This is a genomic window from Leifsonia lichenia (assembly GCF_054780215.1).
The window spans coordinates 1-56933 of the sequence record NZ_BAAGWT010000006.1 but is presented as its reverse complement, the minus strand read 5'-3'; the positions used below and the strand labels follow the sequence as shown (position 1 = coordinate 56933).

Here is a 56933-nt window from a genome sequence, read left to right as displayed (position 1 = left end):
CGTCGATCACGCTGCTCGCGCTGATCGTCGGCGACGTGCTCGCCGGTTCCGTGATCGTCGAGACGGTGTTCAACCGCACCGGCCTCGGCTACTTCACGTACACGAGCGTGCGCGATCAGGACACCCCGACTATCGAGGCGATCGTGCTCATCGTCTCCGCGGTGTATCTGTCGATCAACTTGATCACCGACCTCGTCTACCCGGCTCTCGACCCGCGGATCACCCAGGGGAGCGGCGGCGGTACGGATCGGGCCAGTGGGGCGGGCGCGCGTCGCAGAACGCAGAAGAAGACGGAGGTGCCCGCATGACTGCCGAAGCCGCACTCAGGCCGCAGCAGAGCAGCCGAAGCCAGGGCGACCGGGGCGGACGGCGGGCGGCGATCGCGGGGAGCCTCTCCGCGCTCGCTCGCCGTCTCGGCTGGGTCGACTGGATCGCCGCCGCGCTGTTGCTACTGCTGCTCGCCGCGCTGGTCGCGCCGGGACTGCTCGCCCACGACGACCCGCTCACGGGCGACCAGGCGAACGTGCTCGCCGCTCCGAGCGCGCAGCACTGGCTCGGCACGGACTACCTCGGCCGCGATCTGTGGTCGCGCATCGTGTTCGGCACGGGAAGGACCCTCCTCGGCTCGGCGGTCGCGGTCATCGTCGGGCTCGGCGTCGGCACGCTGCTCGGCCTGATCGCGGCCTCGGCAGGCGGATTCACCGACGCCGTCATCAGCCGCGTCGTCGACGCGCTGCTGTCCATCCCAGGGCTGTTGCTGGCGATGGTGGTGGTCGTCTCGCTCGGCTTCGGCAGTCTGAACGCCGCCATCGCGGTCGGAGTCTCCTCTGTCGCCACCTTCACCAGGCTGATGCGGTCGCAGGTGCTGACCGTGAAGAACCTGCCGTTCGTGGAGGCCTCCGGCCACATCGGCGGGCGACCGGGCTACGTGCTGTGGCGGCACGTCTTCCCCAACTCGTTCTCCGCGGTGCTCTCGCTCGCCGCTCTCCAGTTCGGCACCGCCATCCTGTGGATCTCGGCCCTCAGCTTCCTCGGCTACGGCGCCCCTCCACCGGAGCCGGAGTGGGGGCTTCTCGTGTCGGAGGGACGCCAGTACATCACGTCGTCGCCCTGGCTCGTGGTGTTCCCCAGCATCGCCATCGCGCTCACCGTGTGGGCGATCAACCAGCTCAGCAACACAGCGAGGAACGGACGGAACCGTGGCTGAATACGACACCGCGCCCCTGCTCCAGGTGACCGGCCTGCGCATCGCATACCGGAGCGGTCGGGCGGAGACCGAGGTCGTCCACGGCGTCGGCTTCGATCTGGCGCGCGGCGAGACGCTGGCACTCGTCGGCCAGTCCGGCTCGGGCAAGACGACCATCGCCCGCGCCGTCTCCGGCCTCCTGCCGGAGGCGGGACGCGTCACAGCAGGGCGCATCGTCCTGGACGGCACGGATGTCACCGGCTTCCGTCCGAAGGACTGGCGGCCGCTGCGGGGCACCACGATCGGCTACGTGCCGCAGGACCCGCTCAGCTCGCTCGACCCGTTGCAGCGCATCGGCGGTCAACTGGCGGAGGCGATCAGAGTCGGCAGGCACGCCGGCACCCGTGCAGAGGTCAGGGCGAGGGCCGTCGACCTGCTCGACCGCGTCGGCATCCCGAACCCGGAGGAACGCCTCTCGTCGTATCCGCACGAGCTGTCCGGCGGCCAGTTGCAGCGCGTCCTGATCGCCATCGCCATCGCGGCGGACCCCGCCTTCCTGATCGCCGACGAGCCGACCAGCGCGCTCGACGTGACCGTGCAGAAGCGCATCCTCGACCTCATCGACGAGCTCCGCGCCGAACGCGGCCTCGGCGTGCTCTTCATCACGCACGACCTGGCGCTCGCCTCGGAGCGCAGCGACCACGTCGCCGTCCTGAACGGCGGCGACCTCCTCGAACACCGCAGGGTCGAGCACCTGCTGAGCGGGGCGCAGCACGAGTACACCCAGCGGCTGTTCTCCGACGTTCCGGCCGCCACGCCAGGCAAGTACACGCACCTGCGGCTGGTCGGCAGGGACGAGCATCCCCCTGTCATCAGCCTGCGCGACCTCGGCAAGGTGTTCGCGGCGCGCTCGGCGAAGGGCGAAGGGGTCACCGCGCTCGACGGGGTGACGCTCGACGTCGCAGCCGGAGCCGTGCACGCGATCGTGGGGGAGTCCGGCTCCGGCAAGACCACGCTCGCGCGGATCGTCGCGGGGATCACGCCGTACACCTCCGGCACGGTCACGGTGCACGGCCACGAACGACCCAGGGAGGCGTCCGCCTTCAACGAGCGGCCGGAAGACCTGCTGCTGGTCTACCAGAACGCGCTCGCCGCAGTGGACCCGCGGTTCACCGTCGAGCAGATCATCTCCGAACCGCTCCGGATCGGTGGAAAGGCCGGGGCGAGCTCGTCGCGCGCCAGGCGTGCCAGGGTCGTCGACGCCCTCGACTCCGTCGCCCTCCCGCAGACCGTGCTCGGCCGCCGCGCGATCGAGCTGTCAGGAGGCCAGCGGCAACGTGTCGCCCTCGCCCGCAGCCTCGTGGTCGCCCCGCGCATCCTGGTGCTGGACGAACCCACATCGGCGCTGGACGTGACCGTGCAGTCGCAGATCATCGACCTGCTGTTCGACCTCAGGACGGAGCACGACCTCACCTACCTGTTCATCTCGCACGACCTCGGGCTGGTGGAGCAGATCGCCGACCACGTGTCCGTGCTGAGCCGCGGCGTCCTGGTCGAGTCCGGGCCTGCGGCAGACCTCCTGGCGAACCCGCAGCACCCGTACACCCAGGAGCTGCTCGCGGCCGTGCCGGGGAGGGAGCTCTTCGAACGGAGCGCAGTCGCGTACCGTTGACAGCATGGATGCGACAGACAGGGATGAGGACGGCCTCGTCTCCCGCCTCACGGTGATCGAGGAGCAGGCGCTCGACGCGCGGGCGGAGGCGTACGCGCAGGTGCACGACGAACTGCGCGAACAGCTCGAGGGCGGCGACGTGCAGCGTGGCTGAGTCCCGGCTGGATGTGGCGCTCGCCGCCCGCGGTCTCGCCCGCTCGCGCACGCACGCGGCGACGGTGATCTCCGAGGGTCTGGTGACCGTGGACGGCGTGCCGGTGACGCGCGCATCGCACAAGGTCGGCGACGAGCAGGTCGTGGAGGTCGCTGGCGCCGACCACTATGTCAGCCGGGGCGCCCACAAGCTCGTCGGAGCACTGGATGCGTTCGGCATCGACGTCGCAGGACGGATCGCGCTGGACGCCGGCGCATCCACCGGCGGGTTCAGCCAGGTGCTGCTGGAGCGCGGCGCGGCCAGGGTGATCGCCGTCGATGTCGGCCACGGCCAGCTCTCCCCGCTGATCGCGGGCGATGAGCGCCTGTCGTCGTTCGAGGGCGTCAACGTGCGCACGCTCACCGCGAGCAGTCTCGCCGGGCTGTTCGGCGAGGAGGTGCGCCCGGACCTCGTGGTCGGCGACCTCTCGTTCATCTCGCTGACGCAGGTGCTTCCCGCGCTCGCGGAGACCGCGGCGGGCGGCGCCGATTTCGTGCTGCTGGTCAAGCCGCAGTTCGAGGTGGGGCGCACGGGCATCAAGGAGGGGATCGTGCGCGACGCCGGGCTCCGCTCGGACGCCGTGACCGGCGTGCTGTGGGCGGCGCACGACCTCGGGCTCGGCACGAAGGGTTTCGTCGCGTCGCCGATCGCGGGCAGCCAGGGCAACCGCGAATACCTCGTCTGGTTGAGCGCGTCCGGCGCCAATCCGACCGAGTGGCTGGCCGAGGTGCAGTCGGCCACGAACCACTGACCGCGGCCCGAGGTCGACCCAGCTCTCCACAGCCTGAGAGCTTTCCCCAACCTGTCGCGCGCTCACACAGACGCGCGGAAAACCGACAGAATGGGAAGACCGGATTCCACCACCAGAACGGAGCGTGACGCCAATGGATGCACCCGCCAGGTACATCCTCGTCGTCGCGCACACTGGTCGCCAAGATTCCCTCGAAGCAGGAGTGCAGGTCTGCACGCAGCTCATCGCGGCGGGCGTCGTTCCCGTGCTCAGCGAAGACGAACGGCGCGACGTGCTCGCCGCGAACCCGAGCTTCGACGACGTGGCCGTGCTCGGCGTCGATGTGCAGCCGGACGAGCTGGAGCTGGTCATCGTGCTGGGCGGCGACGGCACCATCCTGCGCGCCGCCGAGCTGATCAGGGGATGCTCCGCCCCGCTGCTCGGCATCAACCTCGGCCATGTCGGCTTCCTCGCCGAGAGCGAGAGGGACGACCTGGCGCTCGCCGTCGCGCGCGGGCTCGCGAAGGACTACGAGGTCGAGGAGCGCATGACGCTCTCCGCGCGGGTCAAGCTCGGCAAGCAGGTCGTCTACGAGAGCTGGGCGCTGAACGAGGCGACCGTCGAGAAGGCGAGTCGCGAGCGGATGCTCGAAGTGGTCATCGAGGTGGACGGGCGGCCGATGTCGAGCTTCGGCTGCGACGGCGTGGTGATGTCGACGCCGACGGGGTCGACGGCGTACTCGTTCTCGGCCGGTGGACCCGTGGTCTGGCCCGGCGTGGCCGCACTGCTGCTCGTTCCGCTCAGCGCGCACGCCCTGTTCGCGCGGCCCCTGGTGGTGGACGCGGACTCCTCGCTCGCCGTCGAGCTGCTCGACCGCACGGGCGGTGCCGGCATCCTCTGGTGCGACGGTCGCCGGGCGTTCGACCTGCCGCCAGGCGCGCGCGTCGTGGTGCGCAGGTCGCCCATCCCCGTGCGTCTCGCGCGACTGCATCCCGGACCGTTCACCGACCGCCTGGTGCACAAGTTCAACCTTCCCGTCACCGGATGGAGGGGGCCGGCCGACCGTGACTGACAACCGTGGTGGGATCGAAGAGATCTCGATCAAAGACCTGGGTGTCATCGCCGACGCCTCCCTGCCGCTCGGACCGGGGTTCACGGCGATCACCGGAGAGACGGGCGCCGGAAAGACGATGGTCGTGTCCGCCCTCGGGCTGCTGCTCGGAGAACGCGCTGACACCGGAGCCGTGCGGCTCGGCAGCGCGCAGGCCTGGGTGGAGGGCCGCTGGCGCATCGCGGAGTCGAGCGACGTGGTCGAGCGGGTGCGGGATGCGGGCGGAGACGTCGATCCTCTGGGCGGCGGGGGAGCAGAGCTGGTGCTCACGCGCTCCGTGTCGTCGGAGGGACGATCGCGCGCGGTCGTCGGCGGACGCAGCGCTCCGGTGAGCGTGCTCACCGAGCTGGGCGGCCAGCTCGTCGTGGTGCACGGCCAGTCCGACCAGATCCGGCTGCGGTCGGCCGTGGCGCAGCGCGAGGCCCTCGACCGGTTCGCGGGGCCGGACTTCGCCGCTGCCGTCGACACGTACGCGCAGGTCTTCCACCGCTGGCGCGACAACCGCGCGGAGCTCGACGAACTGGTGGCCGATCAAGACAGGCGCGCCCGCGAGGCGGAGGATCTGCGCATCGCGATGGCGGAGATCGAGGCCGTCGCTCCGCAGACCGGCGAAGACGATGAACTCGCCGAGCGCGCAGAGCGGCTGTCGAACCTCGAAGAGCTGCGCCTGGCAGCGGCCAGCGCTCGCGAACTGCTCTCGGCGGAGGAGTCGGAGGGCGCCGATGCACTCGGCCTGCTCGACAGCGCCAGGCGGCACCTGGAGCGCGTCGCCGAGCACGACCACGCGCTCGGCACGGTCGCCGAGGCTGTCGCGAACGCCAACTACCTGATCTCCGACGTAGCCGCTCAGCTCTCGACCTACCTGGCGACGCTCGACACGGAGGGCGCGCGCGAGCTCGAACTGGTGCAGGACAGGCGCGCAGAGCTCGCCACCCTCGTGCGCAAATACGGCCCAACGCTCGACGACGTGATCGGCGCGCTCGACTCGGGAAGCTCCCGGCTGCTCGAACTCGACGGCGACTCCGACAGGATCGAGGAGCTGCGCGCGGAGGTCGAAGCGGACGCCGCCCTCGCCACCGAACTCGCGGACGGACTGAGTGCACAGCGGCGTTCGGCTGCCGAGCGGCTGAGCACGGCCGTCTCCGACGAGCTGACCGCGCTCGCGATGGCGGATGCGCGCGTGGTCGTCGAGGTCATCCAGCGCGAGGAGTTCACGGCGGCGGGCCGCGACCAGGTCTCGATCCTGCTCCAACCGCACTCCGGCGCGGAGCCGAGGCCGCTCGGCAAGGGCGCGTCCGGGGGAGAGCTCTCCCGGGTGATGCTCGCGATCGAGGTCGTCATCGCGGGAACGGACCCCGTGCCCACGTTCATCTTCGACGAGATCGACGCGGGCGTCGGCGGCGCTGCCGCCATCGAGATCGGCCGCAGGCTCGCCAAGCTCGCGGAGAGCTCGCAGGTGATCGTCGTGACGCACCTCGCGCAGGTCGCCGCGTTCGCCGGCAACCACCTCACGGTGGTGAAGGGCAGCGACGGCTCGGTGACCGCATCCAGTGTCCGTCAGTTGGGCGGCGACGAACGGATCGCCGAGATGGCCCGCTTGCTCTCCGGTCTGCCGGACTCGGAGAGCGGGCTGGCGCACGCGCGCGAGTTGGTGGAGATGGCCGGGTCCGCAGGGTGATAGGATAAAAGCCCGTGGTGGATAAATCAGACGCGGGCATTTCGAACGGCATTACCAAGCACATTTTCGTGACGGGTGGTGTCGTTTCTTCGTTGGGCAAGGGTCTTACAGCGGCCAGCCTCGGCAACCTTCTCACTGCTCGCGGCCTCCGTGTCGTGATGCAGAAACTCGATCCGTACCTCAACGTCGACCCTGGGACGATGAACCCGTTCCAGCACGGCGAGGTGTTCGTGACGGACGACGGCGCGGAGACCGACCTCGACATCGGTCACTACGAGCGCTTCCTCGACATCAACCTCGGCCAGTCGGCCAACGTGACCACGGGGCAGATCTACTCGAACGTCATCGCCAAGGAGCGCAGGGGCGAATACCTCGGCGACACGGTGCAGGTCATCCCGCACATCACCGACGAGATCAAGCGCAGGATGCGCCTCCAGGCCCAGCCTGGACCGGACGGCGAGCCGGCGCCGGACGTCATCATCACCGAGATCGGCGGAACGGTCGGCGACATCGAGTCGCAGCCGTTCATCGAGTCCGCCAGGCAGGTGCGCCACGAGCTCGGCCGCAAGAACTGCTTCTTCGTCCACGTCTCGCTCGTGCCGTTCATGAACGCCTCGGGCGAGCAGAAGACCAAGCCGACCCAGCACTCCGTCGCCGCCCTCCGCTCCATCGGCATCCAGCCGGACGCGCTGGTGCTCCGCAGCGACCGCCCGGTCTCCGAGTCCAACAAGCGCAAGATCGCGCTGATGTGCGACGTGGACGAGTCGGCCGTGGTCAACGCGGTGGATGTTCCGAGCATCTACGACATCCCGACGATGCTGCACGACCAGGGCCTCGACGCATACATCATCGACCAGCTCGGCCTCGACAAGGCGGACGAGGTCAACTGGGACGGCTGGAGCGAACTGCTCGACGCCGTGCACGACCCCAAGCACGAGGTCACGATCGGGCTGGTCGGCAAGTACATCGACCTGCCGGATGCGTACCTCTCGGTCACCGAGGCGCTCCGCGCTGGCGGTTTCGCGCACAACACCAAGGTGCACCTCAAGTGGATCGCCTCCGACGAGTGCCAGACCCCGGAGGGCGCGGCAGCCCAGCTCGCCGACGTGGACGCGATCTGCGTGCCTGGCGGCTTCGGCGTCCGCGGCATCGAGGGCAAGCTCGGCGCGCTGCGCCTCGCTCGCGAGAACGGCATCCCGGCCCTCGGCCTGTGCCTCGGACTCCAGTGCATGGTCATCGAGTACGCCCGCAACGAGGCCGGTCTGGCAGGCGCGTCGTCGTCGGAGTTCGACCCAGACACCGAGTTCCCGGTCATCGCGACGATGGCGGAGCAGGTGGAGATCATCGCGGGCGGCGACCTCGGCGGCACCATGCGGCTCGGCCTCTACCCGGCGCTCCTCGCCGAAGGGTCGATCGTCTCCGAGCTCTACGGCGCCCCTGAGGCCTCGGAGCGGCACCGTCACCGCTACGAGGTGAACAACAACTACCGCGAGCAGATCGCGGACGCCGGGCTCTGGTTCTCCGGAACCTCGCCGGACGGCCACCTGGTCGAGTACGTCGAACTGCCGCGCGACGTGCACCCGTTCTATGTCGGCACGCAGGCGCATCCCGAGCTGCGGTCCCGCCCGAACCGCGCGCACCCGCTGTTCCGCGGGCTCGTGGGCGCCGCGCTCGAACGGCAGAAGGCCAGCATGTTGTTCGAAGTGGCCGCGGACGCCTGATGGCGGCCGAGGCGCAGTCTGCCGAGGTCCCGTCGACGGAGGAGCTCACCGACGACCCGGTCTCGCCAGAGATCGTGTCGTCGGAGACGGTGTTCTCCGGTCGCGTCTGGGACGTGCGCCACGAGACCTTCCGCTACAACGGCGACGTGATCGGACGTGACTTCGTCGACCACACCGGCGCCGTCGCCGTGCTCGCGCTGGACGACGAGGACAGGGTGCTGCTGATCAAGCAGTACCGGCATCCCGTGCGGTATCGCGACTGGGAGATCCCGGCCGGTCTGCTCGACGTGCGCGGCGAGCATCCCCTGGATGCGGCCAAGCGCGAACTGGCAGAGGAGGCCGACGTCGAGGCCGACGAGTGGAACGTGCTGTCGGAGTTCTACACGAGCCCCGGCGGAAGCGACGAGGCAATCCGGATCTACCTCGCACGCGGGCTGCGGCCTACCGCGACCGCGTTCGACCGCTTCGACGAGGAGGCCGACATCGAGGTGCGCTGGGTGCCGCTCGACGAGGCAGTGGATGCGGTGCTCGACCGCCGCATCCAGAACCCGTCGCTGACCATCGGCGTGCTCGCGGCGCAGCTCGGCAGGCAGACCGGCTGGGCGAAGCTCGGCGCGGCTGACGTGCCGTGGCCGCGGCACCCGAAGCTCGGCGCATGACGGTCGAGACGGCCGCGGACTCGTACCTGCGGCACGTCTCGATCGAGCGCGGCCTGTCGGCGAACACGGTCGCCGCGTACCGCCGCGACCTGGGCGTGTACGCGGAGTGGCTGACCTCCCGCAACGTGACGGACCCGGCCGACATCACCACGCCGATGATCTCCGAGTTCACCGTGCACCTCGGTTCGCGCGCCGAGTCGCCGCTGACCTCGTCGTCGCTCGCCAGGATGCTGTCGACCGTGCGCGGCTTCCATCGGTTCCTCCTCGACGAGAGCGTGGTCGAGGTGGATGTGGCGCACGAGCTGAAGCCGCCGAAGCTGTCCAGCCGGCTGCCGAAGGCGATCAGCGTCGACCAGGTGTCGGCGCTGCTGGCGGCGACGGACGGGGAGGGCATCGCCTCCCTGCGCGACAAGGCGCTGCTCGAACTGCTCTACGCGACGGGCGCGCGCGTGAGCGAGGCGGTGAACCTCAACGTCGACGACGTGATCGACGACGACATCGTGCGCCTCACCGGCAAGGGCAGCAAACAGCGCATCGTGCCGCTCGGCAGCTACGCCAGGGCGGCCATCGACACCTACCTCGTGCGCGCCCGCCCTGCGCTCTCGCTGAAGGGCAGGGCGACCCCCGCACTGTTCCTCGGGATGCGCGGTGCCAGGCTGTCGCGCCAGAACGCCTGGCTGATCATCCGGGCCGCCGCCGAGCGGGCGCAGCTCGGCGTCGAGGTGTCGCCGCATACGCTGCGGCACTCGTTCGCCACGCACCTGCTCGCCGGCGGCGCGGACGTGCGGGTCGTGCAGGAACTGCTCGGCCACTCGTCGGTGGCGACCACGCAGATCTACACGCTCGTCACCGCCGACACCCTCCGCGACGTCTACACGTCCGCGCATCCACGCGCCCGCTGACCGCGCGCCCGCGCGAGCGCACGACTCGTGCGGAACGCGCGGTGCGCGCCGCTCGCACCGTACCTTTTGCACGAGCCGCGCCAGGGCGCGAGCGCACGACTCGTGCGGAACGTGCGGTTGCCGCGCGCGAGACCGCACGATTCGCACGAACCGTGAGGCTGCTGACAGCGGCGGTGCGCCCCGCGAGATGGGGGTTGCGTCGGTAGGATGGGCAACTGACGTAAGTCAGCGACAAAAGGGACGAGGAACACGCAGGTGACGCGCAACGACGAGGTCAGAACCCAGCTTCCGGGCATGGATGACGCATCCCTCGCCGTGCCGCTCGGACCGACAGGCCGTCCGCTGCGGTCGTTCCCGGTCCCCGCTCCCCTCAAGGGTCACGGCCCTGCGCGCATCATCGCGCTGTGCAACCAGAAGGGCGGCGTCGGCAAGACGACGACCAGCATCAACCTGGGCGCCACCCTCGCCGAGTACGGCCGCCGCGTGCTGGCCGTCGACTTCGACCCGCAGGGCGCGCTCTCCGCGGGCCTCGGAGCGCAGACGCACGACGTCACCACCATTTACGACCTGCTGCTGTCGCGCTCGAAAGACCCGGCGGAGGCCATCCAGAAGACCGGCGTGCCCGGCCTCGACATCATCCCGGCCAACATCGACCTGTCCGCCGCCGAGGTGCACCTCGTCAACGAGGTCGCCCGCGAGCAGATCCTGGCCAGCGTGCTGCGCAAGGTGAGCGGCGACTACGACGTGATCCTGATCGACTGCCAGCCCTCGCTCGGCATCCTCACGGTGAACGCGCTGACGGCGGCGCACGGCGTGCTCATCCCGCTGGAGTGCGAGTACTTCGCGCTGCGCGGCGTCGCCCTGCTGATCGAGACCATCGACAAGGTGCGCGAGCGCCTGAACCCGGCGATCGAGCTCGACGGCATCCTCGCCACCATGTACGACTCCCGCACGCTGCACTCGCGCGAGGTGCTGGAGCGGGTCGTCGATGCCTTCGGCGACCGGGTGCTCGAGACGGTGATCTCGCGCACGGTGAAGTTCCCGGACGCCTCCGTCGCCGCCACCCCGATCACGCAGTTCGCGCCAGAGCACTCCGCGGCAGAGGCGTACCGCCAGCTCGCCAGGGAACTGATCGCGCGTGGCGCCGTCGCCTAGCGCCACGGGGAGCGAGGACGCCGCAGACGGTCAGGTGGCCGAAGCGCAGGAAACCGTCCAGCCCGCGACGTTCCGCGTCGCGCTCGGCGAGTTCGAGGGGCCGTTCGACCTGCTGCTGTCACTCATCACCAAGCACGAGCTCGACATCACCGAGATCTCGCTGAGCCGGGTCACGGACGAGTTCATCGCCTACCTGCGCGCGCTCGACTCGGAGGACAGCCTCGACGAGGCCAGCGAGTTCCTGCTCGTGGCCGCCACCCTGCTCGACCTCAAGGTCGCTGGGCTCCTCCCGCAGGGGGAGCTGGTGGATGCGGAGGACGTCGCACTACTCGAAGCCCGCGATCTGCTGTTCGCGCGGCTGCTGCAGTACCGCGCCTTCAAGGAGGCGTCGTCCTGGTTCCAGGCGGGGATGGAGGCGGAGGCCACCAGGCACACCCGCACGGTCCGCCTGGAGGACAAGTACCGGCAGCGCACGCCGGAGCTGGTGTGGACGCTGACCGCGGGCGACTTCGCCGCCATCGCCACGCTCGCGCTCACGCCGCGGGAGATCCCTGTCGTCGGTCTCGACCACCTGCACGCCCCGCTGGTGAGCATCAGGGAGCAGGCAGCTCTCGTGGTGGGGATGCTGCGGTCGGGGGAGACGGTGACGTTCCGGCAGCTCGTGGCCGGGGCAGACCTCAAGGGTGTCGTGATCGCGCGGTTCCTCGCCGTCCTGGAGCTGTACCGGCACGCGGCGATCGCGTTCGAGCAGCTCGAACCCCTCGGTGAGTTGACGCTCCGCTGGACGGCGGAGCACTGGTCGGAGGAGAATCTGTCGAATTTGGGAGCGGACTATGACGGTTGAGAATGACGTGGCGCCGCAGGGCGCGGTGATGCCGCAGGAGGCCGTGGCGGCCGAAGAAGCGCGCCCCGGCCTGCCGGACGGCGTCGCGGTGGAGCGCGCGCTCGAGGCCATCCTGATGGTCGCGGACGAGCCGATGAGCGTCGTCACCCTCGCCACGGCGGTCGGCGCCCCCGTCAAGCGCGTCCGCGCTGCAGTGGATGCGCTGGTCGCCGACTTCGACGGAGCAGACGACGGCGTCCGGCGCGGCTTCGAGCTGCGCGAGGTGGGCGGCGGCTGGCGCATCTATGTGCGCCCGGAGTTCGACCCCGTCGTCGCCGACTACGTGCTCGCCCAGAACCCGACCAAGCTGTCGCAGGCCGCGCTGGAGACGCTCGCCGTGATCGCGTACAAGCAGCCGATCAGCCGCGGCGCCATCGCATCCATCAGGGCGGTCAACGTCGACTCCGTGGTGCGCACTCTGCTCGGCCGTGGCCTGATCACGGAAATGTTCACGGACAGCGAGACCGGAGCCATCAACTACGGCACCACCGATCTCCTGCTCACCCAGCTCGGCATCAACTCGATCGACGAGCTGCCGAAGATCTCCCCGCTGCTGGCGGACGGAACGGATGGATTCGACGGCGATGTCCGCTAGAGACGGCAAGAACGCACACGCACAGCAGGCGGACGGCAGCCCGGAGGGGGAGCGGCTGCAGAAGGTCATGGCGGCAGCGGGGGTCGCATCCCGACGGGTGTCGGAAGACCTGATCTCCGCTGGCAGGGTGACCGTGAACGGCGAGGTCGTCACCGAGCTCGGGCGCAGGATCGACCCGCTCACCGACCTGGTCGCCGTCGACGGCTCGGCCGTGCAGCTCGACACGTCGCGACGCTACGTGATGCTGAACAAGCCGGTCGGCGTCGTCAGCTCCATGCGCGACGAGCAGGGCAGGCCCGACCTGTCCCGGTTCACCTCCGAGTACCCGGAGCGCCTGTTCAACGTCGGTCGTCTGGATGCGGAGACCTCCGGGCTGCTCATCCTCACCAACGACGGCGAGCTCGCCCACGTGCTCGCGCATCCCAGCTTCGGCGTGACCAAGACGTACATTGCCCGCGTGCGCGGCGTCGTCACCCCGCAGACCATCGCCACCCTCACCCGCGGAGTCGAACTGGAGGACGGCCCGATCGCCGCAGACAAGGCGCGGCTGCTCGAACGCAGCTCGTCCGCCAAAGACAGCCTGGTCGAGCTGACGCTGCACTCCGGCCGCAACCGGATCGTGCGCCGCATGATGGCCGAGGTCGGGCATCCCGTGATCGAGCTGGTCAGACGCCAGTTCGGGCCGCTCCACCTCGGCACCCTCCGGGTGGGACAGATGCGCGACCTGACTAAGGTGGAACTCGGCCAGCTCCTGACGATCTCCCGCCAGAAAGACACCAAGTGAACGACACCGCCTCCCGCCTCACCGCGCCCGTCCGCGTGGTCGGTGCAGGGCTGCTCGGCGCATCGGTCGGCCTCGGCCTGCGCGCCGACGGCGTGGACGTGCTGCTCGCCGACGCGTCGCCGGCGCATCTCAGGCTCGCCGCGGACTACGGCGCCGGCCGGGCGGACGACGGCACGACGTCGCCCGCGCTGATCGTGGTGGCGGTGCCGCCGGACCTCGTGGCGCAGGTGGTGCTGGCAGAGCTCGCCGCGCATCCGGATGCGATTGTCACCGATGTCGCGAGCGTGAAGGTCGCTCCGCTGTCGGAGCTGGAGGCGGCGGGCGCCAACCTGTCGCGGTACGTGGGATCGCATCCACTGGCCGGACGGGAGCGCGGAGGGCCGAGCTCTGCCCGCGCCGACCTGTTCGTCGGCCGCCCGTGGGTGGTCTGCGCACGGCCGGAGAACGACCGCGCGGCGGTCTCGCTGGTGGAGGCGCTGATCCTGGACCTCGGCGCGACGCCGGTGGAGATGGGCACCACGGAGCACGACGCGGCCGTCGCGCTCGTGTCGCACACTCCGCAGATCGTCGCGAGCCTGATGGCCAAGCGGCTGGCAGGGTCGACGGACGCCGCCCTCGCGCTCGCCGGTCAGGGCCTGCGCGACGTGACCCGCATCGCGGGAAGCGAGCCGGAGCTGTGGGTGCAGATCCTCGGAGCGAACGCCCCGGCCATCGTCGAGATCCTGCACGCATACCGCGACGACCTCGACCGGATGCTCGGAGCGCTCGGCGACGTCGACGCCTCCGGCGCGCGGCGCACCATTGCGGAGGAGATCGCCGGCGGCAACGTCGGCGTATCCCGTCTGCCTGGCAAGCACGGTCAGGACAAGCGGTACGCGTCCATCGTCGTCATGGTCGACGACCGCCCTGGCGAGCTGGCGCGGCTGCTCACGGAGCTGGGCGAGATCGGCGTGAACCTCGAAGACCTGCGCCTGGAGCACTCGCCGGGCGCTCAGGTGGGTCTCGCGGAGATCGCGGTGCTTCCCGAAGTGCTCCAGCGCACGATCGACGACTTGACGGACAGAGGATGGAGGATCGCCGGATGAGCGCGATCGAGACCCACGAAGCGACGCCGACGGTCGTCGCGGTCGACGGCCCAGCCGGAAGCGGCAAGTCCAGTGTGAGCAAGGCGGCGGCCCGCGAGCTCGGCTACGCCTACCTCGACACCGGCGCCGCATACCGCGCGCTGAGCTGGTTCGTGGTCGCGCGGAAGCTCGACCCCTCCGACTCCGACGCCGTCGTGGATGCGCTGCCCGACTTCGACTACCGCATCGGAACCGACCCGGACACCTACCACGTGTTCGTCGGCGACCACGACGTGACGGACGCCATCCGCGAGCCGGAAGTCACCGCCGTCGTCAGCGCCATCGCCCGTGTGCCGGAGGTGCGGACCTTCCTCACCGAGCTGTTCCGCAGCATCATGAGGAACACCGAGAAGCCGGGGATCGTGGTGGAGGGCAGGGACATCACCACCGTGGTCGCGCCCGATGCTCCCGTGCGCATCCTGCTCACTGCCAGCGAAGCGGCTAGAATAGCCAGGCGTTCCGCGGAACTCGTCGGCCACTCCGCCGCCCATGTCGGCGAGCAGCTACACCGCCGCGACCTGGCTGACTCCCGGGTCGTCGACTTCATGAACGCCGCCGACGGTGTGACCACCGTCGATTCAACCGATCTCGACTTCGAGCAGACCGTCGCCGCGGTCATCGATGTCGTACAGACCGAAATCCGGAAAGGCGCCTGACGCGCATGTCTGACAAAGAACTTGAGGAGCCCCAGGGCGCCGACGACCTGGTCGAGCGACTGTCCGAGCTCGACGAGGAGCTGGCCGCGCAGCGCGCCGCCGCCCTCCGCAGCGGGCTGGACGATTACGAGCTGGACGAGGCGGACCTCGACATCCTCGAGACCGTCAGCGAAGATCCCGACGCGATCACCTACCTCCCCGCCCTGCCGGTGCTCGCCATCGTCGGCCGCCCCAACGTGGGCAAGTCGGCGCTGGTCAACCGCATCCTCGGCCGCCGCGAGGCCGTCGTGGAGGACACCCCTGGTGTGACCCGCGACCGCGTCTCGTACCAGGCGGAGTGGAACGGGCGCCGGTTCACCATCGTCGACACCGGCGGCTGGGAGCCGGACGCCAAGGGCATCGACGCATCCGTCGCCGCGCAGGCCGAGATCGCGATCGACCTCGCGGACGCCGTGCTGTTCGTGGTCGACGCCAACGTCGGGGCAACGGCGACCGACGAGCACGTCGTCCGGATGCTGCGCAAGACCAAGAAGCCCGTCTTCCTCGCCGCCAACAAGGTGGACGACCTTCGCCAGGAGCCGCACGCCACCGAACTGTGGTCGCTCGGCCTCGGCGAACCCCGCCCCGTCTCCGCTCTGCACGGGCGCGGCGTCGCCGACCTGCTCGACGACATCCTGAAGAAGCTGCCGGAAGTCTCCGCCGTCGCCAAGCAGGAGGTCGGCGGACCGCGCCGCGTCGCGATCGTCGGGCGCCCGAACGTGGGCAAGTCGTCGCTGCTCAACAAGGCCGCCGGCGAAGAGCGCGTGGTCGTCAACGAGCTCGCCGGCACCACCCGCGACCCGGTGGATGAGCAGGTCGAGATCGCCGGCAAGGTGTGGCGTTTCGTCGACACGGCCGGTATCCGCCGCCGCGTGCACCTGCAGCAGGGCGCCGACTTCTACGCGTCGCTTCGCACATCCACCGCGTTGGAGAAGGCGGAGGTCGCCGTCGTCGTGCTCGACGTCTCCGAGCCGATCAGCGAGCAGGATGTGCGCATCATCGACCTGGTGCTCGAGTCCGGTCGCGCGCTCGTGCTCGCGTTCAACAAGTGGGACCTCCTCGACGACGACCGCCGCCGCTACCTGGAGCGCGAGATCGAGCAGGACCTCGCCCACGTGGCCTGGGCTCCGCGCGTGAACATCTCCGCGCGCACCGGACGCCACCTGGAGAAGCTGGTGCCCGCTCTGGAGCTCGCGCTCGAGTCGTGGGACACCCGCATCCCGACCGGCAAGTTCAACGCCTTCCTGGCCGAGCTCACGGCGGCGCACCCGCACCCCGTGCGCGGCGGGAAGCAGCCGCGCATCCTGTTCGGCACGCAGGCGTCGAGTCGTCCGCCGACATTCGTGGTGTTCACGACCGGCTTCCTCGACCCCGGCTACCGTCGCTACATCGTTCGCAGGCTGCGCGAGATCTACGGCTTCGAGGGAACGCCGATCACGCTCAACATGCGCGTCCGCGAGAAGCGCAAGCGCTAGCTGCGCTTCTCCGTCCGAACGGAGCGCACCTTCGACACGCCGTCGGAATCTCCTGCGAAACGGAGATTCCGGCGGCGTCGCGCGTTTTCTCCTTCGGAACCAACGCCCCATGGCATCCCGACCGTTTCGTTGGGGAGGAGATCTGGGCGGATTCGGCTCACTTCTCCGTTCGGAAGGAGAAACCGACGGCGCGTCGTGGCGAGTCTCCTGTCGAACCAGAAAGGCTAGAGCACGTCGCTGACGGCAAAGCGCCCGGCCTCGGCCGCCTCTCCGAGCGCCTCGAAGTCGGCCAGCGACTGGTCGGCGTACGCCAGCGACCACGCCGTCACCGCGCGGGGGAGCGCGTCCGAGCTGCCGATGTATCCGGCGATGGATGCGCTCAACGGGCTGCGCGAGTGCGCCCTGGCGAGGATCGTCGCGCAGGTGCGCACGTAGTCGGCGAACGGCTCGTCCGGCATCCCCGGGATGTCGAACGACACGTTCCTGTCCCGGAACTGGCGCACGTAGAAGCCGAAGCCCTCGAAGCTCACATAGCCGAGGAACGGGTCGGACACCGCCTGCAGGATGCGCTGGTTGGCTGTGACCCGATATCCGTGGTGCTCGGCGAGCGTCGCGCGGTCGATGCCGGCGATGTCCTCGGTCGCCACGCCGCCGAACTCGTGCAACACGGACTCCGTCGCCTCCTTCACCTGGAGCACGAGCGGTTCGCCCCGCGGACCGGTCAGCACCACGATGAAGCAGCGGGTGCCGACGCTGCCGACGCCGACCACGCGTCGGGCGATGTCCGTGACCGTGTGCTGGTCGAGGAGCAGCGCGATGTCGGGGGAGACCGTCCTGCTGTACCGTGCGAGCACCTCGCCGATGCTGGCCTCGATCTCGGCGGGAACGTGGGTGAGCCTCGGCGGGTTCTCGACGATGCGGCGCGAGCCGTCGTCCGCCAGCTCGGTGATGCGCGACACGACGTGCGCCGACGTGCGCTTCTCCGAGGCGGCGACGGTCTTCTTCACCAGGCGCTGCGTGGCCTTGCCGTACTGACGGCCCCCGTGGATGACGGCCGCCTCGAAGAAGCGCTGGGTCACGTCGAGCCCGACGGAGGCGCGCAGCCCGTCCCGGTATGCGACGGCCGAGAGCAGCGCCACCTCCTCGGCCTCGGTCTCCGACGCCCCGCGGGCTCTGGCGGCGATGACCACGCTCGTCACCAGCCGCTTGAGGTCCCACTCCCACGGCGCGACGGTCGCCTCGTCGAAGTCGTTCAGGTCGAAGACCATGCGCCGCTCCGGTGACGCGAAAATGCCGAAGTTGGCGATGTGCGCATCCCCGCAGGCCACCACGTTCGCACCGGTCACCGCGCCGCCGGCCAGATCGGCGGCCTGGAGCGCTGCCGTGCCTCGATAGAACGCGAACGGATCCTGCAGCATCCGCGCCGTGCGCAGCGGAACGAGGCTGGGGAGGCGGCTCGCGTTCTGCTTCTCGAGGATGCCCAGCGGGTCGCGCCGCGCATCCGGAACATAAGCGGCGTGCGCCGACCGGGGGATGCGCTTCCTCGCGTCCCTGCCGAACTCGTACTGCTCCCGGTCGCTGGCGACCGGCTCGTGGTCGTAACGCAGGCGACCCGCGACGCTGTCCATGGCGCAACCCTAGCGCTCGGCGCGCGGGCGGGCCACCGATCGGTGACATGACCACAAAGGGGGGTTTGTACCCCGGCTTGTCCTCACTATTGTGGACAGTGAGAGCTACCCGACCGCGCGACCCGAAAGCGCGGGCTCTCTACCTCAAGGACGCATACCCGATCATGAGTTCTACAAGTTCATACACCCCTGCCCGAAAACGCCAACTCGGCGCTGAGAAGCGCACAGAGCCGCTTCCCACCGTCCACCCGAAGCCCTCCGACCGCAAGGTCACCTGGAGCCGCGTCGCCATCGTCGCGACCGTGCTCTTCTGGGCGATCTACGTCGTCACCACGATCATCCGGCAGTTCCTCGTGCTCGGCACGCAGGACTTCCGGTTCACGATGGAGGCGATCGGCTACCTGATCGTCGTCACCTTCCTGACGTTCTCCGCGCTGATGTACCTGGTCGCCCGGCAGGGCGCACTGCAGCGGTTCCAGAAGCACGTGCGGGTTCCCCGCGCCGAGCTCGACCGCCACTTCGCGGAGAACCAGCCGTCCATCACCGTCCTCGTCCCCTCGTACGCCGAGGAGCCGGAGGTCGTGCGGATGACGCTGCTCTCTGCCGCCCTCCAGGAGTTCCCGTCGATGCGCGTCGTGCTGCTGCTCGACGACAACCCCAACCCGACCGACCAGGCCGTCGCGGAGAGGCTGAACGCCACCCGCGCGCTCGGCACGGACATCGCCGCCCTGCTGGCGGAGCCGCGCACCCGCTTCGGCGACGCGCTGCTGCACTACGAGCTGTCCGAGAACGGTGCGTTCGCGTCCGAGGCAGACGCCATCGAGCTGGCGGCGCACTACACCTGGGCGGCCGAGTGGCTGCACGACCAGGCGGATGCGCACGGTGTCGAGGACCACGTCGACCTGTTCTTCGCCGACCAGGTGCTCCGCGCGCTGGGCGACGAACTCGTGCTCACCGCGCAGGCGATCGAGGCCGCCGTCGAAGAGGGAGCTTCGCTCTCCACCGAGCGCGTCGCGCAGCTCTACCGCCGTCTGGCGTGGACGTTCGACGCCGAGCTGGACGTGTTCGAGCGCAAGCAGTGGGCGTCGCTGTCGCACGAGGCGAACAAGGCCATGAACCTGAACGCGTACATCGGCCTGATGGGCGGCACGTACCGGGTCGAGGAGACGCCGGACGGCCCCATCCTGAACCCGGTCAGCACCCGTCGCCCCGGCGACATCGTGATCCCGGACAGCGACTTCCTGCTCACGCTCGACGCCGACTCGATCCTGCTCCGCGAGTACTGCCTCCGCCTCACCTATCTGCTGCAGCAGCCGGACAACGCCCGCGTCGCCGTCACGCAGACGCCGTACTCGTCCTTCCGCGGCGCAGGCACCCGCATCGAGCGTCTGGCCGGTGCGACCACCGACATCCAGCACATCCTGCACCAGGGGATGAGTTTCTACGGCGCCACCTTCTGGGTGGGCGCGAACGCTGTGATCCGCAAGCGCGCGATCGAGGACATCGTGGAGACCGAGTTCGTCGGCGGTTTCGAGGTGCGTCGCTACGTGCAGGACCGCACGGTCATCGAGGACACCGAGTCGAGCATCGACCTCGGCACCCACGGCTGGACGCTCGTCAACTACCCGGAGCGCCTCAGCTACTCCGCCACCCCGCCCGACTTCGGCTCGCTCATCGTGCAGCGCCGCCGCTGGGCGAACGGCGGCCTCCTGATCCTGCCGAAGCTCTGGCGTCAGGTGCGCGAGCGCAAGCGCCGCGGCGAGGTCATCTCCCGCACGGAGCTCCTGCTCCGGGTGAACTACATGGCGTCGATCGCCTGGGCGAGCTTCGGCCTGATCTTCCTGCTGGCGTACCCGTACGACGGCCGTCTGCTCAGCCCCGTCGTGCTGCTCGCGGCTCTGCCGTACTTCATCGCGATGGCCAGCGACCTCCGCTACGCCGGATACAAGGCATCCGACGTTTTCCGGATCTACGGCTTCAACCTGATCCTGCTCCCGGTGAACCTGGCCGGTGTGCTCAAGTCGATCCAGCAGTCGCTGACGGGCAAGAAGATCCCGTTCGTCCGCACCCCGAAGGTGAAGAACCGCACGGCGTCGCCCCTGCTCTACGTGGTGACCCCGTTCCTCATCGTCGCGTTCTCCGCGTTCACCCTGTGGCGTGACGTCAACGCGCAGAACTGGGGCAACGCCGCGTTCGCGCTATTCAACGCGACCCTCGCCATCTGGGCGATCGTCTCCTACATCGGCGTCGGCAACGCCATCGTCGACATCTGGCTCGGCCTCACCCGGCCGCTGTACGTCGAGAAGAAGCGGAAGACGGCGGCGAGCACGACCGCTCCCGCCGCCGACGTGATCGACTGGCGTTCCGTGCTCTACCACGGCCACACCGGCGGCGACCTGCCGCACGTCGAGCGCGTCGCTCTCCCCGCCGCTGCTGCTGAGAAGCAGGCTGCCTGATGGCCGGGAAGAACGCCAAGAATGCGCAGACCCCGGATGCGCAGGCCAAGAATGCGCAGGCCGCGGATGCACAGGCCCCGTCCGGCGGCAACACCGACGGCGGCCGCCGCCTCTCGCCCCTCCGGGTGATCGGCGCAGCGCTCGTCGCCGCGGTGGTCGTCAGCGTCGGCGTCGTCGGCTTCCAGTGGTGGACCGCGAAAGCGGCCGTCGAGGCGCAGCCGTGGTTCGCGTCGTACGTCGACGTGACAGCCACCCCGCGGTTCGCCTTCGAGAACCTCGGCACCACGAACAACAAGGACGCCGTCCTGTCGTTCATCGTCGCAGACTCGTCCTCGGGATGCACGCCGTCCTGGGGCAACGCATACACGCTCGATGAGGCCCGCGGCTCTCTCGACCTCGACCGCCGCATCGCCCGGCTGCAGCAGCAGGGCGGCACGGTCGCGGTGTCGTTCGGCGGCCAGTTGAACGACGAGCTCGCCGTCGCCTGCACCGACCCCGAGAAGCTGAAGGCCGCGTACGCCTCCGTCATCGACCGGTACAAGATCGGCACGATCGACCTCGACCTGGAGGGCGCAGGGCTGGCGGACGCCGACGCGAACGCGCGCCGCGCATCCACCATCGCCGCGCTGCAGAAGGAGCGCAGGGCCGAAGGCAAGAGCCTCGCCGTCTGGCTGACGCTCCCCGTGTCTCCGACCGGACTCACCAGCCAGGGCACGGATGCTGTCGCCGCGATGCTGAAGGCCAAGGTCGACATCGCCGGCGTCAACGTCATGACCATGGACTTCGGCGACGCCAAAGCGGCCAAGCAGTCCATGTCCGACGCGTCACAGGATGCGCTCACCGCCACCCAGCGCCAGCTCGGCATCCTCTACGACCGCGCCAAGCTGCACCAGTCGGACCCGAGCCTGTGGTCGAAGCTGGGCGCGACGCCGATGATCGGCCAGAACGACGTGGAGAAGGAGGTCTTCTCCCTGGCGGACGCCAAGGCGCTGAACGCCTGGGCCGTGTCCAAGGGCGTCGGCAGGATGTCGATGTGGTCGGCCAACCGCGACAAGACCTGCGGGTCGAACTACGTGGACACATCCGTCGTCTCCGACGCCTGCAGCGGCGTCAAGCAGGGCAAGCAGACCTTCGCCGCCGCCCTGTCGAAGGGCTTCGACGGCCACATCTCGCTCGGCGAATCCGCCGTCACCACCCCGGAGCCGACGTCGACGGTCACCAAGGACGACCCCGCCACCTCGCCGTACGCGATCTGGACCACGACCAACTCGTACCTCAAGGGCACGAAGGTGGTCTGGCACCACAACGTCTACGTGGCCAAGTGGTGGACGAAGGGCGATGTCCCCGACGACCCCGTGCTGAACGCGTGGGAGACGCCGTGGGAGCTCGTCGGTCCCGTGCTGCCGGGCGAGACCCCCATCCCGCAGCCGACGCTCCCCGCGGGGACGTACCCGGAGTGGACGGGCACGGCGCAGTTCGACAAGGGCGCCCGCGTGCTCTTCGACGGCGTGCCGTTCGAGGCCAAGTGGTGGACGCAGGGCGACAGCCCGGAGGCCGCCAGCGCCAACCCGGACTCGTCGCCCTGGGCCCCGCTCACCCAGGACGAGATCAACACCATTCTGAGCGGCGGCACCGCCGCTCAGTGAGACTCGGCGGCGGGATGCAGATTCCCCCCTGAACGCATCCCGTCGCCGACCAGACCCGGACAACCGCTGCGGGGCGGAGGTTCTGGGCATCCAGTGGATGCGGCACACTGTCGGGTCGCATCCACTGGCACACGTGCCGACGAGTGCCGGGCGGACTTTCGGGTAGCGAGCCCGTGAGCGCTCGTCGGCACGTTCGCATACCGCCTGTGAGTACTGTTGACTCGACAAGGAGGGTGACGTGACGCGTGTGACGATCGCCGGGCTCGCTGCCCAGTTGAAGCTGTCCAAGGCTTCCGTCTCCTACGCGCTGAACGGCCAGCCCGGCGTGAGCGACGAGACCCGCAGGCGTGTGCTCGACCTCGCCAACGACCTCGGCTGGCATCCGAGCGCGAGCGCCAGGGCGCTGTCCCGCTCCCGCACGGACGCGATCGGCATCGTGCTGCGGCGCGACCCGAGCCTGCTGGGTGCAGAGCCGTTCTACATGAGCCTGCTCGCCGGGGTGGAGAGCGTGCTGGCGGAGACCGACCAGGCGCTGATGCTGCGGATGGTGGGCACCGGAGTCGGCCAGGATCTCGACACCTATCGCCGCTGGAGCGCGCAGGGCAGGGTCGACGGCGTGATGCTGTTCGACATCAGCGTGAACGACCCGCGGCCCGCTCTGCTCGATCAGCTCGGCCTGGACTTCGTGGTGCACGGCAACCGGGCGGAGGTGGCCCCCGGGCGGGTGCTTCTGTACGACGCCCGCGGCGACTCCGCCCTGATCGTCGGCGACCTCGCCCGTCTCGGGCACCGCAGGGTGCTGCACATCACGGGGCCGCTGGAGTTCGAGCACGAGCACGACCGGCGTGCAGCGATCGAGGCGGAGGCCTTCGCCCGCGGAATCAGCACGGTTTTCGCCGCCTCCGACTACTCGTCCGACGCGGGGGAGCGCATCGCGGTCGAACGGCTCGCCGCCGACGCCGGCATCACCGCGGTGGTCACCTCGAACGACATGCTCGCGCTCGGCGCAGCGGCGGGCTTCGACCGGCTCGGCCGCTCGGACGTGGCCCTGGTGAGCTGGGACGACTCGCTGGTCTGCCGCCTCGGTTCCCGGCCGATCACCGCGCTCGCCCGCTTCCCGGAGGAGCAGGGCAGGCGCAGCACCCGGATGCTGCTGGATGCGCTGGCCGGTGTGCCGTCCGAGGTCACCACCGCGAAGCCGAGCGAGCTCGTCGTGCGCTCCACGAGCATCCGGGCCGCGTAGTCGCCCTCCCGAACTAGGGGAGAATTTTTGGTCCACCCCCTTGACAACTGAACCGGTTCAGTTAGCGTAGTGGTCGTGGCGTGTGCGCCACGACCAAGAGACAAGGGAGTCACTATGAAGAAACGCGCCATAGTCGCGGGCGCCATCGCCGCCGCGGTCGCGCTCGTCGCAGCGGGCTGCAGCAGCTCAGGATCGGGAAGCTCGGCCAGCGGATCGACCATCACGTACTGGGCGAGCAACCAGGGGACCAGCCTCGACAACGACAAGCAGGTCCTCACTCCAGTCCTCGACGACTTCACCAAGAAGACAGGCATCAAGGTGAAGCTCGAAGTGATCGGCTGGAACGATCTCCAGACGCGCATCCAGACCGCCGTGACCAGCGGCCAGGGTCCCGATGTGCTCAACATCGGCAACACCTGGGCGGCGTCCCTGCAGGCGACGGGCGCGTTCCTGCCCTTCGACGACGCCAACATGAAGGCCATCGGCGGATCGGACAAGTTCGTCAAGACCGCGCTCGAGACCGGCGGCGCACCGGGCAAGACCGTCACCAGCGTCCCGCTCTACGGCCTCGCATACGGGCTGTACTACAACAAGTCGATGTTCACGGCGGCGGGCGTTCAGCCGCCCACCAACTGGGAAGACCTCGTCACCGATGCCAAGAAGCTGACCAGCGGCTCCACCTACGGCTTCTCCCTGGCCGCGGGCAGCTACACCGAGAACGCCCACTTCGCGTTCATCACGGCGGCGCAGAACGGCGCGGAGTTCTTCGACTCGAAGGGCAACCCCACCTTCACCTCCACCGGAGCTGTCGACGGCATCAAGCGCTACCTCGACCTGATGCAGACCGACAAGGTCGTCAACACCTCCAACGCCCAGTACGACAACGGCGTCCAGGCTGTGAACGACTTCGCGACGGGCAAGGTCGCGATGATCCTCAGCCAGAACAACGCCGACTCGTCGATCAACGCCAACGGCATGAAGACCGACGCGTACGGCGTCGTCCCGTTCCCCGCACCAGCGGGAGGCAAGGACGTCGCCAGCCACGTGGCGGGCATCAACCTCTCCATCATGAAGAACACCAAGAACAAGGATGCGGCCCTGCAGTTCGTCAAGTACATGACGAGCGAGAGCACCCAGACCACCCTGGGCAAGCCGTACGCCACGCTCCCGGTGCTCAACGGCGCCAAGGCCAACTTCACCGACAACGCCGAAGAGGCCGCCACCTTCCAGAAGATCTACAACACCATGTCCAAGCCGCTTCCGCTGGTTCCGGCCGAAGACCAGTTCGAGAACACGGTCGGCAAGGCCATGAACGACATGTTCGCCAAGATCGCCACCGGAGGCACCGTCTCCGACAGCGACATCAAGTCCGCGCTGCAATCGGCGCAGGACCAGGTCAAGCAGTCCATGGGCGGCTAGCGCCGCCGGCGCCGGGTGCGGGATGCGCGTTCTTCGCCGCACATCCCGCACCCGGCGCACCCCCCAGCATCCACAGACCATCCTCCTGACCAGACAGAGGTCACCATGTCGACGACGACATCAGCAGACACTCCGCGCGGCACGGGCGTGCTCGACACGGCGACGGCCGCGCCGGCGCCCGCGCCTCCGCGCAAACGCAAGAGGCAGAAGGGCTGGTGGATCCCGCTCGCCCTGCTCGCGCCCGCCATCATCTTCGAGATCCTCATCCACGTCATCCCGATGCTCACCGGCATCTGGATCAGCTTCGTCCAGCTCACGAAGTTCTACATCGCCAACTGGTCGGAGGCCCCGTTCGTCGGCTTCAAGAACTACGCGGTCGCCCTCGACTTCAACGGTTCGGTGGGGGCTGCGCTGCTGCAGTCGTTCCTGATCACCTGCGGATTCACCATCCTCGTCGTCGGCATCTCCTGGTCGCTCGGGATGTCCGCCGCCGTCGCTCTGCAGCGCAAGTTCTGGGGCCGCGGCTTCTTCCGCACCCTGTTCCTCGTGCCGTACGCGCTGCCGATGTACGCGGGCATCATCGCCTGGAAGTTCATGCTGCAGAAGGACACCGGCGCGGTGAACCACTTCCTGTTCGACAACCTGAACCTCCCCGGCGACAAGCCGTTCTGGCTGATCGGCGGCAACGCCTTCTGGTCGATCGTGATCGTCGCCATCTGGCGGCTGTGGCCGTTCGCGTTCCTGATGCTGATGGCCGGGCTGCAGTCCATCCCGGAGGAGGTCTACGAGGCATCGGCGGTCGACGGCGCGAAGCCGGCCAGGCAGTGGGGCTCGATCACGCTGCCGATGCTGCGCCCGGTCAACACGGTGCTGCTGCTGGTGATGTTCTTATGGACGTTCAACGACTTCAACACACCGTTCGTGCTGTTCGGCAACGCCCAACCGGCGGCCGGTGACCTGATCTCGTTCCACATCTACAACGCCTCGTTCCTCACCTGGAACTTCGGCTCCGGGGCCGCGATGAGCGTCCTGCTCCTGATCTTCCTGCTGATCGTGACGGGCATCTACCTGCTCGTGCTGAACCGGAGGTCCCGTCGTGCGTGAGACCGTTTCCTCGAAAGCCTTCCGCTGGGTGGTGCTCGTCATCCTGACGATCTTCACCGCCGTGCCCATCTACGTGATGGTCACCTCTTCGATGAAGTCCCTGGCGGATGTGCAGGGCGCCTTCACCTGGTGGCCCACCCAGATCACGTTCCAGCCGTTCATCGACATGTGGTCGACGGTGCCGCTGGCGTCGTACTTCGTGAACAGCCTCATCGTCGCCGGCTCTGCGACCATCCTGAGTCTGGTCATCGCGGTGTTCGCCGCGTACGCCGTCTCGCGCTACCGGTTCAAGGGTCGCAGCGTGTTCACCACCACCGTGCTGTCCACGCAGATGTTCCCCGGCGTGCTGTTCCTGCTGCCGCTGTTCCTCATCTTCGTGAACATCAACCAGGCGGTGGGGATCCAGCTCGTCGGCACGCGGTTCGGGCTCGTGATCACCTATCTGACGTTCGCGCTGCCGTTCTCGATCTGGATGCTCGCCGGGTACTTCGACGGCATCCCGCGCGACCTCGACGAGGCGGCGATGGTCGACGGGAGCGGGCCGATGGGCGCGCTCTGGCACGTCGTGCTTCCCGCCGCCCGCCCCGGATTGATCGCGGTCGCCATCTACTCGTTCATGACCAGTTGGGGCGAGGTGCTGTTCGCATCCGTGATGACGACGGACGAGAACAGAACGCTCGCGGTCGGCCTGCAGCTCTACTCCACCCAGACGAACGTGTACTGGAACCAGATCATGGCCGCCTCGCTCGTGGTGAGCATCCCCGTGGTCGTGGCGTTCCTGCTGCTGCAGCGCTCGTTCGTCGCCGGGCTGACGGCGGGTGCGGTGAAGTAGCCGCCTCTGCCGTCTTCTGCTCCGACTGCTCGACTGCTCGACTTCTCGCGACTTCTCGTCGTTTCGAAAGGAATCATGGAACGCCATTCCCCCCTGCTCGCCGTCGACGGCGCGCCCGCCATCTGGCTCGGGGCCAACTTCTGGTCCCGGTCGGGCGGCCCGCTGATGTGGACCCGGTACGACCCGCAGGTCGTCCGCTCCGAGCTCGCCGTCCTGGCAGAGCACGGCCTCAACATGACCAGGTCGTTCTTCTACTGGCCGGACTTCCACCCGACCCCGGACACCCTGGACGAGCAGTGCATCGCCAACTTCCACGACTTTCTCGACGCCCACGTGGATGCGGGCATGACGACGGTGCCGACGTTCCTGGTCGGGCACATGTCCGGCGAGAACTGGGACCCGGCGTGGCGCGACGGCCGCGACCTCTACAGCGACATCTGGTTCGTCGGACGCCAGGCCTGGTACGTCCGCGAGCTGACCGCCCGCTTCGCCGAGCATCCCGCCGTCGCCGGCTGGCTGCTCACCAACGAGGTCCCGATCTACGGCGGGGAGGCGCCGCGCCCGATCGTGGACGCGTGGGCGTCGCTGCTGGTGGATGCGGTGCGCGCCGGGGGAGGGACGCAGCCGGTCTCCGTCGGCGACGGCGCGTGGGGCATCGAGACGACGGGCCACGACAACGGCTTCTCGACCACCGACCTGGCCGCGTTCACCGACTTCGTCGGCCCGCACGTCTACCGGATGGAGTCCGACCAGACCCGCCAGCACCTCAAGGCCGCGTACATCGCCGAGCTCTGCCACATCGCCGGCCTCCCGGTGATCATGGAGGAGTTCGGCCTGACCAGCGACTTCGTCTCCCCATCCGGTGCTGCCTCGTACTACCGCCAGTTGCTCTACAACACGCTGCTGGCCGGGGCGACGGGCTGGATCGCCTGGAACAACACGGACTACGACGACCTGATCGCCCAGCGCCCGTACTCGCACCACCCGTTCGAAATGCATTTCGGCATCACCGACGCGACGGGAGCCCCCAAGCCCCCGCTGCTGGAGTTGGCCCGTTTCGCCGGGGACCTCGCATCCATCGACGTCGCCTCCGTCACGCGCTCCCCGGTGGATGCGGCGATCGTCGTGCCGTCGCATCTCGCCGCCGACTACCCGTTCACCCAGGAGCCGGAGCGGGCGCTCATCGTGGCGACGGGGGAGCAGGCGTACGTCGCGGCGCACGAGGCGCACGTGCCGGTCGCCGTGGTGCGCGAGGCGGAGGACGGCGGCATCCCGTCCGGCTACGGCCTCTACCTGCTGCCATCGGTCAAGCAGCTCTGCGGCCCCACCTGGAAGCAGCTCATCGACCTCGCCTCCGACGGCGCCACCATCTACGCCTCGTACTGCGTCGGCGACATCGGCGTGCAGCGCGGCCCCTGGTGGGCATACACCGAGGAACTGTTCGGCGTGCAGCGCGAGTCGGCATACGGCCTGGTGCCGCCCGTCTCCGACGACACGGTGACGGTGCGCTTCCTCGCCTCGTTCGGCGGCCTGGCCGAGGGCACGGTCCTCTCCTTCGCCGCCGCGGGCAACGAGCACTCCCGCTCCTACCTCCCGGTGACGGCGACCACGGGCACGGTGATCGCAGTGGATGCGCACGACCGCCCGGTCATCATCTCCCAGCCCCACGGCTCCGGCCGCGCCGTGCTCTCCACGTATCCCCTCGAGTACTTCGCCTCCCAGCTCCCCGGCGTGAACCCCGAAGACACCTGGCGCCTCTACGACGCCCTCGCCGACCTGGCCGACGTCGAACGCGACATCCGCCTCGACGACCCCCAGGTCTTCACCGACACCCTGGTGCACGCCGACGGCCGCCGCTTCGTCTTCTTCGTCTCCCAGCACGCGACGACGACCACCATCACGCCCCGCGCTGCCGGCGCCCTCCGCACCCTGACCGGCGACGACGTCAGCTCGGTCACCCTCGACCCATACGGCGTCGAGGTGCGCGAGCTGGTCTTCGAGTAGGTGGCGCTGGCACCCGCCGGGACACGCTAGTATGGACAAGTTGCTTTGGGGCTCCACCCTCAAAGCGACTTCGGGCTGTGGCGCAGCTTGGTAGCGCACTTGACTGGGGGTCAAGGGGTCGCAGGTTCAAATCCTGTCAGCCCGACGTAACGACAAAAAGTAGGGCCAGAGGTTCGCGATGCGAACCTCTGGCCCTCTACTTTTTGTCGTTACTCGCTGCTGTCTATTGGGGTCCCCGCCGCGAGGGGCCCCGGGCGCCGCTCCGAGCAAAGCGAGGCGCGGCGTTTGGGGGAGCGTGTGGGGCGCAGCCCGACCAATGAAAACCTAATCGGGCGGCGTATTTTCGTTGATGAATACGCCATCTGTCGTAGTGAACGATGGCTTGGGACCAGTCTGGAACACTCCGGGCTCTTCGCCGCGCGCCTATGTCCGGCATTTCTGGACATAGACGTAAAGTGTGCGTGATGGCAACGGCGGGAGAGACGCTCAAGGTGACACTCAGTGAGGCTGAGTTCGGTGCTTTGAGGGTGCTCTCCGAGAGCACCATCCCTCTTTCCGGCCGTAAAGTTGCGACGGCCTTGGGCATATCGCCAACGACGGCTAACAACGCGTTGTCTACATTGTCGAAAGCGGGCTTCGCCACCTCACGGAAGTCGGGACGGGCAACCCTTTGGCAGCTCGCTGTCTCGAACCCTTCCATCAGCGCATGGTTGGCGGAAGCCGTGCCCGTTGACCAGGTACGCTCCACGGGGTCAAGCCCGTACTCGACCGGCGGGGGCGGCGTCCGTCTGGAGCACTCGTACGCTGCGTGCCTGATTGCTGGCCTCCTCGCGGGTGACACCCTTCCCGAACTCGGCGACGCCCTATCGGTGGATTCAATTCGGCTCCAGGCCAGCGACTTGAGCGATGCTGACGACATCGTGGTCGAGGGTCGAGACGCTCACGGTGAGGGGCACCGCGCATCGATTGCCGTGCGAAGGAGTCCGGCCCTGACCACCAGCGACGATGCGTCCGTCCCCCTCATTCGCGACTTCCTGGCGATCGTGACAGATCATTGGCCCGAGGTGTCCTCAGGTAGGTGGCAGCTTGTCTTGGCGGTATCGACCAACGCGAACGCGATCACCGAACTCGCCGAATTGGCAGAGCTCGCTCGTTCTCTCCCGACCGCGGCTGAACTGGCGGCCCGCTTGACGCAGGCGGGAAGGACCAATGCCCGCGTTCGTGGTCGTTATGACCACCTCAAACGTTTGGTGGCGCGGGCATCGGAGGGGTTCCCTCCAGCCAACGGGCTGACTGCGGAGGAGTTGACGTGGCGGCTCGTCTCGCATCTCAGCATACGGAGCCTTCGCCTCGAGCGGACGGATAGGGCCGACCGTACGGCTGCGGTTAACGCGCTGCAGCGAGTGCTCACCGACGGCACCCCAGCCGTGGCCGATGCGTTGTTCTCTCGTATCGAGGAGCTTGTCGGTGGATGGGCCCCCCAGGCGGCCGTGCTCACTCAAGCGCTGGTGCGACAAGAGCTCCGAAACTACCCACTGGCGAGGTCTGCATCGTTCGCATCGGCGTGGGGATCGTTCGACCGACTCGGGACTCGACTTCGTGAGTCCGTTCGCCCAGCTCTGCGATCGGGCCAGCAGGTGCTCGAGCTTGAGCGCCCGGCCGAAAGGGAGCGGCTCGTCGAAGCCATGCGGTCAGTGGGTGAGTCCGTTGGCGCCCTAGTGGTGACGGGCGACCCCGATGTAGGGAAGTCGGCTTTGTCCTTGCGGGCGGTCGAGACACTTGAACGGGAGGGCGCGGCCATCGTGAGTCTCAGCCTGCGTGACCTCCCGGTCACCGTGATGGAGCTCGAGGGGCAGCTGGGTGGCCACGCGCTCGACGATGTCATGGCCGCGGGAGCAGTGCGACCTGTCCGCCTTCTCCTGGTGGACGGCGCCGAGTCTGTACTCGAAGGCAAGGCGCAGATGTTCCGCGCGTTCGTCGCGGCTGGCCTGCGGGCAGGATTCGGCGTGGTGAGCGTCACTCGCACCGACGGCTCTCGCCTAGTCCGGGAGGAGGTGGCCAATGCACTCGAACTCACGGAGTCAAGCCGTTCGCCGGGCACGTACACTGTCGGACCGTTGACCAATGATGAGCGTCAGGCTCTTCCAGACGCATTCACAGCCCTTGCTCGCCTGGCCGTTGACTCACGCGCCAGTTGGGTACTCGGACGGCCGGGACTGGTCGATGCTCTCCTGCGGACCGGCTCGGCACTCGACCCTGGCGATCTGCTGTGCGAGGCGGACGTGTACGCCACAGTGTGGCGGAATCTCATTCGACGCGACGAGATACACCAGGTGGGATCCGCGTCCCCGGATGACCGCGATCAGGCCGCCCTGAGCGTCGCCAAGCGAACCCTTGGCATCGCCGCCGACGCTCCGTATGGAACCGGCGCTGCTGAACTGCGCTCCGACGGTATCCTCCGAGTGCCCAACAACCCCGCACTCACACCCGGCGATGAGTTTGCGTCCGATCTGTTCCGCGACTTCGCATTGTGTCGACTCTTCATCACGCAGGGGTGGGAGGCTCTACGCTCGGCTGGAGCTCCGCGCTGGTCGATCCGCGCCGCCCGCCTCGGGTGCCAGGCCGCACTGCTCGACCCCAGCCGATTGAGCGCCTGGAGGAATCTCTCGACGGAGTTCGGCGAGATCGCCAGCACTCAGGGGGATCGATGGTTGGAAGTTCCCTACGAAGCCCTCCTCACTCTGGGAGATGCGGAGCCAGCCCTCCGCGAGCTGTGGGGGAGCCTGACCGACCATGACTCAGCCGGTCTCGGCATCCTGCTTCGCCTCGCCGAAGTGCGATACGTGAACGGAACGATCGGTGACGCGTTCGCCCTCGCGCCACTGGTGAAGGTCGTATTCTGTGATCGGCTCAAGATCGAGCATGGTCCGCAGTTCGGCTACCGAACCATCCACGAGGTCATCCGGGATATCGTCCTGGCTTGGTTGCGCGGGATGGCGAGTGTCAGTCTGCGACCAGATGCTCTCCGCCAAAAAGTCCGCGACATCATCCTCGACGGGAACCCGTCGCTCTACGACGAATTCGCTATCGAGGCGCTCGCCTCCCTCGGGCCAGATATCGACGACAAGGCTGAGGCGTGGCTCCGACAGGTCGGCAGCGATCGACCCGAAGACCTCAACGCGGCAGTGGAGTCGTTCGCCGTCGTCGCCAGCATGTCGCAAGCTCGACCCAAGCTGCTTCTAGATCTCGCTGAGGCGTACTACATCGAGCTTCCCGATCCGGACGATCACTGGGGCGGGAGCCGTCTCGACGACGGCATTCGAGACTTCAAGCACGGACCCGGTATCGGATTCGGAACGCCGGGAGCTGCCTGGTACTATGGCCCCTTCTTCAGGTTGCTGAACACGACCCCCCGTGAGGCAATCAGCTTCATTAACCGAATGCTCAACCACGCCGCCAGGGTGCGCGTCGAGAGGACCCACGACTTCGTCGACAACTCAAAAGACCCAGCAGAATTCGCTGGTATCGAAATGGATGTCGCGGGTATCGGGGTGCGTCGCTACGTTGGCGATAGCCACGTCTGGGCGTGGTATCGGGGATCGAGCGTCGGACCATACCCATGTATGAGTGCGCTGCTTGCTCTCGAGCGATTCATCGACCATATGCTGGAGAACTGGGACATCCCGGTGCAAACGATCCTCGAGTTGCTCCTTCGCGACTGTCACAACCTCGCCGTTCCGGGGTTGCTCGTCGGGTTCCTCACCAGGCATCCCGACCAAGCCGGTGAACTTCTTGACGCGTTCCTCGAGCACCCTGAGATCTGGCATCTCGAGACCTCACGCGTGGTGGGCGAGCACTTCAACGTGCGCGACTCCGACGCAGACAAGCTCGCGGGAAGAGAGCGCCGGTCATCTACCCCGCACCACACCGTCGCTGCGATGGTTGTCAACGCGCGGGTCAACGGAGATGAGAGGCGTCTCGCCCAACTCGCAGAAGTGGGGACCCACCTTGTGGAGAATGCCCGGACGGCGCTCACCGGGGCAACGGGCGACGCGGAATACGTCGCGATGATCGAGAGCTGGGCCGCTGGGTTCCGATTCACGAACTACCGCGCGAGCTCAACCTCCGACGGAATCATGATCGAGTTTGAGCGCCCGACCGAGATCGAGCAGATCCTCGCGCCAGGCAACCAAGAGTTGCAGACCGTCAACCTGATGTACACGCTCCAGAATCGCTACGGTCGTTACAACGATGATCCCGAGAGCTGGCCGGTAGACCACCTCGATGAGGACCTAGCCATCGCTCGACGGATCAACGATGAAGGAACCGTCCCGCAGAACTTCTACGGACCCGAGAACTCCCTAGTGGCTGTCGCGGCGGCCGCCGTACACGCTCACGCCCTTGGCCTGACCGCGTTAGACCCATCGAACCTAGCCTGGGCCGCTGGCGCCGTCATCTGGGCCGGCGAGAATCCGCAGAGCGATGGGATGGAATTCAGCGGCTCGATGTTCTCGATGGGCGCCGACAGAGCCGCCGCCGCATCTGTGCCACTGCTTCTCCTTGCGCCGTTCGACGGCCTGGATCTGGACCGGCAGCAGATAGAGAACTGTCTACGATCCCTTGGCACCAGCATATTTGACGAGGTACGAGCAAATTATTGCAAGGGCACCCAACCCGTTTGGGCCGCGCCGTGCGACGTCGACGCAGACACAAAGCGTTGCCGCAGGCATGGACCGGCATGGTTTGCGGCAACCGCGGGCCTGATGGACAGCCGGCTCGGCCCATGGAATAGGGAGGGACAGCGACGGGAGTCCGATCCGTTACGGCCACCCTTCAACGAGTCCCTTCCCCGCGTCGCCGACCATGACTTGCCCGTCAACCGACTACGCATGCCGCTGGTCTGCATGATTGACGCCCGCAACGTCGCGTGCCTGCAACGTGAAGTTGCCGAACTCTGGGCACCGCTGTGGGACGCCCACCGGCGAGGCCTCGCCCACTGGTGGAAGGAAGGTTTCGACCAACACGCACACATCACCCACGAACCCATCGCTCGCCGGATGATCGAGGTTGCGCTAGACGGTGACCGCGACACTATCGGTGCGCACATCGAGACACTCACAGCAGACTCGAATTCATTGCGTCTCCTGTTCGACGGCTTCGCAACGATCTTCACGTACCACGAGGATCTTCGGCTGCGCATCGCCGAATTCTGGCCTTGGGCGCTCAAGACTGCCCTGGATGCGCTCGGGGACGGAACCGAGCTGCGATCGCAACGCCACTGGTTTGACTACATGGCAGCGGCCCTGCTCCCTACCCCCAGCCCAAGGTTGAGTGACCCAGACATCGACGGCACGCTGGCCAGATGTCGTGTGGCCTGGATTCAACCGACCGCTCTCGGCGAGCTCCCCGACCGCTGGCTGCATATCGCGCGCGGTCAGGCCAAGGCCGTCGATGCGGTCATCGGATTCTCGAAAGGTGCCACCTCGGAATGGCAGACAACTGTTGCCTTTACCTGGATCGAGACGATAATCGACGGCCGCTTCGACCTGATCGCTAACCACCTTTGGCTCCTGGAAGAATGGCTGACTGACCTTCATAGTGCCGGCGCGATCGTCGGCAACGTCAGGAGCCACTACCACCAAATCGTCGACGGGCTCGCCGCTGCCGGCGACCACGGCGCTGTCAGGCTCCAGCAACTGGATGAATAGGCTACTTATGACGAGCACGGCGGAGCGCGAAGGCGCGCGGGCGGTCGTCAGCAGGAACGTTACTCCCTGCTGACTATTGGGGGAGCGTGTGGGGCAGCCCGACGGGACGGCCACTGAATCACGCGGAGTCGTGTGTTCCCGGGGCTTTCTTCTAGCCTCACGTGAGCGCACAACCAGAAGCCGACTCAACCGCGTTTGCCGGTGACGTATCAAGACCACCCAGGGACGCTGGTCCGCTGGAGCGCCCGGCGGATTCCTCCGACGGCGCGTGCTCTCCATTCCTGGCATGCTGCCCAGCAGGGCTTGCAGGAAGAGGGAATCGGCGGCGCGGCGAACGCCCGGGCACCTACTTCCCCTTGCCTGAACTAGCCGCCCGCCGCACAATCCCAATAATCACCGTCGCAATCACCAGCACGATCCCAATAATCCCCAACCACAGCAGCCCCTTGATCGCGAACCCCACGATCGCCAGGATGATCCACAGCACGACCAGAACGATCACCAAGATAAGCATGTCGCCACCGTACGCCTGCTTTGGCGCCGCATCGACCTAGCTCGCGCGCCTCGTCTCGTACCTGCTCACCACCACCCCGCCTGGCAGCGTGCGCGTCTCCACCAGCTCGACGTTCACCCACCTGTCCAGCCCGCTGAAGAACGGCGTACCGCCGCCCACCAGCACCGGATGCGTCACCACCGTGTACTCGTCGATCAGCCCTGCCCGCATGGCCGCCCTGGCGAGGGTCGCGCCGCCCACGCGCATCCGCCCGCCGTCCTCGGCTTTGAGTCGAGCGATCTCCGGGAGCGCATCGCCCGTAAACAGGCGCGCGTTCCAGTCGACCGTCGACATCGTGGAGGAGAACACCACCTTCGGCGTGTCACGCCAGTTGCGCGCGAACGCGATCTCGTCCGGGGTGGCGCCCGGCTGCTGGTCGCCGGTGGGCCAGTACGAGCTCATGGACTCCCAGAGTTTGCGGCCGTACAGGAACAGGTCGATCGCCTGCTCCTCCTCGAGCCACCACTGGAACAGTTCGTCGCTCGGCACGCTCCAGCCGATGTCGTCGCCGGGGGCGGCGATGTAGCCGTCGAGCGTCACGTTCATGCCGTAGACCAGTTTCCGCATAGCGTCATTGCCTTCCGTCAGCCGATCCCGGAAGTTTAGATCGTCGCGTCCCTGCCCGGCAGGGGATGCAGAGGGATGCGGGGGTGTAGACAGAGGCGTGACCACCTTCGATGAGCTCCTCCACCGCAACCTGCTCGGCGTCTTCAACGAGCGCGACGAGTCGCGGCGACGTCCGTTGCTCACCGAGCTGTACGCACCGGATGCAGGCTTCGCCGATCACGACGGAGTGGCCGTCGGGCCCGATGCCATCGATGAGAAGATCCGCGAGCTGCACGCCAGGACGCCAGGGTTCGAGTTCGTACCTGGACGGTTCTACGAGGTGCAGGAGCTCGCCACGGTCGAGTGGTCGTACGGGCCGGCGGGCGCCGAACCCGTCGTGCACGGGACGGATGTCGCGCTCATCCGCGACGGGCGCATTTCGGCGCTCTACGTCTACCTTCGGTAGGGCGCGACTCTCGACGGGGAGGCGGGATGCGGCGCGGGGCGAGACATGCGCCACCGCCGCCGTCAAAAGGGGCGTACCGTCAGCACATGGAACACTTATATACGGCGCAGATGCGAATGCCGAGCGGTAAGACGGTCGTCGCGGTGGCAGAGACCATCAACGGAGAGCCACAGCCGCGGGTTCGGTTCGAGACGGTGAGCTACGGAGCGACGACGAGCGGCTGGGCCGTGCCCCTGAAAGAGCAGGCGGACTGGCCGTCCAGTTGCCAGTACCGGGCAATGACGCCCGCCGAGGTCAGCGTCGAGAACGCCACCCTCTGACGACGCGCAGCGGGGCGTGCCCCGTCCGTACTACCGGGCCGCGCCCGCAGCGAGCACCCGCTCCCGGCCGCGACGACGCGGCGTCCGCACCCGCATCCCCAGTGCCCCCGGCTCGATCGTCAGGGTCACCGACACGACGCTCCCGTTCGGGTCGCCGTCCAACTGGATCTCCTGCTCGTCCTCGAAGCGCACGCGCATCCGCTTGGCCTGCGCATATCGGATCGCCCGCGCCTGGGGCGTGATGCGTCCGACGAACCGGCCGAAGCCCGTGCGGTGGAGCAGCCGGTTGAACGTGAGCCGGTAGCCGATGTTCGTCCAGCCGCCGCCTCCGCGCGGACGGAGCACCACGGCGTCGAGGAGGCCGTCGTCGACCGTCGCGTCCGGGATGAGGAGCAGACCGGCGGTGAGGCTGCCGGAGTTGCCGACGATGACCGTGTGCGCGCGCAGTGCGATCTCGGGGGCGTCGTCGAGCTGATAGACCATGTCGAACTGCTTGTTGCCCAGGATGCTGCGCGCAATCGGATCCGAGTATGCCAGCCAGCCGATGCGTTTCTTCAGGCGCTGGTTCGTGTGGGCGGCCATGTGCGCATCCAGCCCGATGCCGGCCATCACCAGGAAGGCGCGCCGCTCCTCAGAGCCGTCCGCTCTGACCAGCACGGCATGGCCGAGATCGACCCGCCTGGTCTCGCCGGTGAACGCGGTATCGACTGCGGCGGTCAGGTTGTTGATCGGGAGGCGCAGTTCCCGTGCGAACAGGTTGCCCGTCCCAGCGGGCACGAGACCGATCGGGATGCCCGTCCCCGCGAGCACATCCGCCGCAGCCCGCAGCGTCCCGTCTCCACCGACGATAACGATCAGGTCCGGCTGTGCGGCGGCCGCGTCCTGCGCCGCGGAGCGGCCGTCGTCGTCCGCGCTCGTCTCGAACCACTGGGATGCGGTCCACCCGCCCCGCGCCTCCTGTGCCGCCACGCGCGCACGCAGCACTCCCGCATCCACCTTGGTGGGGTTCAGCACGAACGCTGCGCGACGTGCCGGATTCTGGTCGTCCGGGTGTGCGCTCATCCGGTAAGGATATGTCGGCGACGAGCCCGATCAAGCCACAAGACCACAAGACCACGAGGCCACAACGCCACGAGGCCGTCAGGCCGTCAGGCCGTCACCGACGGCTCGTGCGGGAACAGCCGGTCGAAGCCCATCACCAGAGCGCCCCGCACCGCTGCGTCCTCCGCATCGCGGATCGACTCGATGCGAAGCCGGGAGGTGGTCGCGGGAAGCGCGCGGGAGTACAGCGTCTCCCGCAGCCCGGTCATCAGGTGGTCGCCCAGCCCCACCACGCGTCCGCCCATCACGAGCACGTCGGGGGCGATGGCGGTGACGAGTCCGATCATGGCCTCGCCGATGTCGCGGCCGGCCTGTCGCAGCGTCGCGATCGCGACCTGGTTGCCCGCGGCCACGAGCGGCTGGAGCTCGTCGAGCGAGGCCACGTCCAGTCCGTCCTGGCGCACCTGATTCAGGATCGCCGGGGCCGAGGCCACCTCGCCGACGCAGCCGTGGTTGCCGCAGTTGCACGGGATGCCGTCGCCGTGCGCGACCGGGATGTGCCCCAGCTCGCCGGCGAGACCGCGCAGGCCGCGGTGCAACCGGCCGTCGATGATGAGGCCGGCGCCGATCCCCGTCGCCACCTTGACGAAGACGAGAGAGCGGCTCTGCGCATCCAGCGTGGGGAGAAGGCCGAGCGCCATCAGGTTGGCGTCGTTCTCGACGACGACGGGCACGCCGAGGGCACGCTCGAACGAGGCCCCGTCGACGGTGAGGTCGGCGTACATCGGCATGCTCTTGTTGTCTTCGACGGGGCCGGTCACTCCGACCACGGCGATCCGGATGAGGTCGGCCGACACGCCAGCCTCCGCCACCAGCTCGTCCCGGAGTCGCGTGGCGTCCACCGGCCCGTCCGCCTCCGCCGCGCCCAGCGAGTACCCTTCGACCACGCGGCGGGCGAGCACAGCGCCGCCGATCGTCGCGAGCGTCGCGGTCACCTGGTCTTTGCCGAAGCTTGCGACGAACACCAGGATGTTGTCCTCGTTGAGGCGGAAGAGCGCGCTCGGGCGTCCCCGGCCGGAGAGCTGGTCGCCCGACTCGACGATCCAGCCGCCGGCGAGGAGATCGTCGAGGCGACTGCTCACCGTGTTGCGCGCCCAGCCGAGGGTGCGACCGAGGTCGGCGCGGGACTGCTCGGCGCCGGAGAGCGCACGGATGATGCTGAGGTGGTCGTGGCGCAGCTCGGCAGCGGTCATGTGACTAGACAATCACAGCTCGGCCACCGCTGAGGCCGCATCCCGTCCGTGCCGTCAGACTGCCAGCATCTCGTCGATCCGCCTGGGGGAGAGGAGTTCGTCGATTGCGAGAGAGCTGGCGCCGAGCACGGCGGCCTCGTCGCCGGCGCGCGATTGGCTGATCGTCAGATGCTCGCTCGCCAGCGGCAGGGCGCGGGCGTAGACCACCTCGCGGATTCCGGCGAGCAGATGCTCTCCGGCGCTGGCCAGCGAGCCGCCGACCGCGATCAGCGACGGGTTCATGAGGCTGACGCATCCGGCCAGCACTTCGCCGATGTCGCGCCCGGCCTGACGGATCGCCTGCGCCGCCGGGATGGAGCCGCGCGTCGCCAGGCTGACGACGTCGTGTCCCGTGCGCACATCCACTCCGGATGCGCGCAGCGCGCCGGCGATGGCGGGTCCGGATGCGATCGCCTCCAGACAGCCGGTGTTGCCGCAGCGGCACTCGGTGTCGGCGGCGCGCGCAATCGAGATGTGGCCGATATCGCCCGCGGTGCCCTGGGCTCCGCGCTGCAGTCGACCACCGGCGATCACCCCGGCTCCGATGCCGGTGCCGATCTTCACGAACAGCAGGTTCTCGCGGGCGCGCGGGTTGGCGGCGCGCTCGCCGAGGGCCATCAGGTTGACGTCGTTGTCGACGAGAACGGGCACATCGAACTCGCGGCCGACCCAGGCGGGGATGTCGAAGCCGTCCCAGCCCGGCATGATCGGCGGGTTGCTCGGCCGCCCAGCGGGGAACTCCACCGGGCCGGGAACCCCGATCCCGATGCCGAGCAGGTCGGACTCCGGGCGGCCCATCTCGGTCAGCATCGTTCGGCAGACCCCGGCGAGCCAGCCGAGCACGTCGGCGGGGCCGGTGTCGATGGCGACGGGCTCGCTGCGCCGCACGAGGATGTCACCCGCGAGGTCGGTGAGGGCGATGGTCCCGTGGCTTGCGCCGAGATCGGCTCCCAGGACGACACCGGCGCGAGGGTTGAGGGCGATCTGCGATGGAGGGCGGCCGCCGCTCGAGACAGCGTCGCCCACGGTGGCGAGGAGGCCGAGATCGAGGAGGTCGCCGACACGCGAGACGATGGTGGAGCGGGAGAGCCCGGTCACCACCGACAACTGGGCGCGGGTTCGGGGGCGGCCGTCGCGGAAGAGCTGGAAAAGCTCTCCGGCCCGTCGTCCTGTCGCTTCGCGCAACTCTTCGCTGTCTCGCACTCGGGTAGTCAAGCACGAGCACTTTTGCCTTTACAAGAGCAAAAGAAAGGTTTTTTTGAACTAATTCTGCTTTTGAAGTAGCGAAACCGAATTGTTTCATGTCAATATTCCGCACATGGCACTCAACGTCGAGATGAAAACGAGGACGCTCCGCACCGCATTCGTGGGCGGCGGGTTCATGGCTGCCGTCCACTCCAGGGCGGCACGCGCCGCCGGTGCGACCGTCGCAGCCGTCGCATCCTCGACGGCTGCGAGCGCAGAGCGTGCCGCCGCGGCGATCGGCGCCGAGCGCTCCTTCACGAGCGTCGACGACCTCCTCGCCTCCGACGCGGACGTCGTCCACATCTGCACGCCCAACACCACGCACGCCCAGTTCGCTCTGGCCGCGCTCGCCGCCGGGAAGCACGTCGTCTGCGAGAAGCCGCTCGCCACCAGCCTCGAACAGGCGCTCCTGCTCGCCGACAGGGCGAATTCGAGCGGCCTCGTAGCCACGGTCCCGTTCGCGTACCGCTTCCACCCGATGGTCAGGGAGGCCAGGGCGCGGGTCGCGGCAGGACGCCTCGGCCGCATCCTCACCCTCCAGGGCCACTACCTGCAGGACTGGCTCGCCAGCAGCACCGACACCGACTGGCGAGTGGATGCGCGACTGGGCGGACCATCCCGAGCCTTCGCCGACATCGGCTCGCACCTGGTCGACCTCGTCGAATTCGTGGCGGGAGAGCGCATCACACGACTGGAGGCGGTCACGCGCACGGTCCACGCCGAGCGCGGCGGGTTCGAGAACGTCGCGACAGAAGACCTCGCCGCCCTCCTCGTCGAACTCGACGGCGGCGCGGTGGGAACCCTCCTCGTCTCGCAGGTCGCCCCAGGCAGGAAGAACAGTCTGGTCGTCGAGCTCTCCGGCGATCGGGAGTCGCTGCGGTTCGATCAAGAGTCGCCGGAGACCGTGTGGCTCGGCCGCGCAGACAGCTCGTCCATCCTCCACCGGGATGCGTCCCAGCTCTCCCCGGATGCGGCTCGCCTCTCGCTGGTGCCCGCCGGGCATCCGATGGGCTACCAGGACGCCTTCAACGCCTTCGTCTCCGACACCTATCGCGCCATCGCGGGGGAGTCGCCGGAGGGCCTTCCGACCTTCCGCGACGGAGCCCGTGCCGTGCGGCTCACCGAGGCGGTCCTTGCGTCGGCGGGCACCGGCCGATGGAAGGACGTCCCCGCCGAACCTGCCGCCGAATCTGTCGCCGAACCCGTCGCCGTGCCCGCCTGACCGCGCCCGGCGACGCTCGACCCTCCCCATCCGACTCCCACCCACCGACCACGAGGAAGACACACACCAGATGACCACGCTCACTCACCCGCTGCCCGCCCGCTTCGACCTGATCGTCGTCGGCAGCGGCCCCAACGGCACGATCGTCGCGAACGAGGTGTACCGCCGCCGCAAGGACGTGTCGATCCTCGTCGTGGAGACCGGCCCGGAGATCAGCGCCAACGCGGGCGAGCACCTGATCGAGTCGCCGGACAAGGAAGCGCGACAGGCGTACGAGCGCCTGATGCGCCTGGCCAAGCAGATCGAATACGTGCAGGGCTCCGCCGCCGACCGTCAGCTCACCGAGACGCTCTGGACCAAGGAAGAGGTGGGAATCGTCCCCGCCGCCTACCTCGGCAACGACATGCGCGAGTTCCCCGGTGCGGCGATGGCCTGGAACATCGGCGGGATGGGGGTGCACTGGACGGCCGCCTGCCCACGGCCCTTCGGCCCGGAGATCCCGCCGGCAGGGGACGGCGACTGGGACGACGACCTGCGGACGGCGCAGCGCCTGCTCCGCGTAGACCAGACGGTGTTCGCCGCCAACCCGTTCGCGCATCCCGTACTGGATGCGCTGCGTTCCGCCATCCCGTCCGCCTCCGCCGACCGGTCGGCCCAGCCGATGCCGATCGCGGGCGTGCCAGGCCCGACGGGCAAGGTGCGCCGCACGGGCCCACGCGACATCTTCCCCGAGCTCTTCTCCGACGACAACCGCGCCCGCCTGGTGACCGGCGCTCTCTGCACCGCGATCCTGCACCGCGACGGGGCGGCGACCGGCGTCGTCCTCCGCGATGTGCAGACCGGCCAGGAGGTCGAGGTCGCGGCCGGCGCCGTCGTGGTGGCGGCGGATGCGCTGCGCACCCCTCAGTTGCTCTGGGCCTCCGGGATCCGGCCGGACGCGCTCGGCGTGCGGCTCAACGAGCACGCCTCCATCGACGGGGGAGTGGTGGTCGACCCGGTCCGGATCGGGGCGGCGGGGCTGCGCATCCCCGAGCATCCACTGGACGAGCCGTTCATCGGCGCGTACTGGAGCCCGTCGAACGGCGCAGGCCAGCCGACCCAGGGCCAGCTCATGGAGCAGAACAGCGCGGAGACCGGCCACACCATCGGGATGGGCTGGTATGTCTCGACGGAGATCCGGCCGGAGAACCGGCTCGAGTTCTCCGAGCACGCGACGGACGCCGTCGGCCTTCCGCGCATCACCGCGCGTTTCTCGTACTCCGATCGCGACCTGGAGCGCATCGAGTTCGCCCGCGGCATCCAGCGCGCTGCGGCGAACGCCGTCGGCGACTTCGATCAGGAGAACGCAGCCCTCCTGCCGGCTGGCGCCTCCCTGCACTACACCGGCACCGTTCGGATGGGCGCGGCCGACGACGGCACGAGCGTGTGCGACCTCCGCGGCGCCGTGTGGGGCTTCGACAACCTGTTCGTCGCCGGAAACGGCGTCATCCCCACCGCCCTCACCTGCAACGCAACCCTGACCAGCGCTTCCCTGTCGGTTCGCACCGCCAGAAGCGTCCTGGCGTGAGCATCACTCACGCACCCGAGTAAAACCCCCTGCAGTCCATTCGAGAAAGGAACGTGAGAACAATGACCCGTTCTCCACGAAAGATCCATCGCTCGCTCATCACCGCAGCCGTCCCCCTCGTCGCGGCAGCCCTCGTGCTGACCGGATGCGGGCGCGGTTCCGGCGCCGCCCCCGCAGCGTCGACGCTCCAGATCGACGACAAGCCCGCGACGGGCACGATCAACATCTGGGCCGACGGCGCGGACGGCGCCGATCTGCCCAAGCTGCTCGCGCCGTTCGAGAAGGACAACCCGAAGGTGAAGGTGTCCATCACCCAGATCCCCGAGGGCGACTTCGCCGCCAAGCTCACCGCTGCCATCGCATCCGGGACGGTCCCCGATCTCGTCTATCTGTACTCGCAGGACCAGCCGACCCTGCTGGCGACCAACGGATTCGCGCCGGTGCCCGACGGCCTCGTCGACCCGTCGTCGTTCTTCCCTGCGATGCAGAAGGCCGCCGAAGTGGACGGTGTCGCGTACGCCGTGCCGTGGTACACGTACGCGAACGTCTTCATGTACCGCAAGGATCTGGCGCAGAAGGCCGGAGCGAGTGCACCGCAGAACTGGGATGAGCTGGTGACGTTCGCCAAGAAGCTCAAGGCGGACGGCGTCGCCAACCCGCTCGGCCTGTCCATCTCCTACGACGGATACTCCGCACAGGAGCTCACCGCGTACGCCAAGCAGAACGGCGGCAGCCTGATCAGCTCCGACCTGAAGAAGTGGACGATCAACGACCCGAAGAACATCGAGGCGCTGGAGTTCTGGGGCTCGCTGATCACGGACGGCTACGCCTCCGCAGACTCGCCGACCTTCCTCGACACGGTGCCGTTCCTCAGCTCGGGCAAGATCGCCGGCATCACCAACGGGCCCTGGCTGCCCGGCTGGCTGGAGGACGCCAACGGGCCGACCTGGAACGACAGTCACCTCGCGGTGGTCGAACCGCCCGCCGGCCCGGACGGGTCCCGGGCGGCATCCATCGGCGGAGGAAGCCTCGCCGTCCTGAAAGACGCGAAGAACCCGAACGCCGCGTGGAAGCTGACCCGTTGGATGGCGCAGCCGGACACGCAGGTGGCCTGGTACAAGATCTTCAAGAACCTGCCCGCTGTCGAAAAGGGCTGGGACGACGAGTCCATCGCCGGCAACGCCATGCTCAAGCCGGTACGGGATGCGATCGCTCACGGCGTCTCCATCCCGACCGTCCCCGGCTGGGGCCAGGTGGGCAAGATCGTCGGCCAGCAGATGGAGCGCGTCGCGCGCGGCACAGCGACCGCCAAGCAGGCGCTCGACGACGCCCAGCAGCAGGCTGAGGCCATCGGCACGGGAGTCAAGTAGCAGCCATGACCTCCGTCATCAGCAAGACCAGAGGGGCGGCCTCGAGTCGCCCCTCTGTGGCCCGGCGCAGGGCGACAGCGCCCGGCGTCACGAAGCAGCGGGGCGTCGCCTGGTTGTTCGTCGCGCCGTTCCTCATCCTCTTCGTCGTCCTCACCGCGATTCCGGTGCTCGGCGCCCTCGGGATGAGCTTCACCGACATCACGGCAGCCGACATCAGGAACCCGTTCTCCGTCGATTTCGTCGGATTCTCCAACTTCGTCAACGTGCTCACGAACGCGACCTTCCTCCGCAGTGTGGCGAACACGGCGCTCTTCGTTGTCGTGTGCGTGCCGCTCAGCATGGGCATCGGGTTCGCGCTGGCGGTCATCCTGAACACCGGCATCGCCCGGCTGCGCACGTTCTTCCGGGCGGCCATCTATCTGCCGGTCATCACGAACATCGTGGCCGCGGCCGTCATCTGGCAGTACGCGTTCACGATCAACGGTCCGGTCAACTCCGGCCTCGCGACGCTCGGGATCACCGGACCCAACTGGCTGGGCGACCCGTCCTGGGCGCCGCCGACGGTCATCATCCTGGGCGTCTGGCGCAACATCGGAACCTGCATGGTCCTGTTCCTCGCCGGACTGCAGGCCGTGCCTGAGGAGGTGTACGAAGCCGCATCCATCGACGGCGCAGGCCACTGGCGGCGACTGACGAACATGACGCTGCCGCTGCTGCGTCCGACGACGCTGCTGGTCAGCGTGCTCATGACGGTCTCGTTCCTCAACATCTTCGACGAGCCGTACCTGCTCACCAAGGGCGGACCGCTCGGCTCGACGGAGTCGATCGCGCTCTGGGTGTACGAGCAGTTCGGTTTCGGGAACGTGGCCGCCTCGATGGCGGGGTCGTTCATCCTGCTCATCCTCGTGGCGGTCGTCGCCGTCGTCCAGTTCAGATTGCTGAGGCCGAAACAGTGAGACAGCCATCCATCGCCCGCAGCGCGGGCATGTACCTCCTGCTCGTCGGTGTCGTGCTCCTGATGCTCCTGCCGTTCGCGTGGGTGCTCTTCGGGTCGTTCAAGACGCAGAACGAGTTCATCTCGAATCCGGGCGCGTGGCTCCCTGAGACCTTCGCGAACTTCTCGAACTACATCGTGCTGTTCACGGAGAAGTCGTTCGGGCTCTACTTCGCCAACAGCGCCATCGTGTCCATCGTCGCCGTGCTCGGCAACGTGTTCTTCAGCTCGATGGCGGGGTATGCGCTCGCCAAGATCGACTTCAGCGGTCGCCGCTGGGTGTTCCTCGCGGTCGTCGGCTCGATGACCATCCCGTATGTGGCCGTCTTCGTGCCGCAGTTCCTGGTGATCGTGCAGTTCGGTCTCGTGAACACGCTGACCGGCATCGTCGTCCCGATCCTGGTGATGCCGCTGTCGATCTTCATCATGCGGCAGTTCGCGATGTCCGTGCCTGACGAGCTGCTGGAGGCGGCCAGAGTGGATGGGGCGGGGGAGTTCCGCATCTTCTTCCGCGTCTTCCTTCCTCTGGTCGGCCCCGCGATCGCGACCGTGAGCATCCTCACGTTCCTCAACTCGTGGAACTACTTCCTCTGGCCGCTCATCGTCGCCCAGTCGCAGGGCACATACACACTGCCCGTCGGCCTCGCCGTCGCCTCGCAGGCGTCGAACACCACAGCGTTCGGCATCCTGCTCGCGGGAGCGGTCGTCGTGCTTCTGCCGGTGCTCATCCTGTTCGTCTTCCTCCAGCGCTACTTCATCCAGGGCGTCGCGACCGCGGGCCTCAAGTAGCCGGGCCAAGCGAACCCGGGCGAACCCAGAACTCAGCCGCACACATCGAAAGGAATCCCATGACCATCAGCCGTGACCAGATCGCCCTCAACGCGATCCAGTGGATCAACGTGAAGGCCGACCCGTCCGACCCGAACAGCGAGGACCTGTGGCTCTACCGCGAGCCCAGTTTCCGTGCCGACTATCCGAGCGTTCTCACACAGGTGAAGGATGCGGGCTTCGACGCCGTCATGATGGAGGTCCTGGACACCCAGACCCTCCAGAACTACGCGTCGATGATCGAGGACTCCGGACTGAGGCTCGCGCCCGGCTACTGCCAGATCGCGCTGCCGGAGGAGCACGGCGTGACGCTCGAACGCGGCAGCGCCGAGTGGGTCCGCTGGTTCGACAGCGTTCGCCGCAAGGCGGAGGAGTCCAACTACTTCGGGCTGAAGACGATCTTCCTGGCGCCGGAGGTGCACTGGCTCGACAGCAGCACCCGCACCCTTCGCGCCGCAGCGGTCGGCGCCGACTTCGACCAGAGCAGGCTCGAGCGGGTGACCGAGTACCTGAACGACGCAGCGGAGGTGCTGCAGGCGGAGGGCATCCGTCCCGGACTGCACAACCACGTCGGCACCTGGGTGGAGACCAGGGACGAGATCGACTACGTCCTCGGGCAGATCGACGCATCCGTTCTCGGCGCATCGTTCGACATCGGGCACCTGGAGTGGGCGGGAATCGACGCCAAAGAGATGCTCGCGGCCTACGCGGATCGCCTGGTCGACCTCCACTTCAAAGACCTGGACCTGTCGGTCGCAGAGTCGAGCAGGCTGCAGCCCACCTCGTACCGCGCGACCTCCGACCGGGGACTGTTCCTCGAGCCAGGTCTCGGCGACATCGATCTCGACGGCGTGCTCCGCGCCCTGCCGGACGGTTTCGGCGGCTGGATCATCATCGAGGTCGACAAAGCGTCGATGGACCCCTGGGAGAGCGCGCTGGTCACCAGCCGCTGGCTCAGCGAGCACGTCCAGGCGCACGCCACGGTATGAGTGACGCCGACGCGGGCGGCAGCCCGACGACGTGGAACCGCCCGTTCGCCCGCCTCGCTCGCGAGGCAGGGTGGACGTACTACGCGGTCGCCGTCGTCGGGCGGCTGCCCTTCGCGATGGCGGTGGTCGGCGTCGTCGGCTTCCTCGTCATCAGCACGGGCTCGTACGAGCTCTCCGGATGGTGTTCGGCGCTGATCGGCGTCGGCGCCGCTGTCGGCGGTCCGCTCCTCGGACGCGCCGTCGACCGGTGGGGGCAGCGCAGGGTGCTCCTGCCGTACATCGCGGTCTACGTGCTCGCCCTGCTCTGCCTGATCTGGCTGGTGACGATCGGCGCGCCCGAGGCGGCCGTGCTCGCGACCGCCGCGGTGATCGGGCTCGCGTCGCCCCAGGTGTCGCCGATGTCGCGCAGCAGGCTGGCCGCGATGGCGGAGCAGACGCTGCCGCTCGCGCAGGTCACTCCCGCGACGCGGACGATGCTGGGGGTCGAGTCGTTCATCGACGAGCTCACCTTCGTCATCGGCCCCGCAGCAGTCGGCGTGGTGAGTCTCGCGTTCGGAACGGCCGTGCCGATCATCGCCGCCGCCGCACTCACCGCGGTGGCGGGGGTGGCATTCGCCTGCCACCCCACCGCGCGTTTCGTGCGCGGAGCCGCGGTGCGGCCGGCGGAAGAGGCGACCCCGGCGACGGGCTCGACGTGGGCCTGGGCGCATCCGCGCATCCTGGTGCTCGCGCTGTCGCTCCTGGCCATCGGCGGCTTCTTCGGCTCGACACTCATCGACGTCACGCGTTTCGCCGGAGCGAGCGGCGTTCCGCAACTGGCGGGGCTGGTCTATGCGGGCACAGGCGTCGGCTCTGCGGTGTTCGCACTGCTGGTCACCTTCGTGCCCGACCGGTTCTCGCTGGAGGCGCGGTCGATCCTGTTCGCCACGATCACGGCCTGCGCCGCCGTCGCCATCGCCTTCGTCTCGTCGCTCCCCACTATGGCTGTCGTGCTGGCGGTCGCCGGGGCGGGAATCGGCCCGGCGCTCGTGACAACCTTCAGCGCTGCGGCGGCGCGGTCGAGCGCTGCGGACCGCACCACCGTGATGACGCTGCTCGGCGCAGGCCTCATCCTCGGGCAATCCCTCGGTTCCGCCATCGCGGGCGCGCTCGTGCAGGCGAACGTCCCGTCCGGCGCAGCAGCGGTGGCCGCCACGTCGGCGGTCCTGCTGCTGGTGCTCTCTCTCGGGAACTTCGCCCTGTTCCGCTCGCGGCCGACCGCCGCGTAGACCCCTCTACTCCGTCAGGTCGTCCACGGCGGCGCCCGGCGCGTTCTTCTGAACCGACTCGATGCCGTTCCTCGCCGACGCCTTGGATTTGTAGCCTTCCGACACCGCGATGATCTCGCCGTTTCCCGCCTTCAACCGGAAGCGGTATTCGCCGTTGCTGGACTGGTAGATCTCGAACTTCCCGGCCATCGTTCGTCTCCTTCGTCGCCGCAGCCTGGTTGCTGTCAGACGAGCACACCCTATCGACGCCGACGATCCGCGTCGAGGGGCGTTTTGCTCGTGCCGCACTACCGTCGCAGGCCATAACGATATATCGTTAGCTATCGTTGCGATCCTCACGGAGGTCATCATGAACACGTCATTCCCCGGAACATCCGGCCCGTTCGGCGCAGGCCCCGGCGCGGGCGCCACCGCAGAGAACATGTGGCAGGCGTTCGAACAGCTCCGCTCCACGTTCGAGAAACGCGTGAACACGAGGATGGGGCGTGGCGATGTCCGCGCGGCCGTCCTCGCGCTGCTCGCGGAGAAGCCGATGCACGGCTACCAGATCATCCGCGAGATCGAGGAGCGCAGCAGCGGCTCGTGGAAGCCGAGCGCCGGGTCCGTGTATCCGACGCTGCAGCTCCTGGCGGACGAAGGGCTCATCGTCTCGGAGGAGTCCAACGGACGCAAGACGTACGCGCTCACCGACAGCGGCCGCGCCGAGGCGGAAGCTGCCGGGCCCGCCCCGTGGGAGTCCACAGGCGCCGGCAGCGACGGCCCTGGTGTCGGCGCCCTGCCGAAGGCCGCGTTCGAGCTCGCCCAGGCGGCGGCCCAGGTGCGCAGGACAGGCACCCCAGAGCAGGTCGACCAGGCGGCGACCGTGCTCGATGACGCACGCCGCAAGCTCTACGCGATCCTCGCGCAGGACTGACGCGGGTGTCGTCGGTTCGTCCCGATCGCGCTGGCACGCAGGGCGCGGGGTCGACGCGCGCACGCTACCGCCGCATCCTGCGGTTCGCGGGCTGGAATCTGGCCGTCACCTGGTGGTACGAGCTGTTCCTTCCGCGCATCGGCTTGCAGAGCGTCGCAGAGCGCACCCGGTCGAAGCGGATGCGGCGCTTCGCCCAGAGATTCCACGGGCTCGCGGTGGAGCTCGGCGGCCTGATGATCAAGGTCGGCCAGTTCATGTCGTCGAGGCTCGACGTGCTCCCTCCGGAGATCACCGCCGAGCTGGAAGGGCTGCAGGACGAGGTTCCTCCCGTGCCGTTCGCTGCGATCCGCGCTCTCGCGGAGGCCGAGCTGGGCATCCCGCTGGACAGGGCGTTCGCGCAGGTCGACGAGACGCCGGTCGCCGCCGCATCCCTCGGGCAGGCGCACCGCGCGCGACTCGCGCCGACCGACGCGGCAGACACGGGTCTCGACGGTGTCGTCATCAAGGTGCAGCGCCCGGGGATCGGCGCGATCGTCGACGTCGACCTGGCCGCGCTCCGCAGGGTCGGCGGTTGGCTGAGTCGCGTGCGACTGGTGTCGGACAGGGTGGACATGCCCGCCCTGGTCGAGGAGTTCGCGCACACCAGCCTGGAGGAGATCGACTACCTGCACGAGGCGGAGAACGCCGAGCGATTTGCCGAGCAGTTCGCCGGTGACGCCAGGGTGGCCGTGCCGGAGGTGGTCTGGGAGCGCACCACCAGGCGCGTGCTCACACTCGAGGACGTCACCGCCATCAAGATCACCGACACCGCCGCTTTGGCGTCCGCGGGGATCGATCCAGCGCAGGTCGCGCCGGTCTTCGCTTCGGTCATGTTCGACCAGTTGTTCACGAACGGCTTCTTCCACGCCGACCCGCACCCGGGCAACATCTTCGTCACCCCTGTTTCCGTTGCCGCATCGGATGCATCCGATGCATCGGGTGCATCCGTGGCCGAGCACCCGTGGAAGCTCACCTTCATCGACTTCGGCATGATGGGCGAGGTTCCAGCCACCACGCGCAGCGGCCTCCGCAAACTCCTGATCGCGGCGGCCTCCCGCGACGGACGCGGCCTGGTGGATGCGATGCGCGACGTCGGCGTGCTCCTCCCGTCCGCGGAGACCACCGAGCTGGAGAAGGCGATGACGCACCTCTTCGCCCGGTTCGGCGGCATGGGATTCGCCGAGCTGCGCGAGGTGGACCCGCGCGAGTTCCGCGACTTCGCCGCCCAGTTCGGCGATGTTGTGCGCTCGCTGCCGTTCCAGCTCCCGGAGAACTTCCTGCTCATCATCCGGGCGATGTCGCTCACGTCCGGGGTGTGCAGCGCGCTCGATCCGCAGTTCAACCTGTGGGACTCCGTCGAGCCGTATGCGGCGCAGCTTCTCCGCGATGAACGCGGCAACGTGGTGCAGGACATCGCGAAGCAGGCCGTCGAGCTCGCCGGAATCGCACTGCGCTTGCCGAAACGGGTGGATGCGCTCCTCGACCGCATCGACGACGGCACGGTCGAGGTCCGTTCCCCGCGCCTCGAGCAGCGGGTGGCCACGCTCGACCGCACCGCGAGACGGCTCGTCTCCGCTGTCCTGTTCGGCGCGCTGCTGATCGCGGGCGCTGTGCTCCACACCGGGGATGCGGTCTTCGGCACCGTCCTGATGGTCGTGTCGGTGCTGCCCCTGCTGCACGCACTGTTCTCCGGCTGGCGCCGTCGCTGAGCGCGAGCCGTCGTCGCTGAGCGAACCGCCGCGTCAGAGACTGTCCGGGTCCAGGTTCAACGACGTGGCTGCGTAGAGGAACTGATTGCCGCCGTCCCCTGGCAGGTCCGGGTTCAGCCACAGCAGATACTCTTCCGGGATCCCGAACCGCGCTGCCACGTCGGTCGGGTTGTCGCCCTGCGCAACCACGTAGCGCTTGGGCGCCCCGCTCGCCGTCGTCGTCGTGACCGACCCGTTCGCGCCCGGCCGAGCGCCGCCGTCGACCGGATGCACGTTCGACGGCCGCACCGGCACCGCCCAGTGGATGCTGTCGACAGCGAGCACCTTGTCCGGCCCGAGCTCCACCGGCACGCCGTCGGCGGATGGCGCCGACGAGTATGTGACGAGTGTGCCGAGGTATGAGGGCTGTCCGACGTCGCCGAGGAGCGTGGTCGATGTGGCCGCGGCGCCGTTCGTCGGGCCGCCGAGCGGATGGTCGCCGACACCGTGGAAGGTGAGCCCGTCGCCGACGGCCGGCGCAATTTCGAGCAGCGTTACCGAGATCGGCACTGGCACAGAGGAGGTGAAGCCGGAGTATTCGGCGGTGTAGGTGTTGTTGCCGTTCGCGATCATCCGGTAATGGAAGTGGATGCTCCCCTTGGGCGATGCGACGCTGCCCTCTGCGACGACCGTGCCCTGCGGCACCGGGGTCAGTGTCGCGGGCGGGACGGGCGCGGCGGACGGCGTCGCAGTGCCGATCGCACCAGCCGCCGTCGGCGGCGCTGTCGGCGTCGTTGTCGCTTTCGGTGCCGCGTGCTTCGTGTGCGACGGCGTGGCCGCCGGGCCGCCGCCGAAGAGTGCGCACCCGGCGAGCAGCGCCGGCACAGCGAGCACGACGCCCGTCACGGCAAGCGCTCGGCGCGCGATCCGCGCAGAACGCGCGATCCGCGCGCCCGTCCGTCTTTCGGCCGCGTCCGCGCAACCCGTCTTCCCCCTGTGAAACATGCTTCTCCCCGTACGACTCCGTCGAGCCTAGCCGGGAGGCGGGCGGAGGCGACAGAGCGTCGCGACCGCCCGCCGGCGTATCACGGGCGCAGCAGCACCTTGCCGACGCGTCCCGGCGCGTCGCTCGCCGCGACGGCGGCTGCGATCTCGTCCAGGCCGAACGTGCCGGCGACCGGGAGCGTCAGCGTGCCGTCGCTCACGCGGGCGATCAGCTCGCCGAACAGCGCTCCGCGCACGTCGGCGGCCATCTCCTTGCTGACGACGCTGCCCCAGAAGCCCTTCACCGTTGCCTGCTTGAAGATCACGTCTCCGGATGCGAGCTCGAGCGTCGGCGACGCCATCGCGCCGAACACCACGAGCGTTCCGTTCACTGCCAGCGTCGACAGGACATCCCCTGCGGACGAGCCGCCGACCGAGTCGATCCCGACGCGGATGGGCGCGCCACCGGTGATCGTGGCGAGTTCCTCGCGCCAGCCGACTCCGTCCGTCGCGATGACGCGCTCGATCCCTTGCGCGCGCAGCTCGTCGACACCGGCAGCGCGGCGCACCAGTCCGACCACGTTGATCCCGCGAGCGGCGCCGAGCTGAGCGACCATCCGCCCGACCGCACCGTTGGCCGCGTTCTGGATCAGCCAGTCGCCCTCCTTCAGATCGAGCGAGTGGAGAAGGCTCAGCGCGCTGAACGGCATGGCGACGAGCTGAGCGGCTGCCTCGTCCGGCAGCGCGTACGGCACGGGGATGAGCCCGGCCGCGTCCGCGACGAAGTACTCCGCCCACACGCCGAACGTCCCACCCGTGACGACGCGCTGACCGACCGTCAGCGCGTCCACGCCGTCGCCAAGCGCATCCACCACGCCGAGCGCCTCGGTGCCGGCCTGCGCAGGCAGCGTCGGCTTGAATCCGTATGTGCCGCGCACGGTCCACAGGTCGTGGTTGTGGATGGGGGAGAGCAGCATCCGCACCCGCACCTGGCCTGCGCCGGGCTGCGGCAGCGGTCGCTCCTCGACCGCGAGCACTGCTGCGGGGTCGCCGAACGAGGGGTGGACGAGTGCGCGCATCGACTCTGCGCTGTTGTCTGCGGTCATGGCTCAGTCCTCCGAGACGGTGATGGTGACGTCGATGTTGCCACGGGTCGCGTTCGAGTACGGGCACACCTGGTGAGCGGCATCTGCGAGGGCCTGCGCCTGCGTGGGCTCGATACCGGGAAGGACGACCTCCAGCAGCACGGCGAGCTGATATCCGCCTTCGCCGTTCGGGCCGATCTGCACGCGGCCTCCGACAGACGAGTCCTCCAGCTTCACCTTCTGACTGCGGGCGACGGCCTGCAGTGCGGAGTGGAAGCAGGCGGCGTATCCGGCAGCGAACAACTGCTCGGGGTTCGTGCCGGCTCCGGAGCCGCCCATGTCCTTCGGGACGGCGAGGTCCAGGGCGAACGAGCCGTCGCTTGTGGCGACCCGCCCGTCTCGTCCCGCTCCTGTCGAGAGTGCTTCTGCGGTGTAGAGGACGTTCATTCTTGCCTTTCTCGTGCTTTCAGTGCTGCTCGACCGGACGCTGCGCGCTCACGGCGTGCATCGTCTCGGTGAGGTGGTGGAGTGTTCCGATGAGGGCGGCGGCCGACTGTTCGTCCGGCAGGCCGGTGCCGGCGGCGATCCTGGCCGGGATGTGCGCCAGCTCGGGCCGCAGCTCGCGTCCGCGGTCTCCGATCGTGATGGTGACTACGCGTTCGTCCGGCAGTCGCCGCTCGCGCGAGACGAGCCCGGCCTGCTCCATCCGGCGCAGCAGCGGGGACAGCGTCCCGGAGTCGAGCTGCAGGTGGTCGCCGAGAGAGGAGACGGTCTGGTCGCCCTCGATCCACAGCGTCACGAGCACGAGGTACTGGGGGTATGTGATTCCCCACGGCTCGAGCAGCGTGCGGTAGGCCTGGGTCGTCGCGCGGGTGGCTGCGTAGAGCGAGAAGCACACCATCTCATCGGTCACGGGCATCTCACCATAGTTGCACGCAATTGAATTGTGCACAACGTTTTGGGTGGAATCGGCTCGCTAGGCTGTCGACCCGTGACCGAATCGCTCCCCGTCGTAGAGGCGTCCCTCCTCGCGAACGTCAGCACGCTGCTCGGCCCGCGCATCCGGCTGGACCCGCTCGGTCCGCAGCACCTCGACGCCGTCTGGCCAGGGCTCCAGGACCAGGAGACCATGCGGCTGACCGGCACGCGCGCCACCTTCGACGTGGATGCGGTCGCCCGCCATCTCGCGGCCGTTCCGTCCGCACCGGATCGGGCCGACTGGGCGATCGTCGACCTGGCATCGGGGGAGTACGTCGGCGAGATCGTCCTGAACGAGCTGGACGAAGCGGATGCGTCGATGAACTTCCGGATCGCGCTCGCCCCTGGGGCGCCGGGCCGCGGCTACGGAGCGGAGGCCACGACCGTCGTGCTCGACCACGCTTTCTCCGCACTCGGCCTGCATCGCGTCTTCCTCGACGTGTACTCCTTCAATCCGCGCGCCCAGCGGTCGTACGAGAAGGCCGGATTCGTCGTCGAGGGCCGTCAGCGTCACACCCTGTTCTGGGACGGCGAGTGGGTGGACTCGATTCTGATGTCCGTGCTGAGCTCGGATCCCCGCCCGACCTTCCTCGCCTGACGCCCGGGCGTGTCGCCCGAACTGGGGTACAAAATCGTGTCCTCCATTTGACCCACAGACGGTCCATTCTGGCTAGGCTCTGACCGAAACGCAGTCACGTCAACCCGAAGGACACGCTGTGAACCCGAACACCATTTCCTACAACCACGCCCACGACGAGGCCCGCCGCCAGCTCCGCCGTCACGAGCGCGACCTGCAGTGGGCGAAAGACCGCCGCCGCCAGCAGGAGCGCGAGCTCGCGGAGGCGAGGGCGCTGCTCGCCGCGAGCCCGGCGACGCTGGTCTGGGCGCCGCTGGCCATCGCCGCGTTCCTCCTCGTCGGCGACGCGGTCATGGTCTGGGGCGTGCTGAACTCCAGCCTCCTCGGAAACAGCGGCTTCATCGTCGCCTGGGCGGGAGTCGTCGTGGGCGCGGTGGTGCTCATCCAGCTCGCCGTGTCCCTCAACAAGCTGAATGGCCGCCGCCGCTCCGCTCAGCAGTTGGTCCAGCTCCGGGATGCGCGCCTGTCGCACACCCAGTTCCACATCGAGGAGAGTCTCGGCTCCTTCATCGACGGCCACCAGGTCGCCCGCGCCACACGCTGACCGCAGTCACCGGCCGTGCGGCATGAGCGCGCGGCCGCACTCCTAGCGCTCGCCCAGCTCGATCCCGGCGGCCATCGCAGCCTCGCGGTACGCGGCGGCCAACTGGGCGAGCGAGTAGTGCGCGTTGAGGCCGCTCGGACTCGGCACCACCCAGACAGCGGATGCGCCGAGCGTCCGGTCCTGCCGCCCTGGCGCCGCGCGCGGTTCCTCGAAGGCGATGCGGTACGCGGTCACTCCGAGCAGCGCGATCACGCGCGGACGGTACGTCTCCGCGGTCTGCTCCAGAGTGGTTCGCCCGGCGACGAGCTGCGCGTCTGTCAGCTCCGACGCCTTCGCCGTCGCGTAGTTCACGAGCGTCGTCAGCCCGACGCGACGGTGTGCGAGATCGGCGATGTCACGCGGATCGAACCCGGCCGACGAGTCGATGACGTGATCGGTGATCCCCGCCAGGTGCAGTGCCGGCCAGAACCGGTTCCCCCGATTGGCGAAGCTCGCCCCGATGGCGGCGCTGCGCAGGCCGGGATTGATGCCGCAGAAGAGCAGCTGCACCCCGTCGCTGATCACGTCCGGCAGGGATGCGCCCGTGTACGACAGCAGCTCGGCGCGGGTGAAGCTCACCGTGCGACACCCCGTCGCTCACGGATCAGCAGCGCGAGCACCGCTGCCTCGCTGATCTCGGGATCCTTCGTCGCGGTCAGCAGCGTGAGCGTGCCGCTCTCCGCGATCGACCGCAGCCGGTCGAGCTCTGCGGACCGCCGCGGTTCGGCGAGCTCTGCCGTGTACCGCGTCGCGAACGCGTCGAACCGATCCGGGATGTGGGCGTACCAGGTTCGCAGTTCGGTCGACGGAGCGATCTCCTTGCACCACTCATCGAGGTGGGCGCGCTCCGTGCTCAGCCCGCGCGGCCAGAGTCGGTCGACGAGAACGCGCGTGCCGTCCGAAGCGCCCGGCTCCTCGTAGACCCGGCGCACCCGGACATCCGGTGTCGTCGCATCCGGTGTTGTCGCATCCGGTGTCGTCGCCATCGGTCGCTCCTTCCGCGCGGCGCTCGTCGTGCGTCGTCACCAGCATCCTCGCATCCGGGGCTCACCGCTCTCACGCCGCATCCGCCACGGCGAACTCGGCGATGCAGATCGGAGGCTCCATCGGCCTTTCGGTGTTCACGGCGGTGTACGTCGCTGCCGTCGGCGGCGGCGAGCGGTCGTTGCCCGCCCTCACCGCCGGCTACTCCGCCGTGTTCGTCGGCGCAGCGATCGGGATGGTCGTGGCGGCCGCCGTCGCTGCCACCCGCATCGGGTCCAAGAGCAGGCACGCGCGCAGCGCACGCGAAGCGACGATCTCGCTGCACTGACGCGCGTCCTCCAACGGCCCGATCCGGCGCGAACCGCGTCGGATCAGGCCGTTTTCCACGCGCAGAACGGGCACGAGGTTCGCGACGCGCCCGGGATGCAACCTTGATTTGCGAGCATTCGCGGTAATGCGTAAAGTACTTACTTGTCACCCCAAAGGTGCGGGAGAGCGGAACTGCTCCCCGGCCTCAAGCGGGACCACATCCCCGGTTTTCTTCTCGATTATCCGAGGGTGGTTATCCTCCACTTGCTGAGTTGATTGTCATGCTCGGTCGTGTGATCGGTTGCCTTTCTCAGGCGGCCAGGTTGCGACCGGCTGATTTGACAAGGAAGCTTCGAGTGGTAGGGTTGACAGGTTGCCCCATTTTGACCGTGTGATGCGGGATGGTGGGAGCGTCCGATCCTTGAGAAC

The 56933-nt window shown here is 68.4% G+C and carries 52 protein-coding genes and 1 tRNA gene (1 of these 53 running past the window's edge); 40 read left to right on the top strand and 13 right to left on the bottom strand.

The window, feature by feature from the left end:
• The 17 genes from ACYVGI_RS12725 to der all read left to right on the top strand — a co-directional run.
• Positions 1-308: the final stretch of an ABC transporter permease gene (locus tag ACYVGI_RS12725; RefSeq protein ID WP_460632982.1), read on the top strand. The gene continues 703 nt to the left of window position 1, outside the view; the window shows 308 of its 1011 coding nt (coding positions 704-1011); the start codon falls outside the window, past its left edge; the stop codon is at positions 306-308.
• Positions 305-1207, top strand: coding sequence for an ABC transporter permease (locus ACYVGI_RS12720; RefSeq protein WP_460632981.1), 903 nt, complete (start codon positions 305-307; stop codon positions 1205-1207). The genes ACYVGI_RS12725 and ACYVGI_RS12720 overlap by 4 nt, the downstream gene beginning before the upstream one ends.
• The gene (locus tag ACYVGI_RS12715) at positions 1200-2858 is read left to right on the top strand and encodes an ATP-binding cassette domain-containing protein (RefSeq protein ID WP_460632980.1); all 1659 of its coding nucleotides are present in this window, start codon (positions 1200-1202) and stop codon (positions 2856-2858) included. The genes ACYVGI_RS12720 and ACYVGI_RS12715 overlap by 8 nt, the downstream gene beginning before the upstream one ends.
• Before the next feature lie 4 nt (positions 2859-2862).
• Positions 2863-3012, top strand: a complete 150-nt coding sequence (locus ACYVGI_RS12710; protein WP_460632979.1) for a hypothetical protein — start codon at positions 2863-2865, stop codon at positions 3010-3012.
• Positions 3005-3802: a TlyA family RNA methyltransferase gene (locus ACYVGI_RS12705; RefSeq protein ID WP_460632978.1), complete on the top strand. Its 798-nt coding sequence runs from the start codon at positions 3005-3007 to the stop codon at positions 3800-3802. Before ACYVGI_RS12710 ends, ACYVGI_RS12705 begins: the two co-directional genes overlap by 8 nt.
• 133 nt (positions 3803-3935) lie before the next feature.
• Positions 3936-4853, top strand: coding sequence for an NAD kinase (locus tag ACYVGI_RS12700; protein ID WP_460632977.1), 918 nt, complete (start codon positions 3936-3938; stop codon positions 4851-4853).
• Positions 4846-6570: a DNA repair protein RecN gene (recN, locus tag ACYVGI_RS12695; protein WP_460632976.1), complete on the top strand. Its 1725-nt coding sequence runs from the start codon at positions 4846-4848 to the stop codon at positions 6568-6570. Before ACYVGI_RS12700 ends, recN begins: the two co-directional genes overlap by 8 nt.
• Before the next feature lie 14 nt (positions 6571-6584).
• On the top strand, positions 6585-8291 hold the full coding sequence (locus tag ACYVGI_RS12690) for a CTP synthase (protein WP_460632975.1): 1707 nt from the start codon (positions 6585-6587) through the stop codon (positions 8289-8291).
• Positions 8291-8950 (top strand): NUDIX domain-containing protein, encoded by a 660-nt coding sequence (locus ACYVGI_RS12685; protein WP_460632974.1) that lies wholly within the window; start codon positions 8291-8293, stop codon positions 8948-8950. Before ACYVGI_RS12690 ends, ACYVGI_RS12685 begins: the two co-directional genes overlap by 1 nt.
• Complete coding sequence (gene xerD / locus ACYVGI_RS12680; protein ID WP_460632973.1) at positions 8947-9852, top strand: site-specific tyrosine recombinase XerD; 906 nt, start codon at positions 8947-8949, stop codon at positions 9850-9852. The genes ACYVGI_RS12685 and xerD overlap by 4 nt, the downstream gene beginning before the upstream one ends.
• A gap of 294 nt (positions 9853-10146) precedes the next feature.
• Positions 10147-11007, top strand: coding sequence for a ParA family protein (locus ACYVGI_RS12675; RefSeq protein WP_402854573.1), 861 nt, complete (start codon positions 10147-10149; stop codon positions 11005-11007).
• The gene (locus tag ACYVGI_RS12670; protein WP_460632972.1) at positions 10991-11851 is read left to right on the top strand and encodes a segregation and condensation protein A; all 861 of its coding nucleotides are present in this window, start codon (positions 10991-10993) and stop codon (positions 11849-11851) included. Before ACYVGI_RS12675 ends, ACYVGI_RS12670 begins: the two co-directional genes overlap by 17 nt.
• Before the next feature lie 28 nt (positions 11852-11879).
• Positions 11880-12485 (top strand): SMC-Scp complex subunit ScpB, encoded by a 606-nt coding sequence (gene scpB / locus ACYVGI_RS12665; protein WP_460633001.1) that lies wholly within the window; start codon positions 11880-11882, stop codon positions 12483-12485.
• Positions 12475-13269, top strand: a complete 795-nt coding sequence (locus ACYVGI_RS12660; protein WP_460632971.1) for a pseudouridine synthase — start codon at positions 12475-12477, stop codon at positions 13267-13269. The genes scpB and ACYVGI_RS12660 overlap by 11 nt, the downstream gene beginning before the upstream one ends.
• Positions 13266-14354, top strand: coding sequence for a prephenate dehydrogenase (locus ACYVGI_RS12655; RefSeq protein ID WP_460632970.1), 1089 nt, complete (start codon positions 13266-13268; stop codon positions 14352-14354). Before ACYVGI_RS12660 ends, ACYVGI_RS12655 begins: the two co-directional genes overlap by 4 nt.
• Positions 14351-15049: a (d)CMP kinase gene (gene cmk / locus ACYVGI_RS12650; RefSeq protein WP_460632969.1), complete on the top strand. Its 699-nt coding sequence runs from the start codon at positions 14351-14353 to the stop codon at positions 15047-15049. Before ACYVGI_RS12655 ends, cmk begins: the two co-directional genes overlap by 4 nt.
• 5 nt (positions 15050-15054) lie before the next feature.
• A complete protein-coding gene (gene der / locus ACYVGI_RS12645; RefSeq protein ID WP_460632968.1) occupies positions 15055-16563 on the top strand; it encodes a ribosome biogenesis GTPase Der in 1509 nt (502 codons plus the stop codon).
• Between the two features lie 224 nt (positions 16564-16787).
• On the opposite strand, the gene ACYVGI_RS12640 is transcribed toward der, so the two are convergent.
• Complete coding sequence (locus ACYVGI_RS12640; protein WP_460632967.1) at positions 16788-18191, bottom strand: DUF2252 domain-containing protein; 1404 nt, start codon at positions 18189-18191, stop codon at positions 16788-16790.
• Positions 18192-18355: 164 nt separating this feature from the next.
• On the opposite strand from ACYVGI_RS12640, the gene ACYVGI_RS12635 reads away from it, so the two are divergent.
• From ACYVGI_RS12635 to ACYVGI_RS12595, 9 genes are all read left to right on the top strand, one after another.
• Complete coding sequence (locus ACYVGI_RS12635) at positions 18356-20647, top strand: glycosyltransferase family 2 protein (protein ID WP_460632966.1); 2292 nt, start codon at positions 18356-18358, stop codon at positions 20645-20647.
• Complete coding sequence (locus ACYVGI_RS12630) at positions 20647-22293, top strand: chitinase (RefSeq protein ID WP_460632965.1); 1647 nt, start codon at positions 20647-20649, stop codon at positions 22291-22293. Before ACYVGI_RS12635 ends, ACYVGI_RS12630 begins: the two co-directional genes overlap by 1 nt.
• Before the next feature lie 238 nt (positions 22294-22531).
• Complete coding sequence (locus ACYVGI_RS12625; protein ID WP_460632964.1) at positions 22532-23536, top strand: LacI family DNA-binding transcriptional regulator; 1005 nt, start codon at positions 22532-22534, stop codon at positions 23534-23536.
• Positions 23537-23650: 114 nt separating this feature from the next.
• Complete coding sequence (locus ACYVGI_RS12620) at positions 23651-24955, top strand: ABC transporter substrate-binding protein (protein WP_460632963.1); 1305 nt, start codon at positions 23651-23653, stop codon at positions 24953-24955.
• Between the two features lie 105 nt (positions 24956-25060).
• Positions 25061-26059, top strand: a complete 999-nt coding sequence (locus tag ACYVGI_RS12615; RefSeq protein ID WP_460632962.1) for a carbohydrate ABC transporter permease — start codon at positions 25061-25063, stop codon at positions 26057-26059.
• Entirely contained in the window at positions 26052-26891 is an 840-nt protein-coding gene (locus ACYVGI_RS12610; protein ID WP_055891215.1) for a carbohydrate ABC transporter permease, read from the top strand. The genes ACYVGI_RS12615 and ACYVGI_RS12610 overlap by 8 nt, the downstream gene beginning before the upstream one ends.
• Before the next feature lie 75 nt (positions 26892-26966).
• Complete coding sequence (locus ACYVGI_RS12605) at positions 26967-28895, top strand: cellulase family glycosylhydrolase (RefSeq protein ID WP_460632961.1); 1929 nt, start codon at positions 26967-26969, stop codon at positions 28893-28895.
• A gap of 71 nt (positions 28896-28966) precedes the next feature.
• Positions 28967-29040: transfer RNA gene (locus ACYVGI_RS12600), tRNA-Pro, on the top strand.
• A gap of 319 nt (positions 29041-29359) precedes the next feature.
• Positions 29360-34603, top strand: coding sequence for a hypothetical protein (locus ACYVGI_RS12595; RefSeq protein ID WP_460632960.1), 5244 nt, complete (start codon positions 29360-29362; stop codon positions 34601-34603).
• Between the two features lie 346 nt (positions 34604-34949).
• Here the strand turns inward: ACYVGI_RS12595 and ACYVGI_RS12590 are convergent, their stop codons facing one another.
• Positions 34950-35117, bottom strand: coding sequence for a hypothetical protein (locus ACYVGI_RS12590; protein ID WP_460632959.1), 168 nt, complete (start codon positions 35115-35117; stop codon positions 34950-34952).
• A 36-nt stretch (positions 35118-35153) separates the two neighbouring features.
• Positions 35154-35723, bottom strand: a complete 570-nt coding sequence (locus ACYVGI_RS12585; RefSeq protein WP_460632958.1) for a dihydrofolate reductase family protein — start codon at positions 35721-35723, stop codon at positions 35154-35156.
• Positions 35724-35820: 97 nt separating this feature from the next.
• Here ACYVGI_RS12585 and ACYVGI_RS12580 point away from each other — a divergent pair, with 97 nt between their 5' ends.
• Complete coding sequence (locus tag ACYVGI_RS12580) at positions 35821-36168, top strand: nuclear transport factor 2 family protein (protein ID WP_460632957.1); 348 nt, start codon at positions 35821-35823, stop codon at positions 36166-36168.
• A gap of 86 nt (positions 36169-36254) precedes the next feature.
• On the top strand, positions 36255-36488 hold the full coding sequence (locus tag ACYVGI_RS12575) for a hypothetical protein (protein WP_460632956.1): 234 nt from the start codon (positions 36255-36257) through the stop codon (positions 36486-36488).
• 30 nt (positions 36489-36518) lie between these two features.
• On the opposite strand, the gene ACYVGI_RS12570 is transcribed toward ACYVGI_RS12575, so the two are convergent.
• The 3 genes from ACYVGI_RS12570 to ACYVGI_RS12560 all read right to left on the bottom strand — a co-directional run bounded on the left by ACYVGI_RS12570 (position 36519) and on the right by ACYVGI_RS12560 (position 40024).
• Positions 36519-37550, bottom strand: a complete 1032-nt coding sequence (locus tag ACYVGI_RS12570) for a diacylglycerol/lipid kinase family protein (RefSeq protein WP_460632955.1) — start codon at positions 37548-37550, stop codon at positions 36519-36521.
• Between the two features lie 86 nt (positions 37551-37636).
• Entirely contained in the window at positions 37637-38782 is a 1146-nt protein-coding gene (locus ACYVGI_RS12565; RefSeq protein WP_460632954.1) for an ROK family transcriptional regulator, read from the bottom strand.
• Positions 38783-38836: 54 nt separating this feature from the next.
• Positions 38837-40024, bottom strand: a complete 1188-nt coding sequence (locus tag ACYVGI_RS12560) for an ROK family protein (protein WP_460632953.1) — start codon at positions 40022-40024, stop codon at positions 38837-38839.
• A 115-nt stretch (positions 40025-40139) separates the two neighbouring features.
• Between ACYVGI_RS12560 and ACYVGI_RS12555 the strand changes: the two genes are divergently transcribed.
• The 7 genes from ACYVGI_RS12555 (at position 40140) to ACYVGI_RS12525 (ending at position 48304) form a co-directional block, all read left to right on the top strand.
• Positions 40140-41288 carry a Gfo/Idh/MocA family protein gene (locus ACYVGI_RS12555; RefSeq protein ID WP_460632952.1) on the top strand — a complete coding sequence of 383 codons (1149 nt, stop codon included), beginning with the start codon at positions 40140-40142 and terminating at the stop codon, positions 41286-41288.
• 70 nt (positions 41289-41358) lie between these two features.
• Positions 41359-42855: a GMC oxidoreductase gene (locus ACYVGI_RS12550; protein WP_460632951.1), complete on the top strand. Its 1497-nt coding sequence runs from the start codon at positions 41359-41361 to the stop codon at positions 42853-42855.
• A 62-nt stretch (positions 42856-42917) separates the two neighbouring features.
• Complete coding sequence (locus ACYVGI_RS12545) at positions 42918-44225, top strand: extracellular solute-binding protein (RefSeq protein WP_460632950.1); 1308 nt, start codon at positions 42918-42920, stop codon at positions 44223-44225.
• A gap of 5 nt (positions 44226-44230) precedes the next feature.
• On the top strand, positions 44231-45181 hold the full coding sequence (locus tag ACYVGI_RS12540) for a carbohydrate ABC transporter permease (protein ID WP_460632949.1): 951 nt from the start codon (positions 44231-44233) through the stop codon (positions 45179-45181).
• A complete protein-coding gene (locus ACYVGI_RS12535) occupies positions 45178-46008 on the top strand; it encodes a carbohydrate ABC transporter permease (RefSeq protein WP_460632948.1) in 831 nt (276 codons plus the stop codon). Before ACYVGI_RS12540 ends, ACYVGI_RS12535 begins: the two co-directional genes overlap by 4 nt.
• Positions 46009-46067: 59 nt before the next feature.
• On the top strand, positions 46068-47036 hold the full coding sequence (locus ACYVGI_RS12530; protein WP_460632947.1) for a sugar phosphate isomerase/epimerase family protein: 969 nt from the start codon (positions 46068-46070) through the stop codon (positions 47034-47036).
• Entirely contained in the window at positions 47033-48304 is a 1272-nt protein-coding gene (locus ACYVGI_RS12525) for an MFS transporter (protein ID WP_460632946.1), read from the top strand. Before ACYVGI_RS12530 ends, ACYVGI_RS12525 begins: the two co-directional genes overlap by 4 nt.
• A 6-nt stretch (positions 48305-48310) precedes the next feature.
• Here the strand turns inward: ACYVGI_RS12525 and ACYVGI_RS12520 are convergent, their stop codons facing one another.
• Positions 48311-48493, bottom strand: a complete 183-nt coding sequence (locus tag ACYVGI_RS12520; RefSeq protein WP_460632945.1) for a YegP family protein — start codon at positions 48491-48493, stop codon at positions 48311-48313.
• A gap of 160 nt (positions 48494-48653) precedes the next feature.
• On the opposite strand from ACYVGI_RS12520, the gene ACYVGI_RS12515 reads away from it, so the two are divergent.
• Entirely contained in the window at positions 48654-49217 is a 564-nt protein-coding gene (locus ACYVGI_RS12515) for a PadR family transcriptional regulator (protein ID WP_460632944.1), read from the top strand.
• Between the two features lie 5 nt (positions 49218-49222).
• Entirely contained in the window at positions 49223-50965 is a 1743-nt protein-coding gene (locus tag ACYVGI_RS12510; RefSeq protein WP_460632943.1) for an ABC1 kinase family protein, read from the top strand.
• Between the two features lie 33 nt (positions 50966-50998).
• On the opposite strand, the gene ACYVGI_RS12505 is transcribed toward ACYVGI_RS12510, so the two are convergent.
• From ACYVGI_RS12505 to ACYVGI_RS12490, 4 genes are all read right to left on the bottom strand, one after another.
• Positions 50999-51850: a LysM peptidoglycan-binding domain-containing protein gene (locus ACYVGI_RS12505; RefSeq protein ID WP_460632942.1), complete on the bottom strand. Its 852-nt coding sequence runs from the start codon at positions 51848-51850 to the stop codon at positions 50999-51001.
• 179 nt (positions 51851-52029) lie between these two features.
• Positions 52030-53007 (bottom strand): zinc-binding dehydrogenase, encoded by a 978-nt coding sequence (locus ACYVGI_RS12500; RefSeq protein ID WP_460633000.1) that lies wholly within the window; start codon positions 53005-53007, stop codon positions 52030-52032.
• 30 nt (positions 53008-53037) lie between these two features.
• The gene (locus tag ACYVGI_RS12495) at positions 53038-53460 is read right to left on the bottom strand and encodes an organic hydroperoxide resistance protein (RefSeq protein ID WP_460632941.1); all 423 of its coding nucleotides are present in this window, start codon (positions 53458-53460) and stop codon (positions 53038-53040) included.
• A gap of 19 nt (positions 53461-53479) precedes the next feature.
• On the bottom strand, positions 53480-53932 hold the full coding sequence (locus tag ACYVGI_RS12490) for a MarR family winged helix-turn-helix transcriptional regulator (RefSeq protein WP_460632940.1): 453 nt from the start codon (positions 53930-53932) through the stop codon (positions 53480-53482).
• Between the two features lie 72 nt (positions 53933-54004).
• Between ACYVGI_RS12490 and ACYVGI_RS12485 the strand changes: the two genes are divergently transcribed.
• Together ACYVGI_RS12485 and ACYVGI_RS12480 are read left to right on the top strand one after the other, a co-directional pair.
• A complete protein-coding gene (locus ACYVGI_RS12485) occupies positions 54005-54589 on the top strand; it encodes a GNAT family N-acetyltransferase (protein WP_460632939.1) in 585 nt (194 codons plus the stop codon).
• A 118-nt stretch (positions 54590-54707) separates the two neighbouring features.
• Positions 54708-55172, top strand: coding sequence for a hypothetical protein (locus ACYVGI_RS12480; RefSeq protein ID WP_460632938.1), 465 nt, complete (start codon positions 54708-54710; stop codon positions 55170-55172).
• Positions 55173-55214: 42 nt separating this feature from the next.
• Here ACYVGI_RS12480 and ACYVGI_RS12475 read toward each other — a convergent pair whose 3' ends face one another.
• Entirely contained in the window at positions 55215-55790 is a 576-nt protein-coding gene (locus ACYVGI_RS12475; protein ID WP_460632937.1) for a mismatch-specific DNA-glycosylase, read from the bottom strand.
• A complete protein-coding gene (locus ACYVGI_RS12470; RefSeq protein WP_460632936.1) occupies positions 55787-56197 on the bottom strand; it encodes a DUF488 domain-containing protein in 411 nt (136 codons plus the stop codon). Before ACYVGI_RS12470 ends, ACYVGI_RS12475 begins: the two co-directional genes overlap by 4 nt.
• Before the next feature lie 101 nt (positions 56198-56298).
• Between ACYVGI_RS12470 and ACYVGI_RS12465 the strand changes: the two genes are divergently transcribed.
• Positions 56299-56523 carry a hypothetical protein gene (locus ACYVGI_RS12465; protein ID WP_460632935.1) on the top strand — a complete coding sequence of 75 codons (225 nt, stop codon included), beginning with the start codon at positions 56299-56301 and terminating at the stop codon, positions 56521-56523.
• Positions 56524-56933 lie beyond the last annotated feature (410 nt).

What these genes read in the sequence shown, in the direction of transcription:
- ACYVGI_RS12630 (WP_460632965.1), top strand. Translation starts at nt 20,647, where the DNA reads ATGGCCGGGAAGAACGCCAAGAATGCGCAGACCCCGGATGCGCAGGCC.
- ACYVGI_RS12570 (WP_460632955.1), bottom strand. Translation starts at nt 37,550, where the DNA reads ATGAGCGCACACCCGGACGACCAGAATCCGGCACGTCGCGCAGCGTTC.
- ACYVGI_RS12700 (WP_460632977.1), top strand. Translation starts at nt 3,936, where the DNA reads ATGGATGCACCCGCCAGGTACATCCTCGTCGTCGCGCACACTGGTCGC.
- cmk (WP_460632969.1), top strand. Translation starts at nt 14,351, where the DNA reads ATGAGCGCGATCGAGACCCACGAAGCGACGCCGACGGTCGTCGCGGTC.
- ACYVGI_RS12545 (WP_460632950.1), top strand. Translation starts at nt 42,918, where the DNA reads ATGACCCGTTCTCCACGAAAGATCCATCGCTCGCTCATCACCGCAGCC.
- ACYVGI_RS12640 (WP_460632967.1), bottom strand. Translation starts at nt 18,191, where the DNA reads ATGGACAGCGTCGCGGGTCGCCTGCGTTACGACCACGAGCCGGTCGCC.
- ACYVGI_RS12605 (WP_460632961.1), top strand. Translation starts at nt 26,967, where the DNA reads ATGGAACGCCATTCCCCCCTGCTCGCCGTCGACGGCGCGCCCGCCATC.
- ACYVGI_RS12585 (WP_460632958.1), bottom strand. Translation starts at nt 35,723, where the DNA reads ATGCGGAAACTGGTCTACGGCATGAACGTGACGCTCGACGGCTACATC.
- ACYVGI_RS12555 (WP_460632952.1), top strand. Translation starts at nt 40,140, where the DNA reads ATGGCACTCAACGTCGAGATGAAAACGAGGACGCTCCGCACCGCATTC.
- ACYVGI_RS12520 (WP_460632945.1), bottom strand. Translation starts at nt 48,493, where the DNA reads ATGGCCGGGAAGTTCGAGATCTACCAGTCCAGCAACGGCGAATACCGC.
- ACYVGI_RS12565 (WP_460632954.1), bottom strand. Translation starts at nt 38,782, where the DNA reads ATGACCGCTGCCGAGCTGCGCCACGACCACCTCAGCATCATCCGTGCG.
- ACYVGI_RS12550 (WP_460632951.1), top strand. Translation starts at nt 41,359, where the DNA reads ATGACCACGCTCACTCACCCGCTGCCCGCCCGCTTCGACCTGATCGTC.
- ACYVGI_RS12595 (WP_460632960.1), top strand. Translation starts at nt 29,360, where the DNA reads ATGGCAACGGCGGGAGAGACGCTCAAGGTGACACTCAGTGAGGCTGAG.
- ACYVGI_RS12540 (WP_460632949.1), top strand. Translation starts at nt 44,231, where the DNA reads ATGACCTCCGTCATCAGCAAGACCAGAGGGGCGGCCTCGAGTCGCCCC.
- der (WP_460632968.1), top strand. Translation starts at nt 15,055, where the DNA reads ATGTCTGACAAAGAACTTGAGGAGCCCCAGGGCGCCGACGACCTGGTC.
- ACYVGI_RS12575 (WP_460632956.1), top strand. Translation starts at nt 36,255, where the DNA reads ATGGAACACTTATATACGGCGCAGATGCGAATGCCGAGCGGTAAGACG.
- ACYVGI_RS12465 (WP_460632935.1), top strand. Translation starts at nt 56,299, where the DNA reads ATGCAGATCGGAGGCTCCATCGGCCTTTCGGTGTTCACGGCGGTGTAC.
- ACYVGI_RS12615 (WP_460632962.1), top strand. Translation starts at nt 25,061, where the DNA reads ATGTCGACGACGACATCAGCAGACACTCCGCGCGGCACGGGCGTGCTC.
- ACYVGI_RS12495 (WP_460632941.1), bottom strand. Translation starts at nt 53,460, where the DNA reads ATGAACGTCCTCTACACCGCAGAAGCACTCTCGACAGGAGCGGGACGA.
- ACYVGI_RS12685 (WP_460632974.1), top strand. Translation starts at nt 8,291, where the DNA reads ATGGCGGCCGAGGCGCAGTCTGCCGAGGTCCCGTCGACGGAGGAGCTC.
- scpB (WP_460633001.1), top strand. Translation starts at nt 11,880, where the DNA reads ATGCCGCAGGAGGCCGTGGCGGCCGAAGAAGCGCGCCCCGGCCTGCCG.
- ACYVGI_RS12500 (WP_460633000.1), bottom strand. Translation starts at nt 53,007, where the DNA reads ATGCGCGCACTCGTCCACCCCTCGTTCGGCGACCCCGCAGCAGTGCTC.
- ACYVGI_RS12530 (WP_460632947.1), top strand. Translation starts at nt 46,068, where the DNA reads ATGACCATCAGCCGTGACCAGATCGCCCTCAACGCGATCCAGTGGATC.
- ACYVGI_RS12675 (WP_402854573.1), top strand. Translation starts at nt 10,147, where the DNA reads ATGGATGACGCATCCCTCGCCGTGCCGCTCGGACCGACAGGCCGTCCG.
- ACYVGI_RS12515 (WP_460632944.1), top strand. Translation starts at nt 48,654, where the DNA reads ATGAACACGTCATTCCCCGGAACATCCGGCCCGTTCGGCGCAGGCCCC.
- ACYVGI_RS12720 (WP_460632981.1), top strand. Translation starts at nt 305, where the DNA reads ATGACTGCCGAAGCCGCACTCAGGCCGCAGCAGAGCAGCCGAAGCCAG.
- ACYVGI_RS12470 (WP_460632936.1), bottom strand. Translation starts at nt 56,197, where the DNA reads ATGGCGACGACACCGGATGCGACAACACCGGATGCGACGACACCGGAT.
- ACYVGI_RS12590 (WP_460632959.1), bottom strand. Translation starts at nt 35,117, where the DNA reads ATGCTTATCTTGGTGATCGTTCTGGTCGTGCTGTGGATCATCCTGGCG.
- ACYVGI_RS12525 (WP_460632946.1), top strand. Translation starts at nt 47,033, where the DNA reads ATGAGTGACGCCGACGCGGGCGGCAGCCCGACGACGTGGAACCGCCCG.
- xerD (WP_460632973.1), top strand. Translation starts at nt 8,947, where the DNA reads ATGACGGTCGAGACGGCCGCGGACTCGTACCTGCGGCACGTCTCGATC.
- ACYVGI_RS12635 (WP_460632966.1), top strand. Translation starts at nt 18,356, where the DNA reads ATGAGTTCTACAAGTTCATACACCCCTGCCCGAAAACGCCAACTCGGC.
- ACYVGI_RS12620 (WP_460632963.1), top strand. Translation starts at nt 23,651, where the DNA reads ATGAAGAAACGCGCCATAGTCGCGGGCGCCATCGCCGCCGCGGTCGCG.
- ACYVGI_RS12660 (WP_460632971.1), top strand. Translation starts at nt 12,475, where the DNA reads ATGTCCGCTAGAGACGGCAAGAACGCACACGCACAGCAGGCGGACGGC.
- ACYVGI_RS12490 (WP_460632940.1), bottom strand. Translation starts at nt 53,932, where the DNA reads ATGCCCGTGACCGATGAGATGGTGTGCTTCTCGCTCTACGCAGCCACC.
- ACYVGI_RS12710 (WP_460632979.1), top strand. Translation starts at nt 2,863, where the DNA reads ATGGATGCGACAGACAGGGATGAGGACGGCCTCGTCTCCCGCCTCACG.